This is a genomic window from Streptomyces sp. NPDC001514, from assembly GCF_053597075.1.
This window is the reverse complement of the sequence record NZ_JBSFHO010000007.1, coordinates 110782-165000: the sequence shown is the minus strand read 5'-3', so window position 1 is coordinate 165000 and position 54219 is coordinate 110782. Positions and strand designations below refer to the sequence as shown.

Below are 54219 nucleotides of genomic sequence, written 5' to 3'. Positions count from 1 at the left end.
CCGACCCGCGCCCCGCCCCCGGCGTTAAGCGCCCGTGACCCCCGGGGGCCGGGCCCGATGCGTTGTCAGTGGTGTCCTCTACGGTCGTGTGCAGTGGACGATCAACGGCCCGAGGGGGAGCCCGTGACAACAGCGGGGGTTGTGGGCACCGCCCGGACGGCGCCCGCGTGGCGGGGCGGATTCGGGCGGCTGTGGTCGGCCGCGGTCGTGTCGAAGTTCGGCGACTCACTGCGGACGGCCGCGATGCCGCTGCTCGCTGCCTCGCTCACCCACGACCCCGTGCTCATCGCCTCGGTGACGGCCTGCGGCTATCTGCCGTGGCTGCTCTTCGGGCTGCTCGGCGGGGCGGTCGCCGACCGCGTCGACCAGCGGCGGGCCATGTGGGCCGTGGACCTGGTGCGGGGCGGGTTGATGGCGGCGTTCGCGGTGGCCGTGGCCCTGGGCCATGCCTCGATCGCCGTGCTGATCGCGGTGGCGTTCGCGCTCACCACGCTCCAGACCCTGTTCGACAATGCGGCGACGGCACTGCTGCCGTCCCTCGTGCCCGGCGAGGCGCTCGGCAGCGCCAATGCCCGGCTGCAGACCGGGCAGCAGATGGCGGGCACCTTCCTGGCGGGGCCGCTCGTGCCGGTGCTGCTCGTCGTGGGCGCGGCCGCGCCCTATGCGGCGGACGCGGCGACCTATGTCCTGGCGGCGCTGCTGGTCGCCTCGCTGCGGGTCACCGGCCCCGAGCGGCAGCCCCGCAAGGCCGGCTCGACCCTGCGGGCCGAGATCGCGGAGGGCATCCGGGCGCTGTGGCGGGACCGGGCCCTGCGGTCACTGTGCACCGCCACGACCCTGTGCAACATCGGGATGGGCGCGCTCATCGCCACCCTCGTCCTGCACGTCACCGGCTGGCTCGACGCGGGCAACGGCGGCTATGCCGCGGTCGTCACGGCGTACGGGGTGGGCGGTGTCGCCGGCGGGCTGCTCGCGCGCCGGATATCCGAGCGGATCGGCAGGATACGCGGTGTGTTCCTGGCCGGGACCGTGCAGACCGGCTGCCTCGTCGCCATGGGAACGGTCCATGAGCTGTTGGCGGCGATCGTGGCGATGGCGCTGTTCGGCTTCATGGGACTGGTGTGGAACACCAACCAGGTGACGCTGATGCAGGAGCGCAGCCCCGACGGCATGCTGGGCCGGATCAGCTCGGCCTTCCGCACGCTCGCGATCGCCGGGGCGCCGCTCGGGGCGCTGCTCGGCGGGGCATCGGCGGCCGCATGGGGACTGAACACCCCCGCGCTGCTGGCGGCCGGACTGTTCACCCTCGCCCTCGCGTCTCTGGCCCCCCAGATCAATTAGGTTGGTGGAGCAGCGGGGCACGCAGGCAGGTACGAGAAGAAGTGGGCTGATGTCCAGAATGAACGCAGAAAGCCGTACCCGGCTCAACCGGATGCCCGAATGGGCCGCTCTGAGCAAGCATCGTGAGCAGCTGGCCGACACGCATCTGCGGGAACTGTTCGCCGCCGATGCCGAGCGCGGCAACCGGTACACCCTCCAGGTCGGCGACCTCCACCTCGACTACTCCAAGCACCTGGTGACCGACGAGACGCTGGCGCTGCTGCGCGAGCTGGCCGAGGCCACCGATGTCACGGGGCTGCGGGACGCCATGTTCCGTGGCGAGAAGATCAACATCACCGAGCAGCGGGCCGTGCTGCACACGGCGCTGCGCGCCCCTCGCGACGCCGTCATCGAGGTCGACGGCGAGAACGTGGTGCCGGCGGTGCACGCCGTGCTCGACAAGATGAGCGCGTTCTCCGAGCGGATCCGCTCGGGCAGCTGGACCGGCCACACCGGAAAGCCCATCAAGAACGTGGTCAACATCGGCATCGGCGGCTCCGACCTCGGCCCGGCGATGGCGTACGAGGTGCTGCGCTCCTACACCGCACGGGATCTGACGTTCCGTTTCGTCTCGAACGTGGACGGGGCCGATCTGCACGAGGCGGTGCGCGACCTCGACGCGGCCGAGACGCTGTTCATCATCGCGTCCAAGACGTTCACCACGATCGAGACCATCACCAACGCGACGTCGGCCCGCGACTGGCTGCTCACCGAGCTGAAGGCCGGTCAGGAGGCTGTCGCCAAGCACTTCGTGGCCCTGTCGACGAACGCCGAGAAGGTCGACGAGTTCGGCATCGACACGGCGAACATGTTCGAGTTCTGGGACTGGGTCGGCGGGCGGTACTCGTACGACTCGGCCATCGGGCTCTCGCTGATGATCGCCATCGGCCCGGACCGTTTCCGCGAGATGCTCGACGGCTTCCACCTCGTCGACGAGCACTTCCGCACCGCCCCGGCCGCCGAGAACGCGCCGATGCTGCTCGGCCTGCTGGGCGTGTGGTACGGCGGGTTCTTCGACGCCCAGTCGCACGCGGTGCTGCCGTACTCGCACTACCTGAGCAAGTTCACGGCGTATCTGCAGCAGCTGGACATGGAGTCCAACGGAAAGTCCGTCGACCGTGACGGCAACCGCGTCGACTGGCAGACCGGACCCGTCGTCTGGGGCACGCCCGGCACCAACGGCCAGCACGCGTACTACCAGTTGATCCACCAGGGGACGAAGCTCATCCCGGCCGACTTCATCGGCTTCGCGCAGCCCGTCCCGGATCTGCTGCCCGGGCTCGTCGCCCAGCACGACCTGCTGATGGCGAACTTCTTCGCCCAGACGCAGGCGCTGGCCTTCGGCAAGACGCCCGACGAGGTACGGGCGGAGGGTGTCGCGGAGGAGCTGGTGCCGCACAAGACGTTCGTCGGCAACCACCCGACGACCACGATCCTCTCGAAGGAGCTGACCCCGTCCGTCCTCGGGCAGCTCATCGCGCTCTACGAACACAAGGTGTTCGTCCAGGGAGCCGTCTGGAACATCGACTCCTTCGACCAGTGGGGCGTCGAGCTCGGCAAGGTCCTGGCCAAGCGGATCGAGCCGGTGCTGACCGAGGGCCGCGGGGGCGAGGAACTCGACAGCTCGACCGCCTCGCTCGCGGCCACGTACCGCACGCTGCGCGGCCGGTGATCCGATGGCGGGGGAGGGGACCGTGCGGCTGCGGCCGCCGAGCAACAGGCTGAACGAGCGGGCCGTCGGCTGGTGGCGGGCCCAGTGCCTGCTGACGACGCTGGTGCCGGTGGCCGTGCTCGCGGTGCTGGGCGCGTTCATCGGGACCGCCCGGGGCCCGCTGCTGACCGCCGCCGCGGCGGTGGCGGTTCTCGGCCTGGCCGGCACGGTCTTCTTCCCCGCCTGGTGGTACCGGGTGCACCGCTGGGAGGTCACGGACGAGGCGGTGTACGTCCGCACCGGCGCGCTCTGGCAGGAGTGGCGGATCGCGCCCATGTCCCGGATCCAGACCGTGGACACCGAGCGAGGGCCACTGGAGCAGGCGTTCCGGCTCGCCACGGTCACCGTCACCACCGCCTCCTCCAGGGGCGCGATCAGGATCGGCGGCCTGGACCACGAGCTCGCGGCCGAGCTGGCCGCGCAGCTGACCCGGATCACGCAGACCACGCCCGGGGACGCCACATGAGCGACGGCTGGCTGAGGCTCGACCGGCGCACCGTCCTCGTCACCGCCGCCGTCATGGCCGGGGTCGCGGGCGGCGCCGGTCTGCCGGTCCTGTTCGGCCTGGCCGGCAGTAAGCCGTGGTGGCAGGCGCTCGGATGGGTCGTGGCGGGAGCCGTCGTCCTCATCGCGGGCGGCGCGGGGGCGGACTACGTACGGTGGCGGCGTACGCGGTACCGGATCGGCCCGGACCGCGCCGAACTCCACACCGGGCTACTGCTGATAAAGCGCCGCTCGCTGGCCCGGGAGCGCATCCGCAGCGTCGATCTGACGGCCAATCCGCTGCTGCGCATACTCGGCCTGGTCAAGGTGCGGATCGGCACCGGCGAGCACACCGGCGGCGGTGAGTCCACGCTGGAGCTCGACCCGGTCACCAGGGCGGAGGGCGAGCGGCTGCGGCGTGAGCTGCTGGCCCGGGCCGTGGTGGACGCCCCGGGGACCCATCGGGAGGGCGAGCTGGCCGCCTTCGACCCCGCCTGGATCCGGTACGCACCGGTGTCGTTCGTCGCCCCGCTGCTCGGCGGCGCGGCGGCAGGTGCGGTCATGCAGGTCAGCGAGTGGTTCGGCGCGCAGGGCGAGGTGATCCACTGGATAGCCGAGCGGTTCCAGGACACCCCGGTCTTCTGGGTGGTCGTCGTGCTGGCCCTCGGGGCCCTGGTCGCCGGGGTCGTGGGGGCGCTCGGACTCTGGGTCGAGATGTGGTTCAACTACCGGCTGGAGCGCGAGCCCGGCGGCACCCTGCGCGTCCGCCGCGGGCTCTTCACCACCCGGTCGATCTCCATCGAGGAGCGACGGCTGCGCGGGGTCGAGCTCGTCGAACCGCTCGGGGTGCGGCTGTTCGGCGCGGCGCGCGTCGATGCGGTCGCGACCGGCCTGGTGAACGACGAGGAGGACCAGCACACCGACCTCAAGACACTGCTGCCGCCCGCGCCGCGGGCTGTCGCGGACGAGGTGGCGGCGCTGGTGCTGCGCGAGACCGGTGCGCCGACCGGCGCGACGCTGACCCCGCATCCGCGCGCGGCCCGTACGCGCAGGCTGCGCTGGGCGCTCACCGCGGCGCTGCTGCCGCTGGTGACCCTGGCCGTGCTGGGGCTGCTGCTCACCGAGGTCCTGTTCTACGTCGCGGCGGCCTGCGCGTTGGTGTTCCTGCCGCTCGCGGCGCTGCTCGCCCTCGACGCGTACCGGAGCCTCGGCCATGGGCTCGACGGCGACTATCTGCTGGCCCGCTCCGGCACGATCCGGCGCGGGACGGTCGCGCTCCAGCGCGGCGGCGTCATCGGCTGGACGCTCAAACAGTCCTGGTTCCAGCGCCGCGCGGGCATCCTCACGCTGACCGCGACGACGGCGGCGGGCGACGGGGCGTACTCGGTGTACGACGCCGACGAGCACGAGGCCCTCGACTTCGCGTCCCACGCGGTCCCGGGCCTGTTGGAGCCGTTCCTGGAGCGGCCGGAACGCTCGATGTGAGGCAGCCCACCTCCGGAGCGGGAGGGAGCGCCTCGCTCCGCAGCGATCATGACATGCATGACGTATGCCAACCGACGCACCGTTCTGGCCGGCCTCGCAGGCGCCGCACTCGGCGCCTCCGTACTCAACACCGTTGCCGCCGCCCCCGCTTACGCCGCCGACCTCTACGCGTCGAACACCGACCTCTACACGAAGCTCGTCGGCAAGGAGGGAACGGACTTCGCCCGGCGCTACAAGCGCCATGAGCTGTTCGACAACAGCAACGACCTGAGATACCCCTTCAACCGCACCACGGTCATGGCCATCCACGGCGGTGGCATCGAGGGCGGCACGTCCGAACTGTGCCTGGGGGTAGCCGGCTACCACCCGGCCACGCTCGCCGTGACCCCCGCGGGAGGCCCGGTCCACGACTACTGGATGTTCGAGGGCGTGCGCTCGACCGACAACGATCTCCTGCACGTCACCTCGACGCACAACGACGACCGCACAGCCCTCTCGATGGCCGCGAGCAGCCTCAACGTCCTGAGCCTGCACGGCTGCGACGCGAGCACGGCCGGTGCGTCCGCGGGGGTGCCCGAGGCGGTCGTCGTGGGCGGTCTCAACAGCGAATTCAAGACCTACCTGCACGAGGAGTTCCGCGCTGCGGGCTTCCAGACCATCGACGGCTCGACCGTACCCGCCCTCGCCGGCGTCGACCCGGACAACATCTGCAACAAGACCCTGCTCGGCAAGGGCGCCCAGCTCGAGATCACCAAAGAGCTGCGCCAGAGCATGTTCGACGCCGGTCACTTCACCCGACTGGAACGGCCGACCCACACCAATGGCGTCTTCGACGCCTTCGTCGGTGCCGCGCGCAAGGCCATTGCGCGCCTGGAGGCCCGGCCCGACCAGGTCATCCTCTGATCCGCTGACGATCCCCTGACACCGAAGGCCCGGTTCGCCAAGGAGGCGGACCGGGCCTTCGTGCGACGGAGCCGACGACTCGTCAGGGCGACGCAGGCGGATAGAGGCTCCGCGGGAGCTGGGACGCCGCCGCCGAGTCGAGGAGCCACAGCGTCCTCGACCGGCCGTACGCGCCCGCAGCCGGCGCCTGGATCTCCCCGGCGCCCGACAGCGCGATCGCCGCCGCGTTCGCCTTGTCCTCGCCCGCCGCGAGCAGCCATACCTCGCGGGCCGCACGGATGGCGGGGAGCGTCAACGAGATCCGGGTCGGCGGCGGCTTGGGCGCACCATGGACACCCACCACGGTCCGCTCCGTCTCCCGGACCCCCGGAAGCTCGGGGAACAGGGACGCGACGTGCGTGTCCGGGCCGACGCCGAGCATCAGGACGTCGAAGGTGGGCACGTCACCGTGGTCCTCGGGGCCGGCAGCCGCGGCGAGTTCCGCGGCGTAGGCGGCGGCCGCCGCGTCCGCGTCCTTGCCGTGGGGGCCGTCGGAAGCGGGCATCGCGTGGACCCGGGACGGGGTCAGCGGGACCGAGTCCAGCAGGGCCTCGCGGGCCTGGGTGACATTGCGCTCCGGGTCGCCCTCGGGCAGGAAGCGCTCGTCCCCCCACCACAGGTCGAGCCGCGACCAGTCGATCGCGTCCCGCGCGGGCGCCGCGGCGAGCGCGGCCAGCAGGCCGTTGCCGTTGCGCCCGCCGGTGAGGACGACCGACGCGTAGCCGCGCGCGGCCTGGGCGTCCACGATCTTCGTGATCAGCCGGGCCGCCGCGGCCTGCGCCATCAGCTCCTTGTCGCGGTGGACGACGAGCTGAGGGGCACTCACTTCGCCGCCGCCTTCTTGGCCGGGGTCTTCGCCGACGTCTTCTTCGCCGCCGAGCCCGCCGAGCCCGCCGAAGCCCCCGCGGCCTCGGCCTCACCGCTGCCCGCTGCCTCGAGCGACTCCTCGCCGAGCCGGTCGACCCCGTACCGCAGCGCGGACGCGTACGTGTCGTCCGGGTCCAGCCGCCGCAGCTCCTCGGCGATCAGCTCCGCCGTGTCACGCCGCTTCAGCGCCACCCCGCGGTCCGGCTGCCCCTGGATGGACAGCGTCGCCAGCGACCCGTCCGCCCGGTCCAGCACGATCGGGCCGCAGCTCGTCGCCAGCCGTACGGCCGTGAGCCCGGGACCCGCGGACACCGAGCGCTTGACCGGCACCCCCAGCCGGTCGGCGAGCCACATCCCGAGCAGTTCGCAGCTCGGGTTGAACTCCTCCCCCTCCACCTCGGCCGCCGTGACCTCGCACGCCACCTGGTCCAGCGCCGCCGCCAGCATCGAGCGCCACGGGGTGATCCGGGTCCACGCCAGATCCGTGTCCCCCGGGGTGTAGGCCTCGGCGCGGGCCGTCAGCTCCTGGATCGGCTGCTCGGAGGCGTAGGTGTCGGTCACCCGGCGCTGCGCCAGTGCGCCCAGCGGGTCGGACGCCGGGTCGTGCGGCGCAGCCACCGGCCACCACACCACGACCGGAGCGTCCGGCAGCAGCAGCGGCAGGACCACCGACTGGGCGTGGTCGATGACCTCGCCGTACAGCCGCAGCACGACCGTCTCGCCGGTGCCGGCATCGACGCCGACGCGCACTTCGGCATCGAGGCGCGCCTTCGCGCGGTCGCGCGGCGAGCGCGAGACCCGCTTGATGACGACGAGGGTGCGCGAAGGGTGCTCGCGGGACGCGTCGTTGGCCGCCTTCAGCGCGTCGTACGCGTTCTCCTCGTCCGTGACGATGACGAGCGTGAGGACCATGCCGACGGCCGGCGTGCCGATGGCCCGCCGCCCCCTGACCAGAGCCTTGTTGATCTTGCTGGAGGTGGTGTCCGTAAGGTCGATCTTCATGGCCGACGCCAGCTCCGTCCGTCTCGTGCGAGCATTTCGTCCGCCTCGGCCGGACCCCAGGTCCCGGCCGGGTACTGCGCGGGCTTGCCGTGCTTGTCCCAGAACTGCTCGATCGGGTCGAGGATCTTCCAGGACAGCTCGACCTCCGCCAGCCTCGGGAAGAGATTGGAATCCCCGAGCAGGACATCCAGGATCAGCCGCTCGTAGGCCTCGGGGCTGGACTCCGTGAAGGACTCGCCGTACGCGAAGTCCATCGAGACGTCCCGGACCTCCATCGATGTGCCCGGCACCTTCGAGCCGAACCGCATCGTCACGCCCTCGTCCGGCTGGACCCGGATCACCAGGGCGTTCTGCCCCAGCTCCTCGGTGGCCGTGTGGTCGAAGGGGGAGTGCGGGGCACGCTGGAAGACGACCGCGATCTCGGTGACACGGCGGCCGAGCCGCTTGCCGGTGCGGAGATAGAACGGCACGCCCGCCCAGCGGCGGTTGTCGATCTCCAGCTTCACGGCCGCGTACGTATCGGTCTTCGACTTCGGGTCGATGCCCTCTTCCTGGAGATAGCCGACGGCTTTCGCGCCGCCCTGCCAGCCCGCCGCGTACTGCGCGCGCACGGTGCTGGTGGCCAGGTCCTTGGGCAGCTTGACGGCGCCCAGCACCTTGGTCTTCTCCGCCGCCAGCGCATCCGCGTCGAAGGAGGCGGGCTCCTCCATCGCGGTCAGCGCGAGCAGCTGGAGGAGGTGGTTCTGGATGACGTCACGGGCGGCGCCGATGCCGTCGTAGTAGCCGGCGCGGCCGCCGATGCCGATGTCCTCGGCCATGGTGATCTGGACGTGGTCGACGTACGACCGGTTCCAGATCGGCTCGAAGAGGGTGTTGGCGAAGCGGAGCGCCAGGATGTTCTGGACGGTCTCCTTGCCCAGGTAGTGGTCGATCCGGAAGACCGCGTCGGCCGGGAAGACCTCGTGGACCACCTGGTTGAGCACCATGGCGGATGCCAGGTCGTGCCCGAAGGGCTTCTCGATGACGGCGCGGCGCCAGGAGCCCTCCTTCTGGTCGGCCAGCCCGTGCTTCTTGAGCTGCTGGACGACCTTGGGGAAGAACTTCGGAGGTACGGAGAGGTAGAAGGCGAAGTTGCCGCCGGTGCCCTGGGCCTGGTCGAGCTCCTCGATCGTCTTCTTCAGCGTCTCGAACGCGTTGTCGTCGTCGAAGTCGCCCTGGACGAAACGCATCCCCTGGATGAGCTGCTGCCATACCTCCTCACGGAAGGGGGTACGGGCGTGCTCTTTGACGGCCTCGTGGACTTCGTGGGCGAAGTCCTGGTCGTCCCACTCGCGGCGGGCGAAGCCGACGAGCGAGAAGCCCGGCGGCAGCAGCCCGCGGTTGGCGAGGTCGTAAACGGCAGGCATCAGCTTTTTACGGGACAAATCGCCGGTGACGCCAAAGATCACCAGGCCCGACGGCCCCGCGATACGCGGGAGCCGTCGGTCCGCGGCGTCACGAAGCAGATTGGCTCCGTGTGCGGGAGTCAAGGTGGTTCAGCCTTCCGAAGGTGCGAGGCGCTCGAGCTCCGCCTCCGTCGACTTGAGCAGGTCGTTCCAGGACGCCTCGAACTTCTCGACGCCCTCGTCTTCCAGCAGCTGCACCACGTCGTCGTACGAGATCCCGAGCTTCTCGATGGCGTCGAGCTCGGCGCGCGCCTGCTCGTAGGTACCGCGCACCGTGTCACCCGTGATCTGCCCGTGGTCAGCGGTCGCGTTCAGAGTGGCCTCCGGCATGGTGTTCACCGTGCCCGGGGCGACCAGGTCGTCCACGTACAGCGTGTCCTTGTAGGCCGGGTCCTTGACACCGGTCGAGGCCCACAGCGGACGCTGCTTGTTGGCCTGCGCCTTGTCCAGCGCGGCCCAGCGGTCCGAGGAGAAGACCTCCTCGTACGCCTGGTACGCGAGACGGGCGTTGGCCACGGCCGCCTTGCCGCGCAGCTCCTTCGCCTCGTCCGTGCCCAGCGCGTCCAGCCGCTTGTCGATCTCGGTGTCCACCCGGGACACGAAGAACGACGCCACCGAACGGATCTTCGACAGGTCCAGGCCTGCGGCCTTCGCCTTCTCGAGACCGGCCAGGTAGGCGTCCATGACCTCGCGGTAGCGCTCCAGCGAGAAGATCAGCGTGACATTGACGCTGATACCGAGGCCGATGACCTCGGTGATCGCGGGCAGGCCCGCCTTGGTCGCCGGGATCTTGATGAAGGTGTTCGGCCGGTCCACCAGCCAGGCCAGCTGCTTGGCCTCGGCGATCGTCGCCCTGGTGTTGTGCGCGAGGCGCGGGTCGACCTCGATCGACACGCGGCCGTCCTGGCCGCCCGTCGCGTCGAAGACCGGGCGCAGGACGTCCGCCGCGTCCCGCACGTCCGCCGTCGTGATCATGCGGAGGGCTTCCTCGACGGTCACCTTGCGCGCTGCGAGGTCGGCGAGCTGCTGCTCGTAGCCGTCACCGGACGAGATGGCCTTCTGGAAGATCGACGGGTTGGTGGTGACGCCCACAACGTGCTGCTGGTCGATCAGTTCGGCGAGATTGCCGGACGTGATCCGCTTGCGCGACAGGTCGTCGAGCCAGATCGCCACGCCCTCGTCGGAGAGGCGCTTGAGTGCGTCTGTCATGAGAAATGCATCTCCTACTAGTCGTATACCGGCGTCAGCGCGCGGCGGCGGCGATGGATTCCCGGGCGGCGGCGGCCACCGCTTCGGGGGTGAACCCGAACTCGCGGAAGAGCACCTTGCCGTCGGCCGACGCACCGAAGTGCTCCAGCGAGACGATCCGGCCGGCGTCGCCGACGTACCGGTACCAGGTCAGACCGACACCGGCCTCGACCGCCACCCGCGCCTTCAGCGACGGCGGCAGGACGCTGTCCTTGTACGCCTGGTCCTGCTCCTCGAACCACTCGACCGACGGCATCGAGACGACCCGCGTCGGGATGCCCGCGGCCTGCAGCTGCTCACGCGCCTCGACGGCCACGTGCACCTCGGAGCCCGTGCCGATCAGCACGACCTGGGCGTCCGCGCTCTGCCCGTCGGTCCCTTCGGCGTCGAACAGGACGTAACCGCCCTTCGCCGCGTCCTCGTTGGGCTCGTACGCCGGCACGCCCTGACGGGTCAGCGCCAGACCGTGCGGGGCGCCCACGCCGAACTTCTTCGTGTAGCGGCGGAGGATCTCGGCCCAGGCGATCGCGGTCTCGTTGGCGTCGGCCGGGCGCACGATGTTCAGACCCGGGATGGCGCGCAGCGAGGCCAGGTGCTCCACCGGCTGGTGGGTCGGACCGTCCTCGCCCAGACCGATCGAGTCATGCGTCCAGACGAACGTCACCGGCAGGTGCATCAGCGCGGACAGCCGCACCGCGTTGCGCATGTAGTCGGAGAACACCAGGAAGGTGCCGCCGAAGACCCGGGTGTTGCCGTGCAGCGTGATGCCGTTGAGCACGGCACCCATCGCGTGCTCGCGGATGCCGAAGTGGATCGTGCGACCGTACGGATCGGCCTCCGGCAGCGGGTTGCCCTTGGGGAGGAACGACGACGTCTTGTCGATCGTCGTGTTGTTCGACCCCGCGAGGTCGGCGGAGCCGCCCCACAGCTCCGGGATCACCGCACCCAGCGCCTGCAGCACCTTGCCGGAGGCGGCGCGGGTCGCGACACCCTTGCCCGCCTCGAACACCGGGAGCTTCTCCTCCCAGCCGGCCGGCAGCTCGGTCGAGCGGATCCGGTCGAACTCGGCGGCGCGCTCCGAGTTGGCGGTACGCCACTCGGCGAAGGTCTTCTCCCACTCCTCCCGGGCCGCACGGCCGCGGTCGAGGGCCTTGCGGGTGTGCGCGATGACCTCGGCGGAGACCTCGAAGCTCTTCTCCGGGTCGAAGCCGAGGACGCGCTTGGTGGCCGCGACCTCCTCGTCGCCCAGCGCCGAGCCGTGCGCGGCCTCGGTGTTCTGCGCGTGCGGAGCGGGCCAGGCGATGATCGAGCGCATCGCGATGAAGGAGGGACGCTCGGTCTCCTCCTGGGCCGCCTTCAACGCCCGGTAGAGACCGGCCGGGTCCAGGTCACCGTTCGGCAGCTGCTGCACGCGCTGGACGTGCCAGCCGTACGCCTCGTACCGCTGCAGGGTGTCCTCGGAGACGGCGGTCGCGGTGTCGCCCTCGATCGAGATGTGGTTGTCGTCCCACAGCAGCACCAGGTTGCCGAGCTTCTGGTGACCGGCCAGCGACGACGCCTCGTGCGAGATGCCCTCCTGGAGGCAGCCGTCACCCGCGATGCACCAGATGGTGTGGTCGAACGGGGAGGTGCCGGGCGCGGCGTCCGGGTCGAACAGTCCGCGCTCGTAGCGGGCGGCCATCGCCATGCCCACCGCGTTGGCGACACCCTGGCCCAGCGGGCCGGTCGTCGTCTCGACGCCCACCGTGTGGCCGTACTCCGGGTGGCCCGGGGTCTTGGAGCCCCAGGTGCGGAAGGACTCGAGGTCGTCCAGTTCCAGGCCGTACCCGGCCAGGTAGAGCTGGATGTAGAGAGTCAGGCTGGAGTGACCCGCGGAGAGCACGAACCGGTCACGGCCGGTCCAGTCCGCGTCAGCGGGGTCGTGCCGCATCAGCTTCTGGAAGAGGACGTACGCCGCAGGGGCCAGGCTCATGGCCGTACCCGGATGGCCGTTGCCGACCTTCTGTACGGCATCAGCGGCAAGGACACGGACGGTGTCCACGGCCCGCTGGTCCAATGCGGTCCACTCGAGTTCTGTGGTGGTCGGCTTGGTGCTCACCCTGGGTCAGGGCTCCTCTCCACATGTTCGGTCCCGGTGACTATGGGTGTACCGGGCGCTGTCGAGCCTACCCTCGCAGCAACGGGCATCCTTGTCGGAGGACGTCTCTCCCCTCGGACACAGCCGGCACTGCCAGGGTGCGCTCAGCGGCTCGACTTCGCCTCTCGTCGGCGAACCCATGGGTCAGTACGCAGCGGGGCCCCGCACCGCTCAACACGACCCCACCCCCGCGAAGATCGGCATGCGGCCAACGTCTAGAGTGGCGTGGTACGCGCAAGTCTTCACGGGTATTCACTCCCCCATAGCCCTCCGGGCATGGGAGGTACCCCAGAAGCTTGCTGGGAATTCTCTGTCAGGGGTGTGCGTGACGGCCGTCGAGTCCCGACCCGCAGGGGTCGTCTTGACTCCCAGCCCAGGGGGCCATCGGCCATTCGGGGCCCGCGTCAAGGCATTCGTGGCGCTCACGAAGCCGCGGATCATCGAGCTGCTGCTGATCACCACGGTCCCCGTGATGTTCCTGGCCGCACAGGGTGTGCCGGACCTCTGGCTCGTCGTCGCGACCTGCATCGGCGGATACCTCTCCGCGGGCGGCGCGAACGCGCTCAACATGTACATCGACCGCGACATCGACGCCCTGATGGACCGTACGTCACAGCGTCCGCTGGTCACCGGGGTGCTCACGCCCCGCGAGGGCCTGGTCTTCGGCATCACCCTCGCCGTGGTCTCCACCCTCTGGTTCGGACTGCTGGTCAACTGGCTGTCCGCGGCGCTCTCGCTGGGTGCGCTCCTCTTCTATGTCGTCGTCTACACGATGCTGCTGAAGCGGCGCACCGCGCAGAACATCGTGTGGGGCGGTATCGCCGGCTGTATGCCGGTGCTGATCGGCTGGTCCGCCGTCACGAACTCGATGTCGTGGGCAGCGGTCATCCTCTTCCTGGTCATCTTCTTCTGGACGCCGCCGCACTACTGGCCGCTGTCGATGAAGGTCAAGGAGGACTACGCACGCGTCGGCGTGCCGATGCTCCCGGTCATCGCCTCGAACAGGGTCGTCGCACGCCAGATCGTCCTCTACAGCTGGGTGATGGTCGCCGTCTCCCTGCTGCTGACGCCACTCGGCTACACCGGCTGGTTCTACACGGCGGTGGCGCTGGTGACAGGCGGCTGGTGGCTGCGGGAGGCGCACGCGCTGCAGAGCCGCGCGAAGGCCGGGGTCACCGGCGGCAAGCTCAAGGAGATGCGGCTCTTCCACTGGTCGATCACCTATGTCTCGCTGCTGTTCGTGGCGGTGGCGGTGGACCCCTTCCTGCGCTGAGCCGGGCTCGTCGTTGAAGGGCGTGGCCCAGGCCACGTGACCTGACTGTCGCCAGTCGATCTACCCGCGAGTAGCATCCTGGTCATGGCAGACATCCAGGTTGACGAGAAGCAGGCGAAGCAGGCCGCGAGGGCGGAGCGCAAGGCGGCGAAGCTCGCCAAGCAGATCGGCGCCTTCGCCAAGGCGCACGGCGGCGCCGAGGGTCAGGTCGCGTACATCGGGCAGATGGGCACCCGCATCGTGCTCGTCGGCGAGGACGGCGGATGGGGCGACCTGGTCGCGCCGAGCCACGCGATCGCGGTCAGCGCCGTGGAGAAGTCCGGCATCACGATGCACGAGTCCTTCGACGGCGACTTCGCGGCGAAGGTCCGCACGGGCCGGTACGAGTGGACCCGCATGGCCGGCATCCAGCTGGGCGGCCCCTCCAACGACTGACGCGCGGACGACACCTGTCCGGGGGGCGATCCCCAGTTCCCCTGGACGCCTCCCGGCACGGCGCCGAGACGGGCTCCGAAGGGGGCGGGCAACACCTAGCGCGGGGCTCACCCGTTAGGACGTGTGGAAGCACGTCCACCGCTGGGAGCCCCCGGATGATCGATACGCCGTCCATGGTGGATCAGTACTGTCACGGCGTCCTCCGCACCGAGCTCGGCCTCGGCACCTTCGAGGCCCATCTCGGCAGGACCACCGGGCCACCCGCGCCCGGCACCACCTTCTTCGACACGCAGACCGGCTTTGCCGTACGCCGCTGGTGTCCGCCGCTGCTCGGTCTCGAGCCGCACTGCCCGCCTGCCCGCTACCTCGCCCGGCGCAGGGAGCTCGGCGTTCTGGAATCCGGCAGGCGGCTGCTGCGGGCCACCGGAATCGCCACGTATCTGGTGGACACCGGGCTGCCCGGAGACCTCACCGGACTCCCCGAGATCGCCGCCGCGGGCGCCGCCGAAGCCCATGAGATCGTCCGGCTCGAGCAGCTCGCCGAGCAGGTCGCCGACACCTCGGGCACCGTCGATGCCTTTCTCGCCAACCTCGCCGAGGCCGTGCACGGAGCCGCCGACTCGGCCGTCGCCTTCACCTCCGTCGCCGGCGTACGGCACGGACTCGCCCTCGCCCCCGAGCCGCCGGGACCCGGCGAGGTGCGCGGTGCGACGGGACGCTGGCTGGCCGGGCGGCAGGTCCGCGGCCGGCTCACCGATCCCGTGCTGCTGCGGCACCTCCTCTGGATCGCCGTCGCCTCCGGGCGCCCCCTGCAGCTCCACGTCGGCGTCGACGATCCGCTGCTGCTCACCGACTTCGCGGCGGCCACGACCGGCCTCGGCACCGATCTCGTCCTGCTGCACGGCTATCCGTACCACCGGCACGCCGCCCATCTGGCGAGCGTCTTCCCGCATGTGTACGCGGACGTCGGGCCCGCGCTCGCCCACACGGGGGCCGGGGCCGCGTCCGTACTCGCGGAGATCCTGGAGTTGGCGCCGTTCGGGAAGCTGCTGTTCTCCAGCGGCGCACGCGGGCTGCCCGAACTGCACGTGGTCGGGGCGCGGATCTTCCGGGAGGCGCTCGGGCGGGTGCTGAACGGCTGGGTGACGGACGGCGCGTGGTGCCGTACGGACGCCCAGCGGGTCGCCGAGATGATCGCGGCAGGCAATGCCCGCCGCCTCTACGGACTCGCCGGTTGAGCCGTCAGTCCGGGCGGACCGCCCGCTCAGGCCACCGAGAGCGCCTGGTCCTGCTGCGCCGGGATCGCGGCGGTGTCCAGCGGCCGCTCCCGCAGGCACAGCGCCAGCCGGAGCACCGCGATCCACATCAGCGAGGAGCCGAGCATATGGACGCCGACCAGCACCTCGGGCACATCGGTGAAGAACTGCACATAGCCGACGGCGCCCTGCGCGAGCAGCACGATCAGCAGCTCACGCGCACGGGCCCGGGTGTCGTCGGGAGCGTCCACCACCCGCAGCACGAGCCACATCGCGACGGCGAGCGCGCACACCAGCCAGGCCAGCGCGGCGTGCACATGAGCCGCGTCCACCCAGTCGAACGGCATCCGGGGCACATCGCTGCTGTCGCCCGCGTGCTTGCCGGAGCCCGTCACCGTCGTACCCGCCGCGATCAGCAGCGCGGAGGCGCCGGCCAGCACCCAGGACAGCTTCCGCACCGGGCGCGGGACCCGCGGCCGCGGCGCGCTGTCGCCCTCGCGTGACCGGAGCCAGGTGATCGTGGCCACCGTCAGCAGCGCGTTCGCGAGCAGGAAGTGCCCGGCGACGGTCCAGGGGTTGAGCCCGGCCCACACCGTGATCCCGCCGATGACCGCATTGCCCATGACGATCCAGAACTGCGCCCAGCCGAGCCTGACCAGCCCGCGACGCAGCGGCTTCGTGGCGCGCGCCGCGATGATGGCCCAGCCGACCGCCGCGCACAGGACGTACGTCAGCATGCGGTTGCCGAACTCGATCGCGCCGTGGATGCCCTGCTCCGGGGTCGCGAACAGGCTGTCGTCCGTGCACTTGGGCCAGGTGTCGCAGCCGAGGCCGGAGCCGGTCAGCCGGACCGCGCCGCCGGTGACGATGATGGCCACGCTCATCACGACGGCGGCGAGCGCGGCGCGCCGGACGGTCCGGGGGGACGGCGTCCAGCGCTGGGCGATGTAGGCGAGGGGGGTCTGCACGGCGACCATCGTAGGCGCCCGCTTGTGCACGGATTCACGTGGGTGGGCATGTCCGGACAGACCACCACCTCCGGCAGGGACGGCGGGGCCGCCCGGATCCCGCCCGTGCCGGGATCCGGGCCGCGCGGCGTTCACCCTGCTCGGTGGCCCCACAGCCACTCCGCCGGCCCGAGGTCGTCGGTGGCCCTGCGGCTGAACACCTCGTCGCGCAGCAGTGCGGCGACCCCTTCGACGTGCCACATCTCACCCCAGACGCGGGCGGTGGACTGGACGCGGCCCGTGCGCGGTGCCCGCTCGGCCGCGTACTCCTCCAGTGCGGAAGGCCAGACGACCGTGCCGTCGGGGCCCGAGTGGCGCGTGGCCGACGCGGCGAGTGCGGCAGCGTCCTCGATGGCCTGGCAGGCACCCTGCGCCAGGTACTGCAGCATCGGGTGTGCCGCGTCGCCGAGCAGCGCCACCCGGTCCTTGGCCCAGGAGGCGATCGGTTCGCGGTCGGCCATCGGCCACCAGCGCTCGCGGCCGAGGCCGGGCAGGGCGCGGCGGACGGGCTCGCAGGCCGCGGCGAAGACCTGCTCCAGCTCGTCGGGCCCGCCCCACGGCTCCGCGCCGTCGTCGAAGCGCGGGCTGCGGAAGACGGCCACCTGGTTGTAGAGGGAGCCGGAGCGCAGCGGGTACTGCACCAGGTGCAGCCCTGGGCCCATCCAGACGAGGACGTCGCGAAGGTTCGGGCCGCCCGCGACGTCCTCGATCGGGACCGTCCCGCGGTAGGCGACGTAGCCCGACTGGACCGGCTCGTCGTCCGAGAACAACCTGCGCGTGCGCGAGTGCAGACCGTCGGCGGCGACGACCGCGCCGCCCCTGTACGCGGCGCCGTCACCCGTGCGGACCGTGACCGAGTCCGGGTGGTGGTCGATCTCCTCGACGCGGCGGCCGGTCAGCAGTTCGGCGCCCGCCTCGACGGCGGCGTCGACCAGGATGTCCAGCAGGTCGCTGCGGTGGACGACGACGTACGGGCCGCCGAAGTGCTCCTCGTACGCCCTGTCCAGGCGGACGCGGGTCAGCTCCCGGCCGTCGACCGCGTTGTGGAAGACGAGGTGACCAGGACGGACACCGGCCTCGACGACCCGGTCGAGTACGCCGAGCCGCCGCAGGACGCGGGTCGCGTTGGGTGCCATCTGAAGGCCCGCGCCGACCTCGGTGAAGGCGGGGGCCTGTTCCAGCAGCGTCACCTCGCGGCCGGCGCGACGCGCGGCGAGGGCCGTCGCCGTGCCGCCGATGCCGCCGCCGATGACGATGAGCCTGTCGTTGCTCATGACGTGTTCCTTTGCAGGGTGTTGCAGGGTGGGGGCCGGCCGGGATCCGTTCGCCGGGTCCTGTCGGCCGGGGCCTCTTCAGAGCCAGCGCGGCAGTACCGCCCGTGTGGTGCCGCGCGCCGCACGCGCGGCCTGCGTGTCGCGGCCCAGCAGCCAGGCGCAGAGACCGGCGGCGGGAGCGGCGACGACCTCGGGCACGGATCCGTCCGGGCCGAGCCGGTACGCGGCGCCGTCCCGGTCCGTCGGGCGGAGCAGCACCGCGGGGCAGTCCTCCTTGGCGCCGACCGTCGCCGACACCTCTGCGAGCAGCGCGTCGACGAGATCGTCCGGGAAGGCGTCGGTGTCGTCGCCGGCGCCCAGGTCGACCAGGTGCACCCAGACCTCGCGGGTCCGCATCCACGGCACCTCGCTCGCGGGGACGGTGCGGCCCAGGGCGCTGCGGACGGTGGCCTGCCAGGCCTTGGCGGGCAGCGCGTCGACGGCGGCCAGCAGCCGGGCGTCGGCGTCCAGGACGTCGGCGAGGACGACGGGTGCCGGGCGGCGGGCGCCCTGCTCGATGTCGTCGAGGCGCGAGGCCGGGTCGGGGTACATCGGCGTCTCGACACCGGTACGGGCCCAGGTCAGCAGGTTGACCAGGGCGTCCGCATTGCGCGCGAGATGCGTCAGGACGTGTGCGCGGGACCAGCCCGGCAGCAGGGACGCGCCCTCGGCCGCCGCGTCGCCCAGCTCGTCGAGCCGCTTGTGGAGCAGCGCCGAGCCCTCGTGCACCCAGCCGAGTGCGCGGGCGAGTCCGTGCTCAGCCATCGGTCCGCTCCACCTTCTCCGCGCGGCACACGTTGCGCAGTTCGCCGATGCCGGACACCGAGGTGGTGAGTGTCTGGCCCTCGGCGAGGTACCGCTGCGGCCTGCGGGCATGGCCGACGCCGCCCGGGGTCCCCGTGGCGATCACATCGCCCGGCTGGAGGGTGAGGATCGTCGAGATGTACGAGACGAGGGTTGCCGCGTCGAAGACCAGGTCCGCGGTGTCGGCCTGCTGCACGGTTTCGCCGTCGACCGCGCCGCTGAGCGCGAGCCCGGCGGCGGGATCCGCCTCGTCCGGCGTGACCAGGACCGGGCCGAACGGCGTGGTGGCCTCGAACGTCTTGCCCTGCAGCCACATCGGTGAGCGGTACTGCCAGTCCCGTGCGGTCACGTCGTTGAGGACCGAGTAGCCCGCGATGGCCGCGGCCGCTGCCTCCTTGCCCGCGTGCCGGACGGACGTACCGATGACGACGGCGAGCTCGGCCTCCCAGTCGACGGCGTCGGACGCGGCGGGCAGCACGATCTCGTCGTACGGACCGATCAGGGCTTCGGGGTACTTGGCGAACAGCGTGGGGTACTGCGGGAGTTCGCGGCCCATCTCGAGGATGTGGTTCCGGTAGTTGAGGCCGACGCAGATGATCTTCCCGGGGCGGGGGACGACGGGTGCGTAGTCGAGCGAGCCGACGGCGTGCGCGGTGCCGGCCGCTGCCGCCGCGAGCCGCTTCCAGTCCGGGTCGGCGAGCAGGGCGCCCAGATCGCGGTGTCCTGTCTCGACGGCGGTGTCCCCGTCGATGCGTACGGCGGCGGTGGCGCCTGCGGTGCGGATGGTGGCGAGCTTCATCGGTGTGTGGTCCCTTCGGCGACGGCGGTGGGCAGGGTGTGGAAGTGGAGCTTCTCCATGACCGGGGCGTCGCTGAAGCGGAACAGGTCGAGCTGCTGCGCGCCCGCCCCCGCCCCCGCTCCCGCCTCGATGGACACCTCGGCCCAGGAGGGCACGGTGACGAGGTCGCCGTGGGTGACCTCGAACCGCTCACCGTTCACGACGAACGCGCCCGAGCCCTCGAAGACCTGCCACACCGACGAGGCGACCTCGCGCGAGGCGGGCACGACGGCTCCGGCGCTGAGCCGGTGCATCTCCGTACGGAGAGTGGGCAGCGCGTCGGCGCCGTTGGTCGGGTTCGAGAAGCGGACGGCCGCATGGCCGGGGTGCGCGGTGACGCCCTCGTGGCCCTCGGCCTCCAGCTCCAGCTGGCCGGCGAGCGCGGCGTCGGTGTGCGCCCAGCGGTAGGCGGCGAGCGGCGACCTGGGGGTGTCGGTGAGCCGGGAGAGCGGGCGCAGACCCGGGTGGCCCCACAGACGCTCGGCGCGCGAGCGCTCCGGCATGGAGCGGTCCTCCAGCGTGTCCGGGCCGAACTCGAAGAACTCGGTGTTCAGAGCGGACGACAGCGGGATGTCGAGCCCGTCCAGCCAGGCCATCGGGCGGTCGGTGGTGTTGTGGTGACCGTGCCAGGCCCAGCCCGGGGTCAGCAGCAGGTCGCCGCGGCGCATGGCGACCGGGTCGCCGTCGACGATCGTCCACACGCCCTCGCCCTCCAGGACGAACCGGAAGGCGTTCTGGGCGTGGCGGTGGACCGGCGCCACCTCGTGGGGACCGAGGTACTGGATCGCGGCCCACAGGGTGGGAGTCGCGTGCGGCAGACCGTGCAGCCCCGGGTTGGAGAGCGAGATCGCACGGCGCTCGCCGCCCCGGCCGACCGGCACCAGCTCGCCGGCCCTGACCGCGGCTGCGTACAGCTCGGACCAGCGCCAGCGATGGGGGACCGCCGCGGGGTGCGGGTGCAGCGGCATCAGATCCTCGCGCTCGGTCCACAGCGGGATCAGCCCGAGCGAGTCGAACTCCTTGTACAGCTCGGTGAGCCGGGGGTCCCGCGGCTCCGCCGTCTCTTCCTGTCCGGACACGGGGCACGTCCTTTCGGCTGCCGGGCGCTGCCCCGGATGGGCGGCGCCTCCAATGTCCGGGACATTACGGCTCGTTTTCCAGAGCGGAACGAAGACGGTTGTAGAATTCCGCTGTGAAGAATTCCGACAGCGCGCACCGGACCCCCGCGACCCCTGCCCACGGGCTGGAGTCCGTGGAGAACGCACTTTCCCTGCTGCTCCTGCTCCGCAAGCAGGGGCGGGTGCGGCTGAGCGAGGCCGCCGACCACCTCGGCGTCGCCCGCTCCACCGCCCACCGGCTGCTGGCCACGCTGCGCGGCCGCGGCTTCGCGGTGCAGGGCGCCGACAAGGCGTACCGCCCGGGGCCCGCCCTCTACCGCCTCGGCATGTCGCAGCGCTCCGACTACGAACTCGTGGAGACCGCCAGGCCGCACATGCTGTGGCTCAACGAGAGACTCGGCGAGACCGTGCACCTGGTGGTCCGGGCAGGCGCCGAGGCGCGCTTCCTGCACAGCATCGAGGGCACGCATGCACTGCGCGTCGGCAGTCGCGCCGGCGCCGTACTGCCCGCGCATCTCGCCTCCGGCGGCAAGGCGCTCCTCGCCGAGCTGAGCGTGGCCGAGCTCGCCGAGATCTACGGTGCGCGGGGCGCCGGGCACCCTGACGACACCGACCCCGAGACGCTGCACCGCCGGCTCGCCGCCGTACGTCGCCGTGGATACGCCGTCAACATCGGCGACACCGAGCGAGGCGTCTCCGCCGTGGGTGCCGCCGTGCACGAGCCGGGCGGCCGGGCCGTGGCCGCGATCACGGTCTCGGCGCCCTCGCTGCGCTTCACCCGAGCCCACCTCGACGAGGCGGCGGCGGTGCTGCGGGAGGCCGTGCACCGTATGGAGGCCGCGTTCTGAGCCGCGGACCGTACGCCTGCGAGCCGCGAAGCGTACGCAGGCCCGGGCCGCGCATCGTACGGACGGGCGCCGTCGGCGCAAGCGCTCAGGACTGCTGTGCCGCAGAGCGGAATTTCTCGGTCGTTCCATTGCTCTCTGCGTAACAACGCTGCTTCCATCCCGGTCACCGGCAGGTCGCCCGTACGGCGCCGGAGGGACACCGGCATCCGATGCCCGCGGCCTGGCCCGGCTTCCCGCCTCCCCGTGACAGGACGTGGCCGCATGACCATCGACGCTCGAGTCCCCGTCTCACCCCCTTCCGAGCCTTCCGACCCTTCCGGTTCTTCCGATCCCGCCGACGCCCGCACCCGCGCCCTGACCCTGGCCGTCGTCGCCCTGTGCACGGCGGCGATCACGGTGGAGGGGTTCGACCTCATCGTCTACGGCGTCGCGCTGCCCGCGATGCTCGCCGACGCTTCCCTGGAGCTCGGCAAATCCCTCGCCGGAACCCTCGGCAGCCTTGCCTACGCGGGCATGCTCATCGGCGCCCTCGTCTGCGGTCCGCTCGCCGACCGCCTCGGGCGGCGCCGGCTCGTCCTCGTGTCCGGCGCGCTGTTCACCCTGTTCACGGTGGCCTGCGCGGTCGCCGCCGAGCCCTGGCAGTTCGGTCTGTTCCGGCTGCTCGCGGGCATCGGCATGGGCGGTGTCATGCCGTCCTGCGTGGCCCTCGCCAAGGAGTACGCGCCGCGCGGCCGCTCCGCGCTCGTGGCGACGGCGGTGCTGGCCGGCATCCCGGTCGGCGGAGTGCTCGCCGCGCTGACGGCCACCGCATGGGGTGCACAGCTGGGCTGGCGCGGCCTGTTCGGCGTCGGCGCCGCGCTGTCGGCGGCCGTCGTCGTCGCCGCGTACCTCCTGCTGCCCGACTCCCGGCCGCAGGCAGGGGCTCGCGACGGCGAGGACCGGACGGGTGAGCGGACGGGTGTGCGCACGGTGCTCTCCGGCACCTACGCCCGCGGCACCGTGCTGTTCACCGTCGCCAACTTCGCGGTGCTGCTCGCCTGGTACGGCCTGAACACCTGGCTGACCCAGCTGATGCGCGAGATGGACTACCCGCTCGGCTCGGCGCTGCGGTTCACGCTCGTCCTCAATCTGGGCGCGGTCGTCGGCTCGTTCGTCCTCGCGGCGGTCGCCGACCGCATCGGACCGCGCCCGGTCACCGCGGGCAGCGCGGTCCTCGCCGCGATCGCCGTGTTCGGCCTGTCGCAGGGCGGCGGCACGGCCGTCATCCTCGGCATCACCGCGCTCGCGGGAGTCGGCGCCCAGTCGGCGCTGACCATGCTCAACGACTGGGTGGCGTCCAGCTATCCGGCATCGGCCCGCGCCACGGCACTGGGCTGTGTGTCCGGCTTCGGGCGCGGCGGCGCGATCGTGGCGCCGCTGCTCGGCGGCTGGATCCTGCAGGCCGCGCTGGGACCGGTCACGGTCTTCTACGTGTTCGCGGCCGCAGCGCTGGTGTGCGCGGTGGCGCTGCTCGCCGTACCGGCCCGCCGGGGCTGACCGTCCACCGGGGCCGCCGGTTCACCGGAACCGGCGGCTCACTCCCAGCGGAAGAACTTAGCGGCCGCGCCCAGGCCCAGCACCGCCCACCCCGCCAGGATCCCCAGGTCGCCCCACGGCATCGCGGCACCGTGCTGCAGCACGTCCCGAAGCCCGTCCGAGAGCGCGGAGATCGGCAGCAGACCGAGCACCGACTGGGCCGCCTCCGGGAACTTCTCCAGCGGGACGACCACCCCGCCGCCCACCAGCAGCAGCAGGAACACCAGGTTCGCGGCGGCGAGCGTCGCCTCGGCCTTCAGCGTCCCGGCCATCAGCAGACCGAGACCGGAGAAGGCCGCGGTGCCGAGGACGAGCAGCAGGAGCACGGAGACCGGGTCGCCCTGCGGGGACCAGCCGAGCGCGAAGGCGATGCCCGTGAGCAGGACGATCTGCAGCACCTCGGTGACCAGGACCGACAGCGTCTTGGCCGTCATCAGCGCCCAGCGCGGCAGCGGTGAGGCGGCGAGCCGCTTGAGCACGCCGTAGCGGCGCTCGAAGCCGGTGGCGATGGCCTGGCCGGTGAAGGCGGTGGACATCACGGCCAGCGCGAGGACACCGGGGGCCAGGAAGTCGACGGACCTGCCCGCACCTGTCTCGACGATGTCGACCGTCGAGAAGAGGACGAGCAGCAGCGAGGGGATGATCACGGTCAGCAGCAGTTGCTCACCGTTGCGCAGGAGCATCTTCGTCTCGATCGCCGCCTGCGCCGCGATCATCCGCCCGACGGGGGCGGCCCCAGGCTTCGGCACGTACGTACCCGGCGTGGCCGAGGCCGGTGCCCCCGGCGTCCCGGCCGCGCCGGACGTCATGTCAGTGGTCACCTCAGCGGTCACGACCTCAGCTCCTTCCCGGTGAGCTCCAAGAAGACGTCCTCCAGGGTGTGCCGCTCCACCGAGATGCCGTCCGGCATCACGCCGTGCTGCGCGCACCAGGAGGTGACGGTGGCGAGCAGCTGCGGGTCGACCGTGCCGCTGATCCGGTACGCGCCCGGCGTCAGCTCCGCCGCGGACGTGCCGTCCGGCAGCGCCTTCAGCAGCGAGCCGACGTCGAGGCCGGGGCGGCCCGTGAAGCGCAGGGTGTTCTCGGCACCGCCGCGGCAGAGCTGCTCCGGGCTGCCCTGGGCGACGACCCGGCCCGCGTCGATGATCGCGACGTCGTCGGAGAGTTCTTCCGCCTCGTCGATGAAGTGGGTGGTGAGGACGACGGTGACGCCGTCCGTGCGCAGTTCGCGCACCAGGTCCCAGGTGGAGCGGCGGGCCTGCGGGTCGAGCCCCGCGGTCGGCTCGTCGAGGAAGACCAGCTCGGGGCGGCCGACGACGGCCATGGCCAGCGCGAGCCGCTGCTGCTGTCCGCCGGAGAGCCGCCGGTACGTCGTACGGCCGCAGGAGCCGAGACCCAGGCGCTCGATCAGAGCGTCCACGTCGAGCGGGTGCGCGTGCAGCTTGGCCATGTGGCGGAGCATCTCATCGGCGCGGGCGCCCGAGTAGACCCCGCCGGACTGGAGCATCACGCCGATCCGGGGCCGCAGCCGTGCGGCGTCGGCCACCGGGTCCAGGCCGAGGACGCGGACCGTGCCGGAGTCGGCGCGGCGGTAGCCCTCGCAGGTCTCGACCGTGGTGGTCTTGCCGGCCCCGTTCGGGCCCAGGACGGCCGTCACCGTACCGGCACGGACGTCGAGGTCGAGCCCGTCGACGGCGGTCTTGGTCCCGTACCGCTTCACCAGGCCGCGCACCTGGACGACGGACTCGTTCTTCATGCGGGGAAGTCTAAGGAGCCGGTGGAGGTGCCCCTGCCGCGGGTCTCGGGTGCAAGGGGTGCGAACCGGCCCGTACCCCGCCTCACCCGCATGGGTGAGCGAGCGGGATCCGTGGGGAAGGATCACGGTATGCCCGTGCTCATCGGCACCTCCGGGTGGCAGTACAAGGACTGGCGCGGCGTGCTCTACCCCGACGAGCGGCCCCAGCGTCTCTGGCTGGAGGAGTACGCGGAGCACTTCGTGACCGTCGAGAACAACAACGCCTTCTACCGGCTCCCCGAGCGGAAGACCTTCGGCGACTGGCGCGACCGCACCCCCGAAGGGTTCGTCATGGCGGTGAAGGCCAGCCGCTATCTCACGCACATCAAACGGCTGCACGATCCGGAGGAGCCCGTGCAGCGGCTCATGGAGCACGCCGAAGGGCTGGGAGACCGGCTGGGGCCCGTGCTGCTCCAGCTGCCGCCCACCCTGAAATGCGATCCCAAGGCCCTGGACGCGGCCCTCGCCTGCTTCCCCAGCCGGGTCCGGGTGGCCGTCGAACCCCGGCACGACTCGTGGTGGACCGACGAGGTCCGGGACGTCCTGAAGGGCCGCGGCGCCGCGCTGTGCTGGGCGGACAGGGGTTCCCGGCCGGTGTCGCCGCTGTGGCGGACGGCCGACTGGGGGTACGTACGGTTCCACGGGGGGCTGGCCGAGCCGTCGCCGCGCTACGGACGCCAGGCGCTCACCAGCTGGGCGGGGCGCATCGCCGACGCCTGGCCGGACCGGGCCGACGTCTACGCGTACTTCAACAACGACACCGGCGGGGCTGCGGTGCGCGACGCCGCCGGTTTCGCACGTGCGGTGGCGGCGCGTGGGCGCGCGGCGACCCGTACGCCGGGCGGGGAGACCTGAGGACGGGAGCCGGGCCGCGTGCGAGTGGGCCGAGGGTGAACCTGCGGATGAACCTGCGAGTGGACCCGTGGAATGGAACGCTGGGAAGAAGTTGTGAAGGAAGCTGTGAAGGAAGCACTCTCCGGACACCGGAAAGGCGACAGCCATGGCGGACAACGACCTTGAACGTCTGTTCGGCGGCGCCGACGCCGAGGCGGGCAAGCTGCTCGCTTCGCTGCTCAGCGAGGTCGGTGACAGCGGGCAGGCCGGAGGCAACCCGCTCCAAGGGCTGGTGAGGGAGCTCAACGAGGGCGGTCTGGCCCCGCAGGTGGAGTCCTGGATCGGGACGGGCGAGAACCGGCCCGTCAGCGGTGCGGAGATCGCCCAGGCCCTCCCGTACCAGGTCCTGGACAGTGTCGCGCAGCGTGCGGGTATCACCCCCGAGCAGGCCGCCGACCAACTTGCCGATGCGCTTCCGCGTGCCGTCGACAAGCTCACCCCTCAGGGCGAGGTGCCGCAGGGCCTGCTGTGAGCGTGGAGGCGGCGCGTGGACGGGTACGGCATCACTCGTCCGGACGGCCGGCGGGCATCCGGCGGCATCTGTGGCGCTCGGATCGAGCCGCCAGGGACATATTGGGCATAAAGGGCTGGTCACGGGGGTTGCAGTCATGCCCTGCACCTCGTCGGCCGGCTTCCCCGCAGGCCGCCCGCATTCATCCCACGAATGATCATTCCCGCAGGTCAGGTTAGGTTTCCCTAAGTGACGTACGGCACCGTCCACTGATCGGGACGCGGCTTGTCACTCTCTCGGGAATTACGCAACAATGGCGTTGTGAAAAACGTCGGCGAGGCTCCGCAGGAGGAACTCGCGACCGGGGAGCGGTCCACCCGCAACCGGGTCGCGCGGTCCATCCTGGACCACGGACCGTCCACCGTCGCCGACCTTGCGAAGCGGCTCGGCCTCACCCAGGCCGCCGTACGCCGCCATCTCGACGCGCTCGTGAGCGACGACGTCGTCGTCGCCCGCGAGCAGAAGGTGTACGGCGCCCGCACGCGCGGCCGGCCCGCCAAGGTGTTCGCGCTGACCGACTGCGGCCGCGACGCCTTCGAGCAGTCCTACGACAAGCTCGCCGTCGACGCTCTCCGCTGGATCGAGCGGACCGCGGGCGAAGGTGCCGCCGGAGAGGCGGCCGTCGCCGCGTTCGCCCGGGACCGGATCGAGGCCCAGGCCGAGGCGTACCGCCGGGCCGTCGAGGCCGCGGAGCCCGAGGAGCGCACGGAGGCCCTCGCCAAGGCATTGACCGCCGACGGGTACGCTGCTACGGCCCGGAACGCGCCCAGTCCCCGACAGGGCGAGCAGCTGTGCCAGCACCACTGCCCGGTCGCCCATGCCGCCGAGCGGTACCCGCAGCTGTGCGAGGCGGAGACGGAGTTCTTCTCCCGCCTGCTCGGGACCCATGTGCAGCGCCTGGCCACCATTGCCCACGGCGACGGGGTGTGCACGACCTTCATCCCGAAGGCCGGCGGCGGCACGAGCACCAGCACCAGCAGCACCACGAAGACCAACCCATCAGCATCTGCAAGTACGGCCGGGAGGAACCCCGCATGACTCTCCCCACGGAGACTGCTCACCCTGAACTCGAGGGCCTGGGCAAGTACGAATACGGCTGGGCCGACTCCGACGCCGCAGGCGCCGCTGCCAAGCGCGGTCTTTCGGAGGAGGTCGTCCGCGACATCTCCGCGAAGAAGTCCGAGCCCGAGTGGATGCTGAAGCTGCGTCTGAAGGGACTGCGGCTCTTCGACAAGAAGCCCATGCCGACCTGGGGCTCCGACCTCTCCGGCATCGACTTCGACAACATCAAGTACTTCGTGCGGTCCACCGAGAAGCAGGCCGAGTCCTGGGAGGACCTGCCGGAGGACATCAAGAACACGTACGACAAGCTCGGCATCCCGGAGGCGGAGAAGCAGCGCCTGGTCGCCGGTGTCGCCGCGCAGTACGAGTCCGAGGTCGTCTACCACCAGATCCGTGAGGACCTGGAGGAGCAGGGCGTCATCTTCCTGGACACCGACACCGCGCTGAAGGAGCACCCGGAGCTCTTCAAGGAGTACTTCGGCACCGTCATCCCGGTGGGCGACAACAAGTTCGCCTCGCTGAACACCGCGGTGTGGTCCGGCGGATCCTTCATCTACGTGCCGAAGGGCGTGCACGTCGAGATCCCGCTCCAGGCCTACTTCCGGATCAACACCGAGAACATGGGCCAGTTCGAGCGGACGCTGATCATCGTCGACGAGGACGCCTACGTCCACTACGTCGAGGGCTGCACGGCGCCGATCTACTCCTCGGACTCGCTGCACAGCGCCGTGGTCGAGATCATCGTCAAGAAGGGCGCCCGCTGCCGTTACACGACCATCCAGAACTGGTCGAACAACGTCTACAACCTGGTCACCAAGCGCGCCGTGGCGTACGAGGGCGCGACCATGGAGTGGGTCGACGGCAACATCGGCTCCAAGGTCACGATGAAGTACCCGGCCGTCTACCTGATGGGCGAGCACGCCAAGGGCGAGACCCTCTCCATCGCCTTCGCGGGCGAGGGCCAGCACCAGGACGCGGGCGCCAAGATGGTCCACATGGCGCCGAACACCTCGTCGAACATCGTCTCCAAGTCGGTGGCGCGAGGCGGCGGCCGTACCTCCTACCGCGGTCTGATCGAGATCGGCGAGGGCGCTCCGGGTGCGAAGTCCAACGTGCTCTGTGACGCTCTGCTCGTCGACACGATCTCGCGCTCCGACACCTACCCGTACGTGGACGTCCGCGAGGACGACGTCTCCATGGGCCACGAGGCCACCGTCTCCAAGGTCTCCGAGGACCAGCTCTTCTACCTGATGAGCCGCGGCCTCACCGAGTTCGAGGCGATGGCGACGATCGTGCGCGGCTTCGTCGAGCCGATCGCCAAGGAGCTGCCCATGGAGTACGCCCTCGAGCTCAACCGGCTGATCGAGCTCCAGATGGAAGGCGCGGTCGGCTGACGCCACCGTCCCCTCCCATCAGCACCGACTTATCCGAGAAAGCGAGCACTACGACAGCCATGGCTGAGGCTCAGAACATCCCGGCGGGCTCCACCACCGCCGGCTCGATCGCGGTGGCCGCCGAGTCCACCGTCGCCACCCGCATGAGTGCGCCCCCGTCGTACGACGTGGCGGACTTCCCCGTGCCGCACGGGCGCGAGGAGGAGTGGCGGTTCACCCCGCTGGACCGTCTCGCGGGGCTGCACGACGGCACCGCGGTCGCCACCGCGGGCGGCGTGACCGTCGAGGTCAGCGCCCCCGAGGGGGTGACGGTGGAGACCGTCGGCCGCGACGACGCGCGGCTCGGCAAGGCGGGCACGCCGGTGGACCGGATCGCCGCCCAGGCGTACTCCTCCTTCGAGAAGGCCTCGGTCGTCACGGTCCCCAAGGAGGCCGTGCTCACGGAGCCCATCCGGATCGCCGTGCACGGCGAGGGCGGCACCGCCTTCGGCCACCAGCACATCGAGCTCGGCGCCTTCGCCGAGGCCGTCGTCGTCATCGACCACACCGGTGACGCGGCCCTCGCCGCGAATGTCGACTACGTCCTGGGTGACGGCGCCAAGCTGACCGTCGTCTCCGTGCAGGACTGGGACGACAAGGCTGTCCACGTCGCCCAGCACAACGCGCTGGTCGGCCGCGACGCCTCCTTCAGGTCCATCGTGGTCACCTTCGGCGGCGACCTCGTGCGCCTCCACCCGCGCGTCTCGTACGCGGGCACCGGCGGCGAGGCCGAGCTCCTCGGCCTGTACTTCACGGACGCCGGCCAGCACCAGGAGCACCGTCTCCTGGTCACCCACAACAGCCCGCACTGCAAGTCCAACGTCGCCTACAAGGGCGCGCTGCAGGGCGCCGACGCGCACGCCGTCTGGATCGGCGACGTGCTCATCGAGGCCACGGCCGAGGGCACGGACACGTACGAGATGAACCGGAACCTGGTTCTGACCGACGGCGCCCGCGTCGACTCCGTGCCGAATCTGGAGATCGAGACAGGCGAGATCGTCGGCGCCGGCCACGCCTCCGCGACCGGCCGCTTCGACGACGAGCAGCTCTTCTACCTCATGGCCCGCGGCATCCCGGAGCAGGAGGCCCGCCGCCTCGTCGTGCGCGGCTTCTTCGCCGAGCTGGTCCAGCAGATCGGTCTGCCGGACGTCGAGGAGCGCCTCATCGCCAAGATCGAGGCCGAGCTGGAGGCTGCGCTCTGATGGCCTTCGTCCGAGTCTGTGGGCTGAGCGAGCTGGAGGAGGACACCCCGAAGCGGGTGGAACTCGACGGCACGCCGGTCTCCGTCGTCCGTACGGAGGGCGAGGTGTTCGCGATCCACGACATCTGCTCGCACGCGAACGTCTCCCTCTCCGAGGGCGAGGTCGAGGACTGTCAGATCGAGTGCTGGCTGCACGGCTCCAGCTTCGACCTCCGCACCGGCAAGCCGTCCGGCCTTCCCGCGACGCGCCCCGTCCCCGTGTACCCCGTAAAGATCGAAGGGGACGATGTGCTCGTCTCCGTCACCCAGGAGTCCTGAGTCACCCATGGCAACGCTTGAAATCCGCGACCTGCACGTCTCCGTCGACGCCGAGAACGGCCCCCGGGAGATCCTCAAGGGCGTCGACCTGACCGTGAAGCAGGGTGAGACCCACGCCATCATGGGTCCCAACGGCTCCGGCAAGTCGACCCTCGCCTACTCCCTCGCGGGCCACCCCAAGTACACGATCACCACTGGCACCGTGACCCTGGACGGCGAGGACGTCCTGGAGATGTCCGTCGACGAGCGCGCCCGCGCCGGTGTCTTCCTCGCCATGCAGTACCCGGTCGAGGTCCCGGGTGTCTCGGTCTCCAACTTCCTGCGCACCTCCGCCACCGCCATCCGCGGCGAGGCCCCGAAGCTGCGCACCTGGGTGAAGGAGGTCAAGGAGACCATGGAGCGTCTCCAGATGGACCCCGCCTTCGCCGAGCGCAACGTCAACGAGGGCTTCTCCGGCGGTGAGAAGAAGCGCCACGAGATCCTTCAGCTCGAGCTCCTCAAGCCGAAGATCGCGATCCTCGACGAGACCGACTCCGGCCTGGACGTCGACGCGCTGCGCACCGTCTCCGAGGGCGTCAACCGCGTCCGCGAGACCGGCGAGGTCGGCACGCTGCTGATCACGCACTACACGCGCATCCTGCGCTACATCAAGCCCGACTTCGTTCACGTGTTCGCGAACGGCCGCATCGCCGAGTCCGGTGGCGCCGAGCTCGCCGACAAGCTCGAGGCCGAGGGCTACGAGGCATACACGAAGGGTGGCGTATCCGCGTGACACAGCTGCCGGGCCTCCTCGACACCGAGGCGATCCGCAAGGACTTCCCGATCCTGGACCGCCTGGTTCACGACGGTAAGAAGCTCGTGTACCTGGACAACGCGGCGACTTCACAGAAGCCGCGCCAGGTGCTCGACGCGCTCAACGCCTACTACGAGCGGTACAACGCAAACGTCCACCGTGGCGTGCACGTTCTCGCCGAGGAGGCCACGGCGGAGTACGAAGGCGCCCGCGACAAGGTCGCCGCCTTCATCAACGCGCCGAGCCGCGACGAGGTGATCTTCACCAAGAACGCGTCGGAGTCGCTGAACCTCGTGGCCAACATGCTGGGCTGGGCCGACGAGCCCTACCGCGTGGACCACGAGACCGAGATAGTCATCACGGAGATGGAGCACCACTCCAACATCGTTCCGTGGCAGCTGCTGTCGCAGCGCACCGGCGCGAAGCTGAAGTGGTTCGGCCTCACCGACGACGGCCGTCTCGACCTCTCCAACATCGACGAGATCATCACCGAGAAGACGAAGATCGTCTCCTTCACGCTGGTCTCCAACATCCTGGGCACGGTCAACCCGGTCGACAAGATCGTCCGCCGGGCGCAGGACGTGGGCGCGCTCGTCCTCGTCGACGCCTCGCAGGCCGCCCCGCACATGCCCCTGGACGTCCAGGCCCTGGGCGCCGACTTCGTGGCCTTCACCGGCCACAAGATGTGCGGCCCGACCGGCATCGGCGTGCTCTGGGGCCGCCAGGAGCTGCTGGAGGACCTCCCGCCGTTCCTGGGCGGCGGCGAGATGATCGAGACCGTCTCGATGCACTCGTCGACGTACGCGCCTGCCCCGCACAAGTTCGAGGCGGGTACGCCCCCGATCGCCCAGGCCGTCGGCCTCGGCGCGGCCGTGGACTACCTCACCTCGATCGGCATGGACAAGATCGCGCGGCATGAGCACGCGATCACCGAGTACGCGGTCAAGCGCCTTCAGGAAGTCCCCGACCTGCGGATCATCGGCCCGGTCACGGCCGAGGACCGCGGCGCGGCGATCTCCTTCGTGCTCGGCGACATCCACCCGCACGACGTGGGCCAGGTCCTCGACGAGCAGGGCATCGCGGTCCGCGTCGGCCACCACTGCGCGCGGCCCGTCTGCCTGCGGTACGGAATTCCTGCGACCACGCGGGCGTCGTTCTATCTGTACTCCACGCCGGCCGAGGTCGACGCGTTGATCGACGGCCTGGAGCACGTCCGCAACTTCTTCGGGTGAGGGGCCTGACGTGAAGCTTGATTCGATGTACCAGGACGTCATCCTGGACCACTACAAGCACCCGCACGGGCGGGGCTTGCGTGAGGGTGACGCCGAGGTGCACCACGTCAACCCCACCTGTGGCGACGAGATCACCCTTCGGGTGAAGTACGACGGCACGCTCATCCAGGACGTCTCGTACGAGGGCCAGGGCTGCTCCATCAGCCAGGCCTCCGCCTCCGTGCTGAACGAGCTGCTCGTCGGCAAGGAGCTGGCCGAGGCGCAGAAGATCCAGGCGACATTCCTCGAGCTGATGCAGTCCAAGGGGCAGATCGAGCCGGACGACGCGATGGAGGAGGTGCTGGAGGACGCGGTCGCGTTCGCCGGTGTCTCGAAGTACCCGGCGCGCGTGAAGTGCGCCCTCCTGAGCTGGATGGCATGGAAGGACGCGACGGCCCAGGCGCTGTCCGAAGGGAAGACCGCATGACCGAGAACGCCGAGGCCACGATGAAGCCGGCCTCCGAGACTGTATCCATCAAGCCCGCAAGCGAGGCGGAGATCCGCGAGGCGCTGTACGACGTCGTCGACCCCGAGCTGGGCATCGACGTCGTCAACCTCGGCCTGATCTACGGCATCCACATCGACGACTCGAACGTCGCGACCCTGGACATGACGCTGACGTCCGCGGCCTGCCCGCTGACCGATGTGATCGAGGACCAGGCGAAGGCGGCGACCGACGGCATCGTCAGCGAGCTGAAGATCAACTGGGTCTGGATGCCGCCGTGGGGACCGGACAAGATCACGGACGACGGGCGGGAGCAGCTGAGGGCGCTCGGCTTCAACGTCTGACACGCGGCGCGTGAACACCGACGGCCATGCCCGCCAGGCACACTGGCGGGCATGGCCGTTCGTATGTACCACCTCGTCGTCGACGCCCACGATCTGCCCGCCCTGGCCGGGTTCTGGTGTCAGGTGCTCGACTGGCAGGTGCTCTTCGAGGCCGAGGACGAAGTCGTCATCGGTGCCGATGAGTTCGCGATGCCGGGCATGTGTTTCGTGCCCGTGCCGGAGAAGAAGACCGTCAAGAACCGGCTGCACATCGATCTCACGCCCGACGACCAGGCCGCCGAGGTGGAAAGAATCCTCGCGCTCGGGGCCCGGCGGGCCGATGTCGGGCAGGGGGACGACGTGAGCTGGGTGGTGCTGGCGGACCCCGAGGGGAACGAGTTCTGTGTGCTGCGGCCGAAGAGGTCGCTCACGGACTGACGGGCGGGGCCGGCGGCTGCGGTGCGGGCATGCCGGCCGCCTCGGCCAGGGCCGGGGCCAGGTCCTCCTTGCGGATGCGCTGGTCGACGTAGAGCAGGCCGGTCACCAGGGGCGGGAAGGTCGTCTGGATGATGTAGCCGATCAGCTGGGCCACGAGGGCGACCACGATGTAGACGGCGAAGGCCGACAGCACCTCCCCCACCTCCGGCTCGGGGCCGAGGTTCGACGCACCCGCCATGGCGGAGAACATGCCCACCATGCTGAGCGTCTGCTGGATCATCCCGGCGATGAACGCGGCCAGCACATAGCCCAGCAGTGAGATGCCGAAGACCGGCCACCAGCGGCCGCGCACCAGCTCCCAGGAGCGCCGCATCGCCTGGATGGGCCCCTGCTTCTCGAACACCACGGCAGCGGGGGCGAGGCTGAACTTCCCCCAGAGCCACACCCCCGGAACGACGGACACCAGGAAGCCGAGCCACAGGGGCACCAGGACCGCGACCCCTGGGCCCTCGTCGCCGGCGCCGTTCAGCGACAGGCCGATCAGGGTGACCGCGAAGGCGACCATCAGCAGGACCATCGGTACCGCCGCGATCAATCCGGTGAGCAGGGCGGTGCCGATCAGCGCGGGCACCCTCGGCAGGGCCTGCCGCCATACGGAGCCGAAGCCGGCCGGGCGGCCCACGACCGCGTTCTGGAGCGTGGCGAACATGCTTCCCTGCGCCAGCGCCGCGGAGAAGAGGTAGCCCACGACGGCGATGAGCGCGACACACCCGAAGGCGACCACGAGCGGCTGCACCTGCTCCCACTCCGGATCCTGGCCGGAAGGCAGGTCCTTCAGCTCGTAGAAGGTGTCCTTGACGGCGGAGAAGGCGATGACCACGGCGCAGACCACGAGGACGCTGCATGCCCCGAACGCCGCCGCCGGAATGCCGATGACCGGCTTCTTGTACCGCCCGATGGCCGACATGGCGCCGCCCAGAATGTCGCCGACGGTCAGCGGCCGCAGCGGGATCACGCCCGGCTTAGGCGGCGGTGGCGGCCCCCAGCCGCCCCAGCCCGGTGCTCCGGGTCCCCCCCCCGGGCACGCCACCGTACGGATCGCCGTACGGGCCCCACCCCACGTTGTCCGACATTCCCCGCTCCCACCTGTCCTGTTCTCGTTCCCCGTCTGACCGGAACACGGTAGCGGGCAGAGGCATGCTCACGACACGGCCGGTTACTGTGTACGGTCGTACACATCGTTGCGTACACTCGTACACATGGGATACGGACTGCTGGCCGCGGCCATCGCGGCGGAGGTGGCCGGCACCACGGCCATGAAGTACAGCGAGGGCTTCACCAGGCTGTGGCCGTCACTGATCACCGTGACGGGCTATGTGCTCGCCTTCACCCTGCTCGCGCAGACCCTGAAGACACTCTCGGTCGGCACGGCCTACGCGATCTGGGCCGGCGTAGGCACCGCCGCCGTGGCCGCGATCGGCATGCTCTTCATGAACGAGTCCACCAACCTGGTCAAGATCGCGGGCATCGGACTCGTCATCGTGGGAGTCGTCGTCCTCAACCTCGGCGGGGCGCACTGATGGGACGCGGACGGCGTTACGACCCGGAGCGGCGCCAGCGCATCATCGACGCCGCGATCCGCGTGGTCGGGCGCAGCGGTATCGCCGGGCTCAGCCATCGGTCCGTCGCCGCCGAGGCCGATGTGCCCCTCGGCTCGACGACGTACCACTTCGCCTCCCTGGACGAGCTGCTCGTCGCAGCGTTGCGGCAGGCGAACGAGGGCTTCGGCGGGGCCCTGAGGGAGAGCGGCGCCCTCGCCGATCCGGACGCCGATCTCCCCGAGGAGCTCGCCCGGCTGATGGGGGAGTGGCTCGGCGGCGAACGCACCGGTGTGGAGCTCGAGTGCGAGCTCTACCTGGCCGCCCTGCGCCGCCCCGCCCTGCGCCCGGTCGCCGCGGAGTGGACCGACGGCGTCGTCGAGCTCCTCTCGCACAGGACGGATCCGGTCACGGCACGGGCGCTGGCGGCCCTGATGGACGGCATCTGCCTGCAGGTGCTGCTGACGGACACGGAGTACGACGAGGGGTACGCGCGCGAGATGCTGCGGCGGGTGCTGCGCTGACGCACACGGCCGGGCCCCGGGATCGTTGAGGCGGTCGGAGCGCTGTCCGTTATCCGTCGGCGGTCGGAGCGCTGCCGTCCGTTACCCGTCGGGCGGTCGGAGCGCGGCCGTCCGTGTGCCCCCGGCGGTCCCACGACCGGCACATGAGACCGGTTCGCCCGTGCGCGCCCCGGCCGGTTAGGTTCTCCTCATGACCGACACCACTGCTCCTCGCACCACCGGCGCCGTCGCCGCCGGCCTTGCCACCATCGCCGGCGATGGCACCGTTCTCGACACCTGGTTCCCCGCCCCGGAGCTCTCCGCCGAGCCCGGCCCCGCCGGTACCGAGCGCCTCACCCCCGACCAGGCCGTGAACCTGCTCGGTGAGGCTGCCGCCAAGGCCGTCGGTGTGGACGCCCGCCGCAGGGTCGAGGTCGTCGCCGTCCGTACGGTCATCGCCTCGCTCGACGACAAGCCGCTGGACGCGCACGACGCCTACCTGCGCCTGCACCTGCTCTCGCACCGCCTGGTGAAGCCCCACGGCCAGAACCTGGACGGTCTCTTCGGGCTGCTCTCCAACGTCGCCTGGACCTCGCTCGGTCCGATCGCGGTCGACGACGTCGAGACGGTGCGCCTGAACGCCCGCGCCGAGGGCCTGCACCTGCAGGTGACCTCGATCGACAAGTTCCCGCGGATGACGGACTACGTGGCCCCGAAGGGCGTCCGGATCGCCGACGCCGACCGCGTCCGCCTCGGCGCGCACCTCGCCGAGGGCACCACCGTGATGCACGAGGGCTTCGTCAACTTCAACGCCGGCACGCTGGGCACCTCCATGGTCGAGGGCCGCATCTCCGCGGGCGTCGTCGTCGGCAACGGCTCCGACATCGGCGGCGGCGCCTCCACCATGGGCACCCTCTCCGGCGGCGGCAACGTCATCATCTCCATCGGCGAGCGCTGCCTGGTCGGCGCCGAGGCGGGCGTCGGTATCGCGCTCGGCGACGAGTGCGTCGTCGAGGCCGGTCTGTACGTCACGGCCGGCACCCGCGTCACGCTGCCCGACGGTCAGATCGTCAAGGCCCGTGAGCTCTCCGGCGCTTCCAACATCCTCTTCCGCCGCAACTCGGTGACCGGTGCCGTCGAGGCCCGCCCGAACAACGCGGTGTGGGGCGGGCTCAACGAGGTTCTTCACAGCCACAACTGACCGAGCCGACGCATTCGTGTCGCTCTGCGTAACCTCTCATGGGCGGTGCTACTGCCCCGCCCGCAGCGCCTCGTACGCCGCCAGCAGCCCGTCGACCGACTCCCGGCCGGCGGGCTGCAGCGGTTCCCGGACCGGCCCGGCGGGCAGCCCGAGCGCGTCGAGGAGCGCCTTCGCCGTCACCGTCCCCGGCAGCCCGGACGCCATCATCAGCTCGGCGAGCGGGAGCGTCAGCCGGTTGAGCCGGGCGGCCTCGGCCGTCCTGCCCCCGTCGTACGCGTCGAGCACCGCACGCAGCGGGCGCGGTGCGACGTTCGCGACCGTGCTGACGAATCCGGCGCCGCCGACCGCGTACAGGGGCAGGTTCAGCTCCTCGCAGCCCGAGTAGTACGCGAGCGAGGTCCCGGCGATCACCTTCGTGCTGCCGAGCAGGTCGTACGCGCAGTCCTTCACGGCCACGATCCGCGGGTGCCCGGCGAGCCGCAGCATCGTGGCCGGTTCGATGCGGGTGCCGGTGCGCCCCGGGATGTCGTACAGCATCAGCGGAACGCCCACCGCGTCCGCGACCGTCCGGAAGTGCGCCTCGACGGCGGCCTGCGGCGGGCGGCTGTAGTAGGGCGTGACGACGAGGAGCCCGTCGGCGCCCGCGGCCTCGGCGGCCCGGGCCAGCTCGACGGTGTGCCGGGTGCTCGCGCTGCCGACACCGGCGACGACGCTCGCCCGGTCGCCCACCGCCTCCCGCACCGCCCCGACGAGCGCTGTCTTCTCCGCGTCCGTGGTCGTCGGGGACTCACCCGTCGTGCCGTTCAGTACGAGCCCGTCGCAGCCTTCGGCGACGAGATGCGCGGCGAGCTTCTGCGCTCCGGCCAGGTCGACCTCGCCCGCGATGGTGAAGGGCGTGATCATCGCGCAGAGGGCGCGGCCGAAGGGGCGCGGGTCGTGGTCCGGGTGTGTGCCGGGGTGTGAGCGTGATGTCGTCATGGTCGCAGTCTCGGCCGCACGGTCGTGAAGTTCCACTTAGTTCTTCTCGGGGTTAAGGGAAAGGAGTGCTGAAGTGTCGGAGTCCGTCACGGGCTCGTCATCGGGCATCGGGGCGGCCGTCGCACGCCGCCTCGCCGCATCCGGAGTCCGGGTCGTCGTCAACTCCGCCCGCTCGGTGGAGGCCGGCAAGGCGCTCGCCGCCGAGCTGCCGGATGCCGGCCACGTCCAGGCGGACGTGGCCGAGGAAGGCGCGGCCGCCGCCCTCGTCGAGGCCGCCGTCGCCGTACGGACGCCTGGACATCCTCGTCAACAGCGCGGGCACCACGCGGTTCATCCCGCACGACGATCTGGAAGCGGCGATTGACCGCGCTGCCCGAGGACATCGCCGAGGCCGTGTTCGACCTTGCCGACGCGTCGTACATCACCGGCGAGGTGCTGCTCGTCGACGGCGGCGGTCACCTGCTCTGACGCCGTCGGCTCAGAGCGACAGCTTGAACCCGTCGTGGCTGCGCGCGAAGCCCAGGGACGCGTAGAAGCGGTGCGCCTCCGTGCGCCGCTTGTTGCTCGTCAACTGGACCAGCGCGCAGCCACGTTCGCGGGCCCGCTCCACCGCGCGGGACATCAGCTCCCGCCCGAGACCGGCGCCGCGGCGGTCGGCCCGGATCCGCACGGCCTCGATCAGGGCCCGCTCGGCACCGTTTCTGCCGAGGCCCGGGATGTAGGTCGCCTGCAGACAGCCCACGACCGTGTCCCCGTCCACCAGCACCAGCATTTCGTTGCGGTCGTCCCGCTCGATGGCGGCGAAGGCCCGCTCGTACGCCTCGTCGACGACGACCGACGCCGGGTCGACGACCGTGTCCTCGTCGGCGAGAAGGGCGAGGATTGCGGGGAGTTCGCGGCGGGTGGCGGTGCGAAGGATCACGGCGGGAGTGTGCCATGAGGGCGCACTGGTGTTCGTTGCCGGGGCAGGATGGGTACATGATCCGTGCTGCGCGTATCGCCGTGCTCCCGCTGCTCCTCGCCCTCGCCGCCTGCGGTACGGAACGGGCCGGCGGCCCGTCGGCCGCGGACAGTACGGCACCTTCTGCCGCGGACAGTGCGGCGCCCTCCGCCGTCGGCGCGACGCCTCCAGCCGACCGTTCCGCACTGGAGGCCCGCGCTCGCGGCATCGAGTCCGCGATGGAGCTGATCTACGTGACCGACGTGGACGGTTTCGAGCTGGCGACGCAGTCCGTCGGCCCCGCCGGCCACGACGGCTTCCAGAGCACGTACGTCTCGCGATCCGGGTCCGCACAGATCCATCTCGTCGTCGACCGGGGCTCCCTCACCGGTGCCAACTGCGCCTCCCGGCCGGTGGATTCGGCGCCGGGTGCCCCGGTGGCCTGCGAGCGGGACGGCTCAGCCTGGTACCGGAGCTCGCCGGACCGTCATGAGTACGCCCGCGACGAGGGCGGCCATGTCGTCCAGGTCGCCGCCGACCGCTCCGTGGACCGCGCGACCCTGCGCCGCGCCGTCGAGTCCGTCCACCGCGCCGACGACGCCGAGCTGGACGCGGTCCTGCCCGCGGCGCCGACGGCCCCCGCATCGCCGGTGGAGCGGGGCGACCTCCCGCCCGTAGGTGACGGCGCTCCGAACAACGACGTGGGGGTGGGAGGCTGACACGGGTTGACCTGAACCTTGGTTGAGGTTCCAGGATGGTCGTCGAAGCGACGCACCACACGGGTGCGACGGCCGAGGAGGACCATCATGAGCGTGCAGCTTTCCCCCGTTCCCGACCTCACCCGTCCCGGCGTCGGCGCGATCAGGATCAGCAGCTGGCGCGTCGGGTCGCCCGTGCGGCAGAAGGCCGCCGTCGAGGCGATGGCCGCCGCCTGGCGGCGCGGCGACTGGCCGGATCCGGGCCTGCTGTCCTACAGCGTGTACGCGAGCGACGACGGAGACACCCTGCTGCACTACACGCAGTGGGCGAGCGACGACGCCTTCGAGGAGTTCCTCCGTACCCGGAGCGCCTTCAGGGAGGAGTGGAACGCCGAGGTCGACGCCGCCGTGCCGGGCATCGAGCGGCTCGGACTGCACGCGTACGAGCTCTACCGCAGCGGCCGGCGCACCCCGGACGACCACCGGGTCCCGGGGTGCGTCGTCATCGTCGAGGTCGACTTCGAGGGCCCCGACGCGGCGAGGCAGCGCGACTGGATCGACGCCGTGTTCGCCGCCCTCGAGAGCGATCCGTCCATGCATCCCGGCGGCATAGCGGCCCACTTCCACACCCGCACGGACGGCACCCGCGTCGTCAACTACGCCGAGTGGGAGAGCGCGCAGGCACACCAGGAGGCTCTCGATGCCCCCGGCGACGGCATCGGCTCGCGCACGGAGCAGTGGGAGCGCGTACAGCACTACCCCGGGCTCACGGGCAGCCGCGTGACGCGCTACACGCCCGCGCTCAGCATGAGCGCGGGCGTGTAGACACCAGACCCCGTGGACATCGGAACCCGGTGACGGGCCGGAACCCGGTGACGGGCCGGACCCCGGTTACGGGCGGAAGCGCAGCACCTGCGGGTCGTGGTCGCTGTTCTGGTCGGCGAACTCCGCGTTGATGTGCACGCTGTCGTAGCTGAAGTCGTCGATCGACGGGCTCGTCAGGATCTGGTCGAGCACCTGGCTGTTGCCCTGGTAGACGTACGAGTAACGCTCGCCGCGCGGCAGGGACTTGATCGCCGGGTACAGCACTCCGCCGTCCGTCAGCGCCTGCGTCGTCGCCGAGAACTCGAAGTCGTTGATGTCGCCGAGGACCACGACATCGGCATTCCGCTGCGCCTTCAGGACGTCCTTGACGAATGCGTTGACGGCCTGCGCCTGCTGGAGGCGCTTGGCCTCGGAGGAGCGGACCGGCGGCTGGTGGTGCGAGGCCAGGCCCTCGTCGCCGCCCTTCGAGCCGAAGTGGTTGGCGATGACGAAGACCGTGCGGCCGCGGAAGACGAACTCGCCCGCGAGCGGCTTGCGGCTGTTCCCCCAGGCGGTGTTCGCCGGGTCGATCCGGCCGGGGGAGAGGGTGAGGGCCGCGTGGCCCTCCTCCCGTACGACACCGGTCGCGGCCGTCGCGTTCCCGCCCGCGCGGTCGGTGAAGGACACCCGCTCCGGGTTGAAGAGGAACACCTGGCGGATGTTGCCGCCGGGCTCGCCGCCGTCCTTGTTGTTCTCCGGGTCGACCGTGCGCCACTCGTAGGCGGGACCGCCGGCCGCCGCGATCGCGGCCGTGAACTTCCCGATCGTCTGGTCGGCGGCGACCGTACCGTCGTTCTTGGCGCCGTTGTTGTCCTGGATCTCCTCCAGGGCGAGGATGTCGGGCGAGGCGAGGTTGCCGACGACGGCCTGCGCCAGCGCGTCGAACTTCTCCTGGGGGTCGGACGGGTCCAGGTTCTCCACGTTGTACGTGGCGATGGCGAGCTCACCGCGGCGCTGCGGGCGCGTCGACTCGCGCTCCAGCTCGCGGTCGGTGACCGTGCCGAGGGTGCGGGCGGTGATCGTGTAGCCGCCGAACTGGTTGAAGTCCAGCGGTCCTTCGGTCGTCCCGGACAGTACGTCGCCGACGTTCGCCTTGGGGAACGGCTGCTGGGCGAGCGGGACCAGCGACTGGATCTGCAGGCGGCCGGTGTTCTGGGACTCGTACGAGCCGTAGCGCGCGCCCCCGCGCCAGGTCGGGTTCTCCCAGGGCTTCACCGTCACCCACAGCTCGGCGTACGGGTCCGTGGCGCCGACGACGCGCGAGGTGCCGATGCGTACGTTGCTGCCCTCGAGCGACTCGTAGTAGTCCAGGGCGTACGAACGGGGCTGGAGCGGCAGCGCGTTGATGCTGTTCGCAGCGGCCGGGTCGCCCTCGGGCGCGTACGCCGACGGGACGGTCCAGCCGGAGACGGTCACGGCCTCGGGCAGCGCGTTGCCGGAGGAGACCACGGTGACGGCAGGCTTGGAGATCTGGGTCAGCGACTGGTTGCCGGAGCTCAGTCCGCCCGGGACGTACTCGCCGACAGTGCCCGAGACCTTCACGGCGTCGCCGACGGCGACGGTCGGGGTGGCGCCGGTGAAGACGAAGATGCCCTCGCTGGTGGCCGGATTCGCGTCCGCCTGCGGGTCCTGGATCCAGAAGCCGCGCGAGGAGCCGTACGTGCGGACGCCGATGACGATGCCCTCGACGTCCGTGACCTGCTGCCCGACGAGCGGGCTCATGCGGGTGGTGCCCTGGATGTCGTGAATGCGTGCGCCGGCCGTGCCGGTGGCGATGTCGGCGGCGGCCGAGGAGGAACCGGCGAGCAGACCGGCGGCCAGTGCGGTGGCCACGACGGTCGCGACGGCGGCGGATCTCGGTATCGAAGGCATCGGAGAACTCCGGAGTGAGGGATGGGGGGTGGTGCGAATATCTACGCGCGTCAATCTCTTGCCAGAGCACACCACTTGTCAAGAGCTGTCGGGTGTACGGGGGTTGACGCGTTCATGAACCAGAAGGCTTCGGGCGAAATGCGTCTACGCTGGGGGCCGCCCCGAGCCGGTACGTGCAGAGCCGAGGAGAACCGCCACATGCCCGGAGACCGCCCCGCCGAACGCCCCGTCCTGCCTCCGGTGCGACTGCATTCGGAGGCGGAGTTGGCGCGCGATGCGCTCGGCACGCCTCTGCTGTCCCGGGCCGTCCGCCTCGCGCGCTGGGCCGGTCCGGAGACGAGGGTCGGGCCGGGCGGGGAGCTCGTGGACGAACAACTGCCCGCGGCGGCCGAGGCCTTGGGACTCTCCGCCGACGACGACGGGGCGGCGGACGCGAGCGAGGCGTGGCGGGTCGCCGTGGACACGGGCCTCGTCGAGGTCGTCGGGCCCGACGAGGAGGGAGAGGACGAGCGCAAGGGCGAGGACAAGGACAAGGACGCCGGGTACGGCACCGCCACCACGGGCGGCAATCTGTCGCTGATCACCGGCGGCAGCCCGCAGGACGTGCTCGCGCTCTGGCAGGACGCCTTCGACCTGGTCTTCGCCGACGCGATCGCACCCTTCCTGGACGATCTGTCCGAGGTCATCGACGAGGGGGGCGAGATCGACTTCGAGGCGCTCGGCTGGGACCCCGATGCGGAGGCCGAGTTCCTCGACGGCGTCCTCGGCAACCTCTACCTGCTCACCGCCTCGGAGGGCGGGGCGGGGGAAGGCCCGGTGCCGCTGCCTGCCCTCGCCGCATCGGTCATCGTGCCCGACGACATCAGTGAGCCCACCGACGACGTACTCGAGCAGGTGTCCGACGCGATGATGCGGCTGGACGACCAGTTCCGGCTGCTGGAACCGATCGGTCTGGTGGAGTACCGGCCGGTCGACGAGGCGCTGATGGTGGAGGAGGGCGCGGAGCCCACGCCTTCGGTGGACGACGAGGACGTCTCGCGGTACGGGCTCGTGAAACTCACGCCGCTCGGGCTGTTCGGCGTACGGGCCCGGCTGCTGGAGGCGGGGGCGCTCGCACCGGCGGTGGGGGACCTCGCGGAGGGAGGCGCCGATGCGCTGCTCGACGGGGTCGCCCACTACCCGGAGACCTCGACGCGCGCGGAAACCCTCGCATGGCTCGACAGACGCGAACCGGCGGACGCGGCCGGGGAGCTGCTCAACGCCGCCCGCGGCGCGGACCGGGGAGCGCCGCTGCGGCGGCTGCACTGCCAGCAGGCGCTGTCGCTCCTCGGCACGGAGGCCGAGCCCGCCGTGCGCGGCGTTCTCGACGACCGGGAGCTGGGCGGTCTGGCGCGTGTGTGGCTCGTGGAGCGGGGCGCCAAGGACGTGCCGGCGCCGCCGGAGTCCATGATCTTCTGGCTCGCGATCGACACGATCGCGGCGCAGCTCGACACCGAGGGCGATCTGGAGGAGCTGCAGGACCTCGTGGAGGGGCTCGTCGGCCGGCACGGGGGGTTCTTCGATACGGCGTGGCGGGTGGACCATCCGGCGACGGCCGATGTGCTGGAGGCGATGGGGCGGCTGCACCGGGACCGGAAGACGGCGAAGGACGCGCGCAAGGCGGCGTTCAAGGCCCGCTCCCGACCGGGGGCGTGACCCGGCGCGTGCGGTGCCGCGACGTGGGGGCAAGCCCCCAGACCCCCGGGACGTGATCGGTACCGTCCGGTCGGCCCGCGTGTCCGTCCTCGAACGCCGGACGGGCTGAAAATCAGCCCTGCCGACGTCGGGGGAAGGGGTAGGGAGGTTCATGGAAGCGGGCCTCGCGGTGCTGTGTGCTGTCGCACGGTGTTCAACTGCCGTTTATGCGTGAGCGGGAGCGTTGCCCCGCAGACCCGCACCGCCGCACCTCCAGACCTTCAGGCACCACGCCACCCTCGTCCCTCAGGAGCCCGCGATGCCGCTCAGCCGCAGGGAATTCACCCGACAGTCCGCCCTCACCGGGGCGGGAGTCGCCCTCACCGGCGCCGTCGGCGCACTCGCCACCGCACCCGGCGCGCTCGCCGCCGAGGACCATGCCGAGGAGGCGGCTGCGGAGGCCACCCACGGCCACGGCCACGACCAGCACCACGGCCCGGGCTACGGCCCCCTGATTGCCGACCCGAACGGCATTCTCGCTCTCCCCGCCGGATTCTCGTACCGCATCGTCACCCACAGCGGCGTCACCAAGCTGGAGTCGGGCGAGTTCACTCCCTCCAACCACGACGGCACCGCCACCTTCGAGGGCCCGCGCGGCGTCACCCTGCTCGTCAACAACCACGAGCTCAAGGGCCCCCGCTCCAAGTGGAAGTACCCCGTCCCGCTCACCGACGGCCTCGTCTACGACCCGGCTGCGGCCGGCGGCTGCACCGTGGTCGAGACCCACCGCGACGGCCGCACCGCCGAGTGGGTCGGCATCGCCGGCACCTCCCAGAACTGCGCGGGCGGACGCACCCCCTGGGGCACCTGGCTCACCTGTGAGGAGAACGCCGACAGGGCCGGCCAGAACGGCATGACCAAGGACCACGGTTACGTCTTCGAGGTCGATCCCTACGACCGCCGTGCCAACCGCCACCCCCTGCCGATCAAGGCCTTCGGCCGCTACGAGCACGAGGCCGTCGTCATCGACACCAAGCGCGGCCACGCCTACCTCACCGAGGACGCCTCCGGCCCCAACGGCCTCATCTACCGCTGGGTCCCGCCGCACGGCTTCCAGCACGGCCGCGGCCGGCTCCGCCACATCCCCGAGGACGCCGGCCTGCTCCAGGCGACCAAGTGCTACGACGCGGGCGGCCGGTTCGTCGACGATCTTTCCCGCGCCACGAAGACCGGCACGGTGTACGGCGTGGACTGGGTCGACGTCCCCGACCGCGACGCCAAGGCCGTGCCGGTGCGCAAGCAGTTCGGCGAGGGCGAGGTCACCCGGGCCCGCAAGCTCGAAGGCATGTGGTGGGCGGACGGGGGCGCGTACATCGTCTCCTCGTACGCCCGCGACGAGAGCCCGGGGCAGCCGCACGACGGCCAGGTCTGGTTCTACGACCCGCGGCGCCGGACCCTGACGCTCAAGGTGCTGCTCGGTGTCAACGCGGACCCGTCGCAGGACGGCGCGTACGACGGCCCCGACAACATCACCGTCTCGCCGTACGGCGGCCTGATCATCGCCGAGGACGGCGAGGGCATCCAGCACCTCTTCGGCGCGACCGAGCGCGGGCGCACGTACCCGATCGCCCGCAACGAGCTGAACCTCGGCACTGCGGAGGAGCCGGACTACAGCGAGTTCGCCGGCGTGGTCTTCTCGCCCGACGGGCGGACCCTGTTCGCCAGCATCCAGACCCCCGGCATCCTGCTCGCCATCACGGGCCCCTGGAAGCGCGCCTCCTGAAAAACCCTTGGCACACGTCCTGCTTGCGTCCCTAGAGTGATCCACGTCCAGGTGCGCAGGCAGGACCTACTTCCGCTCATAACGGGGAGGTCGCGGGTTCGAGTCCCGCCGCCGGTACTCGTGCCGGTGTAGCTCAGGGGTCGGAGCACCAACACGTCGGTTCCGCCGAACTGTCCTCTGGACACCACAACTTCATGCACCTCCCGGTGCGCAGGCCGCGGTTACTTCGTTGCGATCGAATCCGTACCGCAGCCGTCCTGATCTCGGGAGGCTCAGCATGCGAGAAGAGGGTGCCCGGTGCGCAGGCAACGGGTACTTCCGGATCTGGCGGTTGCGGGTTCGAGTCCCGTCACGTCCTCAGGGGGCGTGTAGCTCAATCGGAAGAGCACCAGGCATGAGCACCGTCGCCGACTCCTGATCTCGGGCACCCTCCTCCGTGCTGCGCTTCCCCTGGAACTTCTGAATTCGGGGGAATTCACATGGCACGCTTCAACATCCGTACGACCAAGGCCCGCGCGGCCTCGCCCGTGAAGACAACCGGGCGCACCACGGCCACCCACCAGGGCGGCCAGGGACACCTGCGGGATGCCAGGTCCGAACTTTTCCTTCTCGCGGTCGCCAACTTCGTCTCGCAGCAGACCTTCTACGAGGCCGGCGACGCCCGCGACAACCGCTTCACCGCGCTCGTCCGAACGCTCGCCGTCGAGGACCCTGAGTGGACCGCGGGCCTGCTCGGCTGGCTGCGCGGCGACGCCAACATGCGCACGGCCTCACTCGTCGGCGCCGCCGAGTACGTGAGGGCCCGGCTGGAGGCGGGCGCCACCGAGGGCCCCGCGAACCGGCAGGTCGTCGCGTCCGTGCTGCGGCGCGCCGACGAGCCCGGAGAGCTGCTCGGCTACTGGACCTCGCGGTACGGGCGTGCCGTGCCCAAGCCCGTCAAGCGCGGGATCGCCGACGCCGTACGCCGCCTCTACAACGGCAGGTCGCTGCTGAAGTACGACACCGCGGCCAAGGGCTACCGCTTCGGCGACGTCCTCAATCTCGTGCACGCCTCGCCCGACCCCGACAAGCCGTGGCAGGGCGAGCTGTTCCAGTACGCCCTGGACCGCCGGTACCACCCGGACACGGCCGTCCCGCCCGCCTCGAACCGTACGCTGACCGCCCACCGGGCGCTGATGGCGTTGCCGGTGACGGAGCGGCGCGCGCTGGTCACGGGGCCGGACGGCGCCACGCGGCTGGCCGAGGCCGGGATGACCTGGGAGGCGCTGGCCGGATGGCTGCAGGGGCCGATGGACGCGGCGGCCTGGGAGGCCGTGATTCCGTCCATGGGCGCAATGGCGCTCGTACGGAATCTGCGCAACTTCGACGAGGCCGGGGTCTCGGACGAGGTCGCGGCGGGCGTCGCCGCGAGGATCTCGGACCCGGAAGCGGTCGCGGCGTCGCGGCAGTTCCCGTTCCGCTACCTGGCCGCCTACCAGCACGCGCCGTCGCTGCGCTGGTCGTATCCGCTGGAGCAGGCGCTCGGGCACTCGCTCGCGCAGGTGCCCGTGCTGTCCGGCCGGACGCTGATCCTGGTCGACCGCTCCGGCTCGATGTGGACGCGGCTCTCCGACCGCTCGGAGCTCAACCGGGCGGACGCGGCCGCGATCTTCGGTACGGCCCTGGCGATGCGGGCGGCCGACGCGGACCTGGTCGAGTTCGGGACGAGCAGCCGGCCCGTGAAGTACCGGCGGGGCGAGTCGGTGCTCAAGGTGCTGGAGCGCTTCGGGGACCTCGGCGGCACCAACACCACCGAGGCGGTCCGCAGGCACTACAGGAAGCACGACCGGGTGCTGATCGTCACCGACGAGCAGGCGACGTACAGCCACCACGGCGACCCGACCGAGCAGGTGCCGGACGACATCCCCGTCCACACCTGGAATCTGGCGGGTTACCGTGCAGGTCACGGCCCCTCCGGGACGGGCAACAGGCATACCTTCGGGGGCCTGACCGACGCGGCCTTCCGAATGGTCCCGCTGCTGGAGGCCGGCCGGGACGCGAACTGGCCGTGGGCGGGGGCTTGAACCGGTGGCGGCCCGAGGGCGCATACTTCGGGTAATGACAAAGTCAGCCGGATCCCGGCGCCACCTGCCCTCCAGTCCCTTCAACCGCAACACCCCGGTCAGCCCCCCGATCGAGCAGTTCGAGGTCGGAGACCGGGTCTCGCATGATCAATTCGGACTCGGAAGAGTCATCGCAGTCGAGGGCGGCACCGCTGTCCTCATCGATTTCGCGGGGCGACAGGGAAGGATCCTGAGCCCGTACACCAAACTGGCCAAACTCTGACAGGGCCGGTCCTGGGGCCGCCGCACATGCGCGACGACCCCAGGGCCCGGTCCGGACGGCCAGGGCGGTCAGAGCGCCGGTGGTGGCGCCTCAGAGTGCCTGTGCCGCGGGCTTGACCATGCCGCGGACCGTGCGGGACTTCACGAACTCGCCCATCGCGGTCATCTCCCACTCACCGGAGAACTGGCGGATCAGCTTCGCCATCATGACGCCGGTCTGCGGCTCCGCGCCGGTCAGGTCGAAGCGCACCAGCTCCTCGTCCGTCGCCGCGTCGATCAGCCGGCAGTAGGCCTTCGCGACCTCGGTGAACTTCTGGCCGGAGAAGGAATTGACCGTGAAGACCAGGCCCGTCGCCTCGGCGGGGAGACGGCCGAGATCCACGACGATCACCTCGTCGTCGCCCGCGCCCTCACCGGTCAGGTTGTCGCCGGAGTGCTTGATCGCGCCGTTCAGGATGGACAGCTTGCCGAAATAGCAGCTGTCCAGGTGGTTGCGCTGCGGGCCGTACGCGATCACGGACGCGTCCAGGTCGATGTCCCTGCCGCGGAAGGCGGGCTCCCAGCCGAGGCCCATCTTGACCTGGGAGAGCAGCGGGCGGCCGCCCTTGACCAGGGACACCGTCTGGTTCTTCTGGAGGCTGACCCGGCCCTTGTCCAGGTTGATCTTCCCCGTGCCGGGTGCTGGTACGGGTGCGGCAGCCTGTGCCGGTGGGGCTGCAGGTGCCTGGGCCGGGGGAGCAGGCGGTGCGGCGACGCGCGGGTCCGCCACGGGGGCAGGGGCAGGGACGGGGGTGGGAGCGGGGGCGGCGGCCGGCTCCTCCTCGACCGAGACGCCGAAGTCGGTGGCGATGCCCGCCAGCCCGTTCGCATACCCCTGGCCGACCGCGCGGGCCTTCCACGCCCCGTTCCTCAGGTAGATCTCCACGATCACCAGCGCCGTCTCCGCGCCCAGCCGGGGCGGGGTGAAGGCCGCCAGGGCGGCGCCGTCGTCGGCATTGCGGATCGTGGCCGTGGGCTCGATGCCCTGGAAGGTCTGGCCCGCGGCGTCCGGGCTCGCAGTGACCACGATCTTCTCGATCCCGGGCGGGACGGCCGAGGTGTCCACCACGATCGCGTCGGGCGCCGTGCCCCCGCCGGACCGGTAGGTGACACCGGGGCCGGTCGGCTGGTTGTAGAAGATGAAGTCGTCGTCGGAGCGCACCTTGCCGTCGGCCGTGAGCAGCAGGCCCGATACGTCGAGCCGCACCGGAGCGGCGACGTCCACCGCCACGCGCACCGCGGTCAGGGGGATGTTCGAGCCGGGGGTCATAGCTGTCATGCCTGGGGTAACGAGCGACAACGCTTTGCCGTTCCCTTACCTTCGGCCGGATCGGTTCCTCGGGTGCTCGCGGGCCGTACGCTCGTTCCCGAACCGGTACGCACCGGTCCAGCGGGCCATGACCAGCTGCGCGTCCCCGGACTCCACTTCGGCCAGGAACTTCGATGCGCGGGCGCCGCGGAGCGTGCCGGCGCCGCGGCCGTGGTGGGTGATGACGATGCTGTCGTCGCCGCGCTGCTCGTAACGGAAACCAGAAGGTCTGGGCATGGCCTGCATCCTGCCCCGCGTGCCCGTGCGGGTCACCCGAATATCGGCTCAGTGGGGCCAGCGGGGCGGGTTCGTCACGAAGTGACCGCCGAGGCAGGCGTGGTCCGGGTTGTTCGGGTCCAGTTCGCCCTGTTCGGCGATGAGCTTCTCCGCGAACTGCTCGGAGTCGTCCTGCGGCTCGTACCCGAGCGCACGCGCCGTCGAGAGGTCCCACCACAGCCTCGTATTGGCGGAGGAGCCGTAGACGACGGTGTGGCCGACGCCCTCCGCCGTGAGCGCGGCGTGGAAGAGGCGGGCGCCGTCTCCCGGGCTCATCCAGAGGGAGAGCATCCGTACGCTGTTGGGCTCGAGGAAGCAGGAGCCGATCCGGACCGAAACGGTCTCGATGCCGTACCGGTCCCAGTAGAGCTGGGCGAGGTCCTCGCCGAAGCACTTGGACAGGCCGTAGTAGGTGTCGGGACGGCGCGGGGTGTCGATGGGGATGAGCGCGCTCGGATCAAGAGGTGTGACCTCGTGCGGGCGCGGAGTGAAGCCGACGGCGTGGTTGCTGGAGGCGAAGACGATGCGCCCCCTGCCTGCGGCGGCGGGACCGCCGGCACCCCACTCCTCGCGGGCCGCCTCGTAGAGGTTGTACGTGCCCTCGATGTTGGCGCGGAGGATCTTCTCGAAGGGTGCTTCGAGGGAGATACCCGCCAGGTGGATGATCGCGTCGACTCCCCGTACGGCCTCGCGCAGCGCGTCCTTGTCGGCGAGGTCGGCGGTGATCGCGCCGGGTTCCCCCTCGATGGGGGTGATGTCGAAGAGGCGGAGCTCGTATCCGTATGCGGGCAGCAGTCCCCGCATCAGGGTGCCGAGGCCGCCGGCTGCGCCGGTGAGCAGGACGGTGCGGGGTGCGGGCATGGGTGGGTTCCCCTCGACGCGATGCGGGTCTGACCTGTAGACGGTATTCACATGCGTGGACAAGCTAGGGAGATGCTCCACGCACCGTCAAGTGTCCCGCCGGGGGGCGGGCTCCGCGTCTCAGTTGCTGTCTTCTGTCATCTGAGTTGCGGTTTTCCGTCTTGACCCGCGTGTCAGGGCTGGCCTAGCGTGGCGGCGTTCAGAAATATAGACATCAATCAGATTGATGCACGAGCCTCGATCGCTCGGTGCACGGCCCAGGGAGCGCCCGTGTCCTCAGCCCCGCTCGCCGCCCGACTCACCCGTGCCGACGGGCCGCTGTTCTTCCCCGTCACCGCGTACGGACCCGACGGCGCCCTCGACCTCGACGTCTTCCGCGCCCATGTGCGATCCGGCATCGAGGCCGGCGCCGCCGCGGTCTTCGCCTGCTGCGGCACCGGCGAGTTCCACGCGCTCACCCCGGAGGAGTTCCGCGACTGCGTCGCCGCCGCCGTCGAGGAGACCGCCGGCCGGGTCCCCGTCGTCGCGGGCGCCGGATACGGCACGGCCCTCGCGATCCGGTACGCGAAGCTCGCCGAGGACGCGGGCGCCGACGGGATCCTCGCCATGCCGCCCTACCTCGTCGTCGCCGACCAGGCCGGACTGCTGCGCCACTACGCCGCGCTCGCCGCCGCCACCGAGCTCGACATCATCGTCTACCAGCGCGACAACGCCGTCTTCACGCCCGAGACCGTCGTCGAACTCGCTGCCGTCGACGGCATCATCGGCCTCAAGGACGGTTACGGCGACCTCGATCTGATGCAGCGCATCGTCAGCGCCGTACGCACCGCGGCAGCGGGCCCCGCAGCGCCCGGGCGCGACTTCCTCTACTTCAACGGCCTGCCCACCGCCGAACTCACCGGCCTCGCCTACCGCGGCATCGGCATCACCCTCTACTCCTCCGCCGTCTTCTGCTTCGCCCCCGAGATCGCCCTCGCCTTCCACCGCGCCCTGACCACCGGCGACGACGCCACCGTCGAGCGCCTCCTCGACGGCTTCTACCGCCCGCTCGTCGAACTCCGCGCCCGGCGCAACGGATACGCCGTCTCGCTCGTCAAGGCCGCGGTACGGCTGCGTGGACTGGACGTCGGCGAGGTGCGGCCCCCGCTCAGCGAGCCGACCGCCGACCACATCAAGGAGCTCGCCGACATCGTCGAACGCGGCTACGCCCTCCTCGGGGACGGAACGGCCGAGTGAAGGCGGGCGCGTTCGTCTACCCCTGGGACATCATCGGCGATCCCGACGCCCCGGCCCGGATCGCCGGCCTCGGCGTCCGGCAGGTCACCCTCGCCTCGGCCTACCACTCCACGCGTGCCCTGACCCCGCGCCACCCCCGCCACCGCATCGTCACCGCCGAGCACGCCTCGGTGCTCTACCCGCCGGACGAGACGCGCTGGGCGGGGCGCACCCTGCGGCCGTACGCGGCAGGAGCCTGGGCGCCCGGCGATGCGTACGGACAGGCCGCCGAGGCCCTCGCAGCGGCCGGGCTCGACGTGCACACCTGGGTCGTCCTCGCCCACAACTCCCGCCTAGGCGCCGAGCACCCCGGCACCTCCGTGGTCAACGCCTACGGCGACCGCTACCCCTGGGCGCCCTGCATCGCCCAGCCCGCCGTCCGCGCCCATCTGCTCGACCTCGCGGCCGAGGCGGCGGTACGGCCGGGGGCACGCGGCACCGAGCTCGAATCCTGCGGCTGGTACGGGCTCACCCATCTGCACGCCCACGACAAGACCGCCGGAGTCGCACTCGGCGACGCCGCCCAGTACGCCATGTCGCTCTGCTTCTGCCCCGCATGCCGGGACGGGTACGCCGCACAGGGCGTCGACCCGGACGAGCTGAGCGCGGGCGTGCGCGAGGCGCTGGAACCGGTGTGGCGGGGGAGTGCGCCCGCCGACATCCCCGTCGAGAAGCTGCTGGGCGCCGAACCGACCGCGGTCACCCTGGAGTTCCGTACCAGGACCGCGCGAACCCTCCAGGAGGCCGTCGTCGCCGCGGTACGGGCCGCCGCGCCCGAGGGCTTCCAGGTCCTGCTGCACGCGGACCCGGTGGCGCACCACTGCGGGGCCAACACCGGAGTCGACCCCGCGCACATTCTCGCTCTCGCCGACGGCGTCGTCGTGCCGTGCACGGGCGGTGCGCAGCTGGTGCCCCCCTTCGCCCGGCACGGCTCCGCGGCATCCGTCATCGCCGCCAACTTCACCGTTGTCGGCGGCATGGGCGGCAGCCCGGGCACGCTCGCCGCCGACGCCGCCCGTGCGCGGTCGCTCGGGGCGAACGAACTGCGGCTGTACCACGCGGGGCTGGCCTGCGACCAGGACCTGGCGGCGGTCAGGGCCGCGCTGGCACAGCTCGCCTGACCGTCACCAGCATCGCGGCCGTCAGCAATCCCAGCGCCCCGACGACCGTCAGCACGACCCGGACGTCCACCACCGCGACCAGCCCCGCGCCCAGTGCCAGCGCGACCGCGTTCGGTACGAACACGAGCGTCTGGGCGGTCGCGGCGGTGCGTCCGAGTACCGCGTCCGGCGTCTCGCGCTGCACCGCCGTCATCGCGGCGACCAGCACACACGGCAGCCCGAGCCCGACCGCCCCGCTGCACACCAGTGCCACGGCGTCGGGCGACACCGACCGCAGCCCGGCGGCCACCGAGAACAGCGCGATGCCGCACGCCGCGTACACCCTTTCCGGCAGCCGCCGCAGCAGCGGCCCCGCGAGCAGCCCGCCCAGGACGGAACCGGCGCCCTGCGCCCCGTACAACACACCTACGAACGTGGGCGCGTGGCCCAGCACCTTGTCCACGACCGCGAACAGCAGCGCGCCGTTCAGCCCGGCGAGCAGCATGGTGGCGCCGCCCGCCAGCACCAGGGGCCGCAGCACGGGCGAGCGCCACAGGAAGCGCACCCCCTCCGCCGTGCCGGCCCACGCCTGCCCGGACCGGACCGGCTTCTCCTCCCGTACCCGCAGCAGCGCGAAGATCCCGGCGGCCAGGGCGAACGTCGCCGCATCGAGCAGCGCCACCGACGCCCCGCCGAACCGGGCGAACAGCCCGGCCGCGAGGGGCGGCGCGATGAGCTTCATGCCCTCGTTCGCCGTCATCCGCAGCCCGTTGAAGTCCCCGAGCAGCCGCCGGTCGACCGCGCCCGCGAGCAGCGCGGCCTCCGCCGCGTCCTGGACGACGCCGCAGGTCCCGTAGACCGCGAGGACGCAGAACAGCAACCACACCCGGTCCGCGGAGTCGAGCAGCAGCAGCGACGGCAGCAGCAGCGCCAGGGTGACGTTCACCGCGACGAGCAGGGGCCGTCTGCTGATCCGGTCGGCGACCGTCCCGAGCAGCGGCCCGGCCAGCGACGGCGCCCACATGGCGAAGACCGTCAGCGCAGCAAGACTGTCCGAGCCGGTCAGCGACTTGACCCAGATGCCGGAGACCAGCCACATGGCCGTCGTCCCGAAGCCGGAGGCGACGACCCCGGCGAGACACAGCCCCGCGGTGCGGTCCCGGATGACCATGACCTTGCCCATCCGAGGATGGTGGCAGCGGCTGCGGTCCGGCCGGATGGGGCAGTTGACCTACTTTCCGGCGCGCCGGGTCCTTACGCGCAGCCGATCTGA

At 71.1% G+C, this 54219-nt stretch carries 53 protein-coding genes; 33 read left to right on the top strand and 20 right to left on the bottom strand.

The features are described 5' to 3' along the window. Positions 1-123 precede the first annotated feature (123 nt). The 5 genes from ACWCXB_RS10790 to ACWCXB_RS10770 are packed head-to-tail and all read left to right on the top strand — an operon-like array spanning position 124 to position 5962. Entirely contained in the window at positions 124-1341 is a 1218-nt protein-coding gene (locus ACWCXB_RS10790; RefSeq protein WP_450721253.1) for an MFS transporter, read from the top strand. Between the two features lie 58 nt (positions 1342-1399). Next, positions 1400-3052 carry a glucose-6-phosphate isomerase gene (pgi, locus tag ACWCXB_RS10785; RefSeq protein WP_450721363.1) on the top strand — a complete coding sequence of 551 codons (1653 nt, stop codon included), beginning with the start codon at positions 1400-1402 and terminating at the stop codon, positions 3050-3052. Between the two features lie 4 nt (positions 3053-3056). After that, positions 3057-3557, top strand: coding sequence for a PH domain-containing protein (locus tag ACWCXB_RS10780; RefSeq protein ID WP_450721251.1), 501 nt, complete (start codon positions 3057-3059; stop codon positions 3555-3557). Then, positions 3554-5059, top strand: coding sequence for a PH domain-containing protein (locus ACWCXB_RS10775; RefSeq protein ID WP_450721249.1), 1506 nt, complete (start codon positions 3554-3556; stop codon positions 5057-5059). The genes ACWCXB_RS10780 and ACWCXB_RS10775 overlap by 4 nt, the downstream gene beginning before the upstream one ends. 57 nt (positions 5060-5116) lie before the next feature. After that, positions 5117-5962, top strand: coding sequence for a poly-gamma-glutamate hydrolase family protein (locus ACWCXB_RS10770; protein WP_450721247.1), 846 nt, complete (start codon positions 5117-5119; stop codon positions 5960-5962). Between the two features lie 82 nt (positions 5963-6044). Here the strand turns inward: ACWCXB_RS10770 and pgl are convergent, their stop codons facing one another. Genes pgl through tkt form a run of 5 tightly spaced genes read right to left on the bottom strand, consistent with a single transcriptional unit; the run spans position 6045 to position 12661 of the window. Further along, complete coding sequence (gene pgl, locus ACWCXB_RS10765; RefSeq protein WP_450721245.1) at positions 6045-6827, bottom strand: 6-phosphogluconolactonase; 783 nt, start codon at positions 6825-6827, stop codon at positions 6045-6047. After that, positions 6824-7870 (bottom strand): glucose-6-phosphate dehydrogenase assembly protein OpcA, encoded by a 1047-nt coding sequence (opcA, locus tag ACWCXB_RS10760; RefSeq protein ID WP_450721243.1) that lies wholly within the window; start codon positions 7868-7870, stop codon positions 6824-6826. Before opcA ends, pgl begins: the two co-directional genes overlap by 4 nt. Further along, positions 7867-9399, bottom strand: a complete 1533-nt coding sequence (zwf, locus tag ACWCXB_RS10755; RefSeq protein WP_450721241.1) for a glucose-6-phosphate dehydrogenase — start codon at positions 9397-9399, stop codon at positions 7867-7869. Before zwf ends, opcA begins: the two co-directional genes overlap by 4 nt. Before the next feature lie 6 nt (positions 9400-9405). Then, the gene (gene tal, locus ACWCXB_RS10750) at positions 9406-10524 is read right to left on the bottom strand and encodes a transaldolase (protein ID WP_450721239.1); all 1119 of its coding nucleotides are present in this window, start codon (positions 10522-10524) and stop codon (positions 9406-9408) included. Between the two features lie 34 nt (positions 10525-10558). After that, positions 10559-12661, bottom strand: a complete 2103-nt coding sequence (gene tkt / locus ACWCXB_RS10745) for a transketolase (protein WP_450721237.1) — start codon at positions 12659-12661, stop codon at positions 10559-10561. A 364-nt stretch (positions 12662-13025) separates the two neighbouring features. Between tkt and ACWCXB_RS10740 the strand changes: the two genes are divergently transcribed. From ACWCXB_RS10740 to ACWCXB_RS10730, 3 genes are all read left to right on the top strand, one after another. After that, on the top strand, positions 13026-13973 hold the full coding sequence (locus ACWCXB_RS10740; protein ID WP_450721235.1) for a heme o synthase: 948 nt from the start codon (positions 13026-13028) through the stop codon (positions 13971-13973). An 84-nt stretch (positions 13974-14057) separates the two neighbouring features. Next, on the top strand, positions 14058-14408 hold the full coding sequence (locus ACWCXB_RS10735) for a hypothetical protein (RefSeq protein WP_450721233.1): 351 nt from the start codon (positions 14058-14060) through the stop codon (positions 14406-14408). Between the two features lie 155 nt (positions 14409-14563). Beyond that, positions 14564-15646 carry an amidohydrolase family protein gene (locus ACWCXB_RS10730; protein ID WP_450721231.1) on the top strand — a complete coding sequence of 361 codons (1083 nt, stop codon included), beginning with the start codon at positions 14564-14566 and terminating at the stop codon, positions 15644-15646. Positions 15647-15672: 26 nt separating this feature from the next. On the opposite strand, the gene ACWCXB_RS10725 is transcribed toward ACWCXB_RS10730, so the two are convergent. The 5 genes from ACWCXB_RS10725 to ACWCXB_RS10705 all read right to left on the bottom strand — a co-directional run bounded on the left by ACWCXB_RS10725 (position 15673) and on the right by ACWCXB_RS10705 (position 20759). After that, a complete protein-coding gene (locus tag ACWCXB_RS10725) occupies positions 15673-16641 on the bottom strand; it encodes a COX15/CtaA family protein (RefSeq protein WP_450721229.1) in 969 nt (322 codons plus the stop codon). Between the two features lie 122 nt (positions 16642-16763). After that, a complete protein-coding gene (locus ACWCXB_RS10720) occupies positions 16764-17945 on the bottom strand; it encodes an FAD-dependent oxidoreductase (RefSeq protein WP_450721227.1) in 1182 nt (393 codons plus the stop codon). A gap of 78 nt (positions 17946-18023) precedes the next feature. Further along, positions 18024-18749: a maleylpyruvate isomerase family mycothiol-dependent enzyme gene (locus ACWCXB_RS10715; protein ID WP_450721225.1), complete on the bottom strand. Its 726-nt coding sequence runs from the start codon at positions 18747-18749 to the stop codon at positions 18024-18026. Continuing rightward, a complete protein-coding gene (locus tag ACWCXB_RS10710; RefSeq protein WP_450721223.1) occupies positions 18742-19587 on the bottom strand; it encodes a fumarylacetoacetate hydrolase family protein in 846 nt (281 codons plus the stop codon). The genes ACWCXB_RS10715 and ACWCXB_RS10710 overlap by 8 nt, the downstream gene beginning before the upstream one ends. Further along, a complete protein-coding gene (locus tag ACWCXB_RS10705; protein WP_450721362.1) occupies positions 19584-20759 on the bottom strand; it encodes a cupin domain-containing protein in 1176 nt (391 codons plus the stop codon). Before ACWCXB_RS10705 ends, ACWCXB_RS10710 begins: the two co-directional genes overlap by 4 nt. A 59-nt stretch (positions 20760-20818) precedes the next feature. Between ACWCXB_RS10705 and ACWCXB_RS10700 the strand changes: the two genes are divergently transcribed. Together ACWCXB_RS10700 and ACWCXB_RS10695 are read left to right on the top strand one after the other, a co-directional pair. After that, positions 20819-21592, top strand: coding sequence for an IclR family transcriptional regulator (locus ACWCXB_RS10700; protein ID WP_450721221.1), 774 nt, complete (start codon positions 20819-20821; stop codon positions 21590-21592). A 261-nt stretch (positions 21593-21853) separates the two neighbouring features. Next, positions 21854-23128, top strand: coding sequence for an MFS transporter (locus tag ACWCXB_RS10695; protein ID WP_450721219.1), 1275 nt, complete (start codon positions 21854-21856; stop codon positions 23126-23128). Between the two features lie 38 nt (positions 23129-23166). Here ACWCXB_RS10695 and ACWCXB_RS10690 read toward each other — a convergent pair whose 3' ends face one another. Together ACWCXB_RS10690 and ACWCXB_RS10685 are read right to left on the bottom strand one after the other, a co-directional pair. Continuing rightward, positions 23167-23976, bottom strand: a complete 810-nt coding sequence (locus tag ACWCXB_RS10690; protein ID WP_450721360.1) for an ABC transporter permease — start codon at positions 23974-23976, stop codon at positions 23167-23169. A gap of 20 nt (positions 23977-23996) precedes the next feature. After that, complete coding sequence (locus tag ACWCXB_RS10685) at positions 23997-24923, bottom strand: ABC transporter ATP-binding protein (RefSeq protein WP_450721217.1); 927 nt, start codon at positions 24921-24923, stop codon at positions 23997-23999. 129 nt (positions 24924-25052) lie between these two features. Between ACWCXB_RS10685 and ACWCXB_RS10680 the strand changes: the two genes are divergently transcribed. The 11 genes from ACWCXB_RS10680 (at position 25053) to ACWCXB_RS10630 (ending at position 33651) form a co-directional block, all read left to right on the top strand. Next, positions 25053-25817 (top strand): DUF72 domain-containing protein, encoded by a 765-nt coding sequence (locus tag ACWCXB_RS10680; protein ID WP_450721216.1) that lies wholly within the window; start codon positions 25053-25055, stop codon positions 25815-25817. Between the two features lie 145 nt (positions 25818-25962). Then, the gene (locus ACWCXB_RS10675; RefSeq protein ID WP_450721214.1) at positions 25963-26328 is read left to right on the top strand and encodes a YidB family protein; all 366 of its coding nucleotides are present in this window, start codon (positions 25963-25965) and stop codon (positions 26326-26328) included. A gap of 300 nt (positions 26329-26628) precedes the next feature. After that, positions 26629-27405, top strand: coding sequence for a helix-turn-helix transcriptional regulator (locus ACWCXB_RS10670; RefSeq protein ID WP_450721212.1), 777 nt, complete (start codon positions 26629-26631; stop codon positions 27403-27405). Further along, positions 27402-28823: a Fe-S cluster assembly protein SufB gene (sufB, locus tag ACWCXB_RS10665; RefSeq protein ID WP_450721210.1), complete on the top strand. Its 1422-nt coding sequence runs from the start codon at positions 27402-27404 to the stop codon at positions 28821-28823. The genes ACWCXB_RS10670 and sufB overlap by 4 nt, the downstream gene beginning before the upstream one ends. 59 nt (positions 28824-28882) lie before the next feature. Then, the gene (gene sufD / locus ACWCXB_RS10660) at positions 28883-30064 is read left to right on the top strand and encodes a Fe-S cluster assembly protein SufD (RefSeq protein WP_450721208.1); all 1182 of its coding nucleotides are present in this window, start codon (positions 28883-28885) and stop codon (positions 30062-30064) included. Next, positions 30064-30381, top strand: a complete 318-nt coding sequence (locus tag ACWCXB_RS10655) for a non-heme iron oxygenase ferredoxin subunit (RefSeq protein WP_385411296.1) — start codon at positions 30064-30066, stop codon at positions 30379-30381. Before sufD ends, ACWCXB_RS10655 begins: the two co-directional genes overlap by 1 nt. A 7-nt stretch (positions 30382-30388) precedes the next feature. After that, positions 30389-31153 (top strand): Fe-S cluster assembly ATPase SufC, encoded by a 765-nt coding sequence (sufC, locus tag ACWCXB_RS10650; protein WP_450721206.1) that lies wholly within the window; start codon positions 30389-30391, stop codon positions 31151-31153. Continuing rightward, positions 31150-32406 (top strand): cysteine desulfurase, encoded by a 1257-nt coding sequence (locus ACWCXB_RS10645; protein ID WP_450721204.1) that lies wholly within the window; start codon positions 31150-31152, stop codon positions 32404-32406. The genes sufC and ACWCXB_RS10645 overlap by 4 nt, the downstream gene beginning before the upstream one ends. A 10-nt stretch (positions 32407-32416) precedes the next feature. Further along, on the top strand, positions 32417-32872 hold the full coding sequence (sufU, locus tag ACWCXB_RS10640; RefSeq protein ID WP_450721202.1) for a Fe-S cluster assembly sulfur transfer protein SufU: 456 nt from the start codon (positions 32417-32419) through the stop codon (positions 32870-32872). Continuing rightward, the gene (locus ACWCXB_RS10635; RefSeq protein ID WP_450721200.1) at positions 32869-33234 is read left to right on the top strand and encodes a metal-sulfur cluster assembly factor; all 366 of its coding nucleotides are present in this window, start codon (positions 32869-32871) and stop codon (positions 33232-33234) included. The genes sufU and ACWCXB_RS10635 overlap by 4 nt, the downstream gene beginning before the upstream one ends. Positions 33235-33285: 51 nt before the next feature. Then, on the top strand, positions 33286-33651 hold the full coding sequence (locus tag ACWCXB_RS10630) for a VOC family protein (RefSeq protein WP_450721199.1): 366 nt from the start codon (positions 33286-33288) through the stop codon (positions 33649-33651). On the opposite strand, the gene ACWCXB_RS10625 is transcribed toward ACWCXB_RS10630, so the two are convergent. Further along, positions 33641-34666 carry a DUF7847 domain-containing protein gene (locus ACWCXB_RS10625; RefSeq protein ID WP_450721197.1) on the bottom strand — a complete coding sequence of 342 codons (1026 nt, stop codon included), beginning with the start codon at positions 34664-34666 and terminating at the stop codon, positions 33641-33643. The two genes, ACWCXB_RS10630 and ACWCXB_RS10625, sit on opposite strands and share 11 nt — an antisense overlap. A gap of 244 nt (positions 34667-34910) precedes the next feature. Between ACWCXB_RS10625 and ACWCXB_RS10620 the strand changes: the two genes are divergently transcribed. From ACWCXB_RS10620 to dapD, 3 genes are all read left to right on the top strand, one after another. Beyond that, complete coding sequence (locus ACWCXB_RS10620) at positions 34911-35231, top strand: DMT family transporter (protein WP_450721195.1); 321 nt, start codon at positions 34911-34913, stop codon at positions 35229-35231. Then, positions 35231-35773, top strand: coding sequence for a TetR/AcrR family transcriptional regulator (locus tag ACWCXB_RS10615; RefSeq protein ID WP_450721193.1), 543 nt, complete (start codon positions 35231-35233; stop codon positions 35771-35773). Before ACWCXB_RS10620 ends, ACWCXB_RS10615 begins: the two co-directional genes overlap by 1 nt. 190 nt (positions 35774-35963) lie before the next feature. Next, the gene (gene dapD / locus ACWCXB_RS10610; protein WP_450721191.1) at positions 35964-36953 is read left to right on the top strand and encodes a 2,3,4,5-tetrahydropyridine-2,6-dicarboxylate N-succinyltransferase; all 990 of its coding nucleotides are present in this window, start codon (positions 35964-35966) and stop codon (positions 36951-36953) included. A gap of 48 nt (positions 36954-37001) precedes the next feature. On the opposite strand, the gene dapA is transcribed toward dapD, so the two are convergent. After that, positions 37002-37931, bottom strand: coding sequence for a 4-hydroxy-tetrahydrodipicolinate synthase (gene dapA, locus ACWCXB_RS10605; RefSeq protein WP_450721189.1), 930 nt, complete (start codon positions 37929-37931; stop codon positions 37002-37004). A gap of 73 nt (positions 37932-38004) precedes the next feature. Between dapA and ACWCXB_RS10600 the strand changes: the two genes are divergently transcribed. After that, positions 38005-38295, top strand: a complete 291-nt coding sequence (locus ACWCXB_RS10600; RefSeq protein ID WP_450721187.1) for an SDR family NAD(P)-dependent oxidoreductase — start codon at positions 38005-38007, stop codon at positions 38293-38295. 114 nt (positions 38296-38409) lie between these two features. On the opposite strand, the gene ACWCXB_RS10595 is transcribed toward ACWCXB_RS10600, so the two are convergent. Further along, positions 38410-38853, bottom strand: a complete 444-nt coding sequence (locus tag ACWCXB_RS10595; protein WP_450721185.1) for an N-acetyltransferase family protein — start codon at positions 38851-38853, stop codon at positions 38410-38412. 56 nt (positions 38854-38909) lie between these two features. Here ACWCXB_RS10595 and ACWCXB_RS10590 point away from each other — a divergent pair, with 56 nt between their 5' ends. Both ACWCXB_RS10590 and ACWCXB_RS10585 read left to right on the top strand, forming a co-directional pair. Beyond that, positions 38910-39590, top strand: coding sequence for a hypothetical protein (locus tag ACWCXB_RS10590; RefSeq protein WP_450721183.1), 681 nt, complete (start codon positions 38910-38912; stop codon positions 39588-39590). Between the two features lie 87 nt (positions 39591-39677). After that, positions 39678-40394 carry an antibiotic biosynthesis monooxygenase gene (locus tag ACWCXB_RS10585; protein WP_450721181.1) on the top strand — a complete coding sequence of 239 codons (717 nt, stop codon included), beginning with the start codon at positions 39678-39680 and terminating at the stop codon, positions 40392-40394. Positions 40395-40460: 66 nt separating this feature from the next. On the opposite strand, the gene ACWCXB_RS10580 is transcribed toward ACWCXB_RS10585, so the two are convergent. Beyond that, positions 40461-42305: an endonuclease/exonuclease/phosphatase family protein gene (locus ACWCXB_RS10580; RefSeq protein WP_450721179.1), complete on the bottom strand. Its 1845-nt coding sequence runs from the start codon at positions 42303-42305 to the stop codon at positions 40461-40463. 198 nt (positions 42306-42503) lie between these two features. Between ACWCXB_RS10580 and ACWCXB_RS10575 the strand changes: the two genes are divergently transcribed. From ACWCXB_RS10575 to ACWCXB_RS10560, 4 genes are all read left to right on the top strand, one after another. Further along, positions 42504-44000, top strand: coding sequence for a hypothetical protein (locus tag ACWCXB_RS10575; RefSeq protein ID WP_450721177.1), 1497 nt, complete (start codon positions 42504-42506; stop codon positions 43998-44000). Between the two features lie 298 nt (positions 44001-44298). Next, positions 44299-45762, top strand: a complete 1464-nt coding sequence (locus ACWCXB_RS10570; RefSeq protein WP_450721175.1) for an alkaline phosphatase PhoX — start codon at positions 44299-44301, stop codon at positions 45760-45762. A gap of 479 nt (positions 45763-46241) precedes the next feature. Further along, positions 46242-47825, top strand: coding sequence for a TROVE domain-containing protein (locus tag ACWCXB_RS10565; RefSeq protein WP_450721173.1), 1584 nt, complete (start codon positions 46242-46244; stop codon positions 47823-47825). A 34-nt stretch (positions 47826-47859) separates the two neighbouring features. After that, positions 47860-48087 (top strand): hypothetical protein, encoded by a 228-nt coding sequence (locus ACWCXB_RS10560; protein WP_450721171.1) that lies wholly within the window; start codon positions 47860-47862, stop codon positions 48085-48087. A gap of 90 nt (positions 48088-48177) precedes the next feature. On the opposite strand, the gene ACWCXB_RS10555 is transcribed toward ACWCXB_RS10560, so the two are convergent. The 3 genes from ACWCXB_RS10555 to ACWCXB_RS10545 are packed head-to-tail and all read right to left on the bottom strand — an operon-like array spanning position 48178 to position 50571. Further along, the gene (locus ACWCXB_RS10555; protein ID WP_450721358.1) at positions 48178-49395 is read right to left on the bottom strand and encodes a TerD family protein; all 1218 of its coding nucleotides are present in this window, start codon (positions 49393-49395) and stop codon (positions 48178-48180) included. 45 nt (positions 49396-49440) lie between these two features. Continuing rightward, positions 49441-49671 (bottom strand): hypothetical protein, encoded by a 231-nt coding sequence (locus ACWCXB_RS10550; protein ID WP_450721169.1) that lies wholly within the window; start codon positions 49669-49671, stop codon positions 49441-49443. 48 nt (positions 49672-49719) lie between these two features. Continuing rightward, positions 49720-50571 carry an NAD-dependent epimerase/dehydratase family protein gene (locus tag ACWCXB_RS10545; RefSeq protein ID WP_450721167.1) on the bottom strand — a complete coding sequence of 284 codons (852 nt, stop codon included), beginning with the start codon at positions 50569-50571 and terminating at the stop codon, positions 49720-49722. 270 nt (positions 50572-50841) lie between these two features. Between ACWCXB_RS10545 and ACWCXB_RS10540 the strand changes: the two genes are divergently transcribed. After that, entirely contained in the window at positions 50842-51807 is a 966-nt protein-coding gene (locus tag ACWCXB_RS10540) for a 5-dehydro-4-deoxyglucarate dehydratase (protein ID WP_450721165.1), read from the top strand. Further along, positions 51804-52967, top strand: coding sequence for a hypothetical protein (locus tag ACWCXB_RS10535; protein WP_450721163.1), 1164 nt, complete (start codon positions 51804-51806; stop codon positions 52965-52967). Before ACWCXB_RS10540 ends, ACWCXB_RS10535 begins: the two co-directional genes overlap by 4 nt. On the opposite strand, the gene ACWCXB_RS10530 is transcribed toward ACWCXB_RS10535, so the two are convergent. Further along, on the bottom strand, positions 52939-54129 hold the full coding sequence (locus ACWCXB_RS10530) for an MFS transporter (protein ID WP_450721161.1): 1191 nt from the start codon (positions 54127-54129) through the stop codon (positions 52939-52941). The genes ACWCXB_RS10535 and ACWCXB_RS10530 overlap by 29 nt on opposite strands. Positions 54130-54219 lie beyond the last annotated feature (90 nt).

What these genes read in the sequence shown, in the direction of transcription:
- pgi (WP_450721363.1), top strand. Translation starts at nt 1,400, where the DNA reads ATGAACGCAGAAAGCCGTACCCGGCTCAACCGGATGCCCGAATGGGCC.
- ACWCXB_RS10780 (WP_450721251.1), top strand. Translation starts at nt 3,057, where the DNA reads ATGGCGGGGGAGGGGACCGTGCGGCTGCGGCCGCCGAGCAACAGGCTG.
- ACWCXB_RS10775 (WP_450721249.1), top strand. Translation starts at nt 3,554, where the DNA reads ATGAGCGACGGCTGGCTGAGGCTCGACCGGCGCACCGTCCTCGTCACC.
- ACWCXB_RS10770 (WP_450721247.1), top strand. Translation starts at nt 5,117, where the DNA reads ATGACGTATGCCAACCGACGCACCGTTCTGGCCGGCCTCGCAGGCGCC.
- opcA (WP_450721243.1), bottom strand. Translation starts at nt 7,870, where the DNA reads ATGAAGATCGACCTTACGGACACCACCTCCAGCAAGATCAACAAGGCT.
- tal (WP_450721239.1), bottom strand. Translation starts at nt 10,524, where the DNA reads ATGACAGACGCACTCAAGCGCCTCTCCGACGAGGGCGTGGCGATCTGG.
- ACWCXB_RS10735 (WP_450721233.1), top strand. Translation starts at nt 14,058, where the DNA reads ATGGCAGACATCCAGGTTGACGAGAAGCAGGCGAAGCAGGCCGCGAGG.
- ACWCXB_RS10730 (WP_450721231.1), top strand. Translation starts at nt 14,564, where the DNA reads ATGATCGATACGCCGTCCATGGTGGATCAGTACTGTCACGGCGTCCTC.
- ACWCXB_RS10725 (WP_450721229.1), bottom strand. Translation starts at nt 16,641, where the DNA reads ATGGTCGCCGTGCAGACCCCCCTCGCCTACATCGCCCAGCGCTGGACG.
- ACWCXB_RS10720 (WP_450721227.1), bottom strand. Translation starts at nt 17,945, where the DNA reads ATGAGCAACGACAGGCTCATCGTCATCGGCGGCGGCATCGGCGGCACG.
- ACWCXB_RS10715 (WP_450721225.1), bottom strand. Translation starts at nt 18,749, where the DNA reads ATGGCTGAGCACGGACTCGCCCGCGCACTCGGCTGGGTGCACGAGGGC.
- ACWCXB_RS10710 (WP_450721223.1), bottom strand. Translation starts at nt 19,587, where the DNA reads ATGAAGCTCGCCACCATCCGCACCGCAGGCGCCACCGCCGCCGTACGC.
- ACWCXB_RS10695 (WP_450721219.1), top strand. Translation starts at nt 21,854, where the DNA reads ATGACCATCGACGCTCGAGTCCCCGTCTCACCCCCTTCCGAGCCTTCC.
- ACWCXB_RS10690 (WP_450721360.1), bottom strand. Translation starts at nt 23,976, where the DNA reads ATGACGTCCGGCGCGGCCGGGACGCCGGGGGCACCGGCCTCGGCCACG.
- ACWCXB_RS10685 (WP_450721217.1), bottom strand. Translation starts at nt 24,923, where the DNA reads ATGAAGAACGAGTCCGTCGTCCAGGTGCGCGGCCTGGTGAAGCGGTAC.
- ACWCXB_RS10680 (WP_450721216.1), top strand. Translation starts at nt 25,053, where the DNA reads ATGCCCGTGCTCATCGGCACCTCCGGGTGGCAGTACAAGGACTGGCGC.
- ACWCXB_RS10675 (WP_450721214.1), top strand. Translation starts at nt 25,963, where the DNA reads ATGGCGGACAACGACCTTGAACGTCTGTTCGGCGGCGCCGACGCCGAG.
- sufB (WP_450721210.1), top strand. Translation starts at nt 27,402, where the DNA reads ATGACTCTCCCCACGGAGACTGCTCACCCTGAACTCGAGGGCCTGGGC.
- sufD (WP_450721208.1), top strand. Translation starts at nt 28,883, where the DNA reads ATGGCTGAGGCTCAGAACATCCCGGCGGGCTCCACCACCGCCGGCTCG.
- ACWCXB_RS10655 (WP_385411296.1), top strand. Translation starts at nt 30,064, where the DNA reads ATGGCCTTCGTCCGAGTCTGTGGGCTGAGCGAGCTGGAGGAGGACACC.
- sufC (WP_450721206.1), top strand. Translation starts at nt 30,389, where the DNA reads ATGGCAACGCTTGAAATCCGCGACCTGCACGTCTCCGTCGACGCCGAG.
- ACWCXB_RS10635 (WP_450721200.1), top strand. Translation starts at nt 32,869, where the DNA reads ATGACCGAGAACGCCGAGGCCACGATGAAGCCGGCCTCCGAGACTGTA.
- ACWCXB_RS10630 (WP_450721199.1), top strand. Translation starts at nt 33,286, where the DNA reads ATGGCCGTTCGTATGTACCACCTCGTCGTCGACGCCCACGATCTGCCC.
- ACWCXB_RS10620 (WP_450721195.1), top strand. Translation starts at nt 34,911, where the DNA reads ATGGGATACGGACTGCTGGCCGCGGCCATCGCGGCGGAGGTGGCCGGC.
- ACWCXB_RS10615 (WP_450721193.1), top strand. Translation starts at nt 35,231, where the DNA reads ATGGGACGCGGACGGCGTTACGACCCGGAGCGGCGCCAGCGCATCATC.
- dapD (WP_450721191.1), top strand. Translation starts at nt 35,964, where the DNA reads ATGACCGACACCACTGCTCCTCGCACCACCGGCGCCGTCGCCGCCGGC.
- dapA (WP_450721189.1), bottom strand. Translation starts at nt 37,931, where the DNA reads ATGACGACATCACGCTCACACCCCGGCACACACCCGGACCACGACCCG.
- ACWCXB_RS10590 (WP_450721183.1), top strand. Translation starts at nt 38,910, where the DNA reads ATGATCCGTGCTGCGCGTATCGCCGTGCTCCCGCTGCTCCTCGCCCTC.
- ACWCXB_RS10585 (WP_450721181.1), top strand. Translation starts at nt 39,678, where the DNA reads ATGAGCGTGCAGCTTTCCCCCGTTCCCGACCTCACCCGTCCCGGCGTC.
- ACWCXB_RS10580 (WP_450721179.1), bottom strand. Translation starts at nt 42,305, where the DNA reads ATGCCTTCGATACCGAGATCCGCCGCCGTCGCGACCGTCGTGGCCACC.
- ACWCXB_RS10575 (WP_450721177.1), top strand. Translation starts at nt 42,504, where the DNA reads ATGCCCGGAGACCGCCCCGCCGAACGCCCCGTCCTGCCTCCGGTGCGA.
- ACWCXB_RS10570 (WP_450721175.1), top strand. Translation starts at nt 44,299, where the DNA reads ATGCCGCTCAGCCGCAGGGAATTCACCCGACAGTCCGCCCTCACCGGG.
- ACWCXB_RS10565 (WP_450721173.1), top strand. Translation starts at nt 46,242, where the DNA reads ATGGCACGCTTCAACATCCGTACGACCAAGGCCCGCGCGGCCTCGCCC.
- ACWCXB_RS10560 (WP_450721171.1), top strand. Translation starts at nt 47,860, where the DNA reads ATGACAAAGTCAGCCGGATCCCGGCGCCACCTGCCCTCCAGTCCCTTC.
- ACWCXB_RS10555 (WP_450721358.1), bottom strand. Translation starts at nt 49,395, where the DNA reads ATGACCCCCGGCTCGAACATCCCCCTGACCGCGGTGCGCGTGGCGGTG.
- ACWCXB_RS10550 (WP_450721169.1), bottom strand. Translation starts at nt 49,671, where the DNA reads ATGCCCAGACCTTCTGGTTTCCGTTACGAGCAGCGCGGCGACGACAGC.
- ACWCXB_RS10545 (WP_450721167.1), bottom strand. Translation starts at nt 50,571, where the DNA reads ATGCCCGCACCCCGCACCGTCCTGCTCACCGGCGCAGCCGGCGGCCTC.
- ACWCXB_RS10530 (WP_450721161.1), bottom strand. Translation starts at nt 54,129, where the DNA reads ATGGGCAAGGTCATGGTCATCCGGGACCGCACCGCGGGGCTGTGTCTC.